Below are 57,671 nucleotides of genomic sequence, written 5' to 3'. Positions count from 1 at the left end.
TGCCTTCGCGGGAACCTGAGGATTGATCGGCCATGGGAGTCCTTGCAGTCGTTGCCGCGCTGCGGCGCACTCGCAGAGGGGAGCCGCGGGCTCCGTCGGTACGCAACCCGCCGCAGCGGGTTGCGTCCAGGTCTACCGGTCAGGCGGCGACTTCGCCAAGCGCCTTGGTGAAGCGGTTGGCGTGCGAGCGCTCGGCCTTGGCCAGGGTCTCGAACCAGTCGGCGATCTCGTCGAAACCTTCCTCACGGGCGGCCTTGGCCATGCCCGGGTACATGTCGGTGTACTCGTGGGTCTCGCCGGCGATGGCGCTCTTCAGGTTGGCCACGGTGTCGCCGAAGGGCAGGCCGGTGGCCGGATCACCGACCGCTTCGAGGTACTCGAGATGGCCGTGCGCGTGGCCGGTCTCGCCCTCGGCGGTGGAGCGGAACACCGCGGCGACATCGTTGTGTCCTTCGACATCGGCCTTCTGTGCGAAGTAGAGGTAGCGACGATTGGCCTGCGATTCGCCGGCGAATGCGGCTTTCAGGTTTTCTTCAGTGCGGGAGCCTTTCAGCGTGCTCATGGTGTTCACCTCCTGGAGTGGGGACTTGCGACGAAATCGACCGAGGGTGGCGCTGCCTGCCGCAACGTAGCACCACGCGCGGCAGGGTGGAAATAGACTGTGCCGATGGAGTCCATCGGCAGGCTCAATGACTGCCCGATGCAACCTTCCTTGCTCGCTTGCCGCCGGCCGCCTTCGGCGCACCTGCCTTGGCCCCCGGTCCAGGCGCCGGGGCATCGTCGAACAGGTCGTCCGGATCGAGCAGCTGCGCCGGCAGTTCGCGGAACAGCCGGGCGAAATCGGCGAGGAATCCGTTCAGCGCCGAACTCTTGCGCCAGACCATGGCGATGTGACGGCTCGGCGCACGACCGCTGAAGCGGATCAGGCGCACATGGTCGGCCTGCGGCACCGGTGGCTTGACCGCCAGGGTCGGCAGCAGGGTGATGCCGACATTGGCGGCGACCATCTGGCGCAGGGTTTCGAGGCTGGTCGCGCGGAACCCGGTCTTCTCGCCGGCGCCCGCCAGCTGGCACACCTCGAGGGCCTGGTCGCGCAGGCAATGGCCGTCCTCGAGCAGGAGGATGCTCTGGTCGGCCAGGTCCTCGAGCTTCAGCGTCTTGCGCTCGACCAGCGGGTTGTCCTCGGGCACGGCCAGCACGAACGGTTCCTCGAACAGCTTTTCCACATGCAACTGGTGATCGTGCACGGGCAGGGCGAGGATGCCTGCGTCGATGCGGCCTTCGCGCAGCTGGCGCAGGACGTTTTCGGTTTTCTCCTCGAGCAGCAGCAACTCGAGGCGCGGAAAGCGTGCGCGTATCCGCGGCACCATGTGCGGTAGCAGGTACGGACCCAGGGTCGGGAAAATGCCGAGGCGCACGGTGCCCGACTCGGGATCGAGGGTCCTGCGCGCGATCGCCCTGATCTGCTCGACCTCGTTCAGCACGTCGCGCGCGCGCAGGGCGATCTCGCGACCGACCTCGGTCAGCAGGACCTTGCGCGGCGTGCGTTCGACCAGGGCCACGCCGAGCTCGTCCTCGAGCTTCTTGATCTGCGTCGACAGGGTCGGCTGGCTGACAAAGCTGGCCTCCGCCGCACGGCCAAAATGCTTGTATTCGGAAAGAGAGACCAGATATCGGAGGTCACGCAGGTTCATGCTGCCGGGCCATTGTCTGTGACTATCGAACGGATACTATCAATCAATTGGATTGATTGAAACCGGATCACTAGACTGTCCCCATCGGTCGGCGCTGTCCGACCAGAACCCCGTTTTCTTCCCACTTCCAAATAGGAGCGATCCATGCTGACTGTTGGCGACAAGTTCCCCGAATTCAATCTCAAGGCCACCGTATCCACCGAAAGCGTCGAAAAGGCGTTTGCCACGATCAACAACCAGACCTACGCCGGCAAGTGGCTGCTCGTGTTCTTCTACCCGAAGGACTTCACCTTCGTCTGCCCGACCGAAATCAAGGGCTTCGGCGACCTGAACAGCCAGTTCGCCGATCGCGACACCCAGGTGCTCGCGGCGAGCACCGACAGCGAGTTCGTGCACCTGGCCTGGCGCAAGGACCACAAGGACCTGAACGACCTGCCGTTCCCGATGCTGGCCGACACGGCCAAGCGCCTGACCACGGCACTCGGCATCCTCGATGAGGAAGAGGGCGTGGCCAAGCGCGCGACCTTCCTGGTCGATCCGGATGGCGTCATCCAGTTCGCCTACGTGACCGCCGGCAGCGTTGGCCGCAACCCGCAGGAAGTGCTGCGCGTGCTCGATGCGCTGCAGACCGACGAACTCTGCCCGTGCAACTGGAACAAGGGCGACGACGTGCTAAAGGTTGCCTGAACGAAAACCGGAGACGCCTGACGGCAAAGTGTCGCGGTCCTTGTGCCCGCGAAAGCCGACCCCAGATCAGGGGGGCGTTCTCCAGGGTGATGTATTCACGCAATCATTGCCCGACTGTCAGGACGGCGTCGTACCTCCCCTCCCCACGGCGCCGTCCCGGGCGGCGGGTTCCTCCCCGAACCCGCCGCCCCCTTTTTCCAATGCCGAATCCGCATCCTGCCCGTGGGCAGGACGAATCCGGCTGTCGACCCGAACCCCAGGAGAACCCGATGAACCTCAACGACATCAAGGCCCAGTTGCCCGATTACGCCAAGGACCTGCGTCTCAACCTCGATTCGGTACTCAGTGAATCGGGCGCGCCCGGGCTCAACCCGAAGCAGGTCGCGATCATCGCCATCGCCAGCGCGATCGCTTCGCGCCACGCGCCGCTGACCACCGCGGTCAGGTCGCATTTCGACGGCCAGCTCAGCGACGCCGAACTGAACGCCGCGCGTGCGGCGGCGGCGATCATGGGCATGAACAACATCTACTACCGCTTCGTTCACCTGGTCGGCGATGACGAGTACGCCAAGCTGCGCGCCGGACTTCGCATGAACGTGATGGCCAATCCGGGCTGCGAGAAGGTCGATTTCGAGCTCGCCTCGCTGGCGGTCTCGGCGATCAAGGGCTGCGGCATGTGCCTGGAGTCGCACGAGAAGACCCTGCGCAAGCACGACGTGGCGCCGGTGGCGATCCAGAGCGCGGCCCGCATCGCCGCGGTCATCCACGCGGTCGCCGTGGCCAGTGAACAGGCCCAGGCCGCTGCCTGATTTCGCCGGGCCTCGGCTGAGGCCCGTTCGGGGGAGGACCCGCATTCCATGACGGAGTGCGGGTCCGGTTTAACGGTCTCTGACCCCGTTCCGGATTCGCTCGCGTTGGACGATCCTGCAACAGCTGCTGTTGCATCCTGTCTCCAACGGACCGAATCCGATGAACCGAACGATCGCGACCTGCCTGTTTTCGGCTCTGCTGGCCGGCTCGGCCATTTCCAGTGCGCAGACCCCGCGCATTTCCATCGACACGGCGCCGCTGCCGCCGCCGGTCAGCCTCGATATCGGCAAGCGCGGACAGCCCATCGAGCTGCAATCCCTGGACGTACGCAGCGAGATCGCCGGCGGTCTTGCGCGTACCCGGGTCGAGATGCGGTTCTTCAACCCGAACGACCGCGTGCTCGAAGGCGAGCTCAGGTTTCCATTACTGGCCGGCCAGGAGATCGACGGCTTCGCCCTCGACATCGATGGCGAACTGCGCGACGCGGTACCGGTCGAAAAAGCCCGAGGCAAGCAGGTCTTCGAAGAAGTGATCCGGCGTCGGGTCGATCCGGCCCTGCTTGAAACGACCGCCGGCGAAAACTTCCGTCTTCGCGTCTACCCGTTGCCGGCGCGCGGCACGCGCCGCGTCGTCGTCCACTACAGCGAGCCGTTGGCATCAGCCCAGGGTCGCTATCACTATCGATTCGCCCTGGCCCAGGCCGAGCCACTGGCCTCCTTCACGCTCGAGGTGCGGGTCGCTTCGCCGGCTGGTACGCCCAGCGGCCTCGCCATCGACGGCAGGCCGATCGAACTGGCCCAAAGTGGAAGCTGGTACCGCGGCACGATCCAGCGCAAGGATTTCGCCGCGCGTGGCTGGCTTGAAATTTCGCTTCCGGATGGCAGCGCGAAAGCCGCCGCCATCGCCGCGGTCGCACAGGGCTGGGGCGGCGAGACCTACGTGCAGCTCGACGCACCCATCGCCTGGCGCCGCGCCGCGCGCGCCCTGCCTTCGCGCATCGCGATCTTCTGGGACAGCTCGATGTCCGGACGCCTGCGCGATCACGCCGCGGAATTCGCACTGCTCGACGCCTATTTCAAGGCCATGCGCAATGGCACGGTCGATCTTGTCCGCCTGCGCGACGTGGCCGAGCCCGCCGCCTCCTTCACGATTCGCGGAGGCGACTGGACGGCGCTGCGGCGCGCCTTGCAGGACACCGTCTACGATGGCGCCTCGAACCTGCACGACTGGCCGCTAGCGAACGGCATCGACGAAGTGCTGTTCTTCAGCGATGGTCTCGACAACTTCGGTGCGGACATCGCGCGCGAACGCCCGGCGAATCCGGATCTGCGCATCTATCCCGTGGTCGCCTCGGCCTCGGCCAACCGTGCCTGGATGCGCCACCTGGTTCTGAACCGGTCAGCGACCAGAAGCGGGGCATTGATCGATCTCGCCGGCGGTCGCCAGGCAGCCATCGACACCCTGCTGCAGGCGCAAACCGAGGTCACCGCGAGTGTGGATTCCGGCGATGGCGAACTGCTCATCGACCGTCGCATCGTCGGCAATGGCCGCCTGCGCATCAGCGGAAGGTTCCGTGGCAGCCTGCCGGCGGCGATCGAGGTCCAGCTGCGCGACCCGGACGGAAGGCAGCGGCGCATTCGCGTGCCAATCCGCGACGAAGGCTCGGCCGCTGGCGCAGGCAACGAGGCGCCGCTGCTCGCGCGTCAATGGGCCCGACTCGAGATCGACCGGCTCGATGGCGACAACCCCGCGAACCGCGAACAGATCCGTCGCCTCGGCCTCAAGTTCGGCCTGCTCACGGCCGAGACCTCGCTGATCGTGCTCGATGACGTCGCTGACTATGTGCGCCATGGCATCGAGCCGCCAGCATCGCTACGCTCGCGCTACGACATGCTGAAGGCGGACCATGCGCATGACGAAGACGTCCGACTCAAGGCGCACCTCCAGCAGATCGCCCAGCAGTACGCCGAGAAGATCGCCTGGTGGAAGCGCGATTTCCCGAAAACCCCGGAAGTCCATGTACTGGCGAAGGAACTCGCCCGAGCCGAACGCGCAGTCGGCAGCACGCGGCAGGCGCCGGCCTCTCGCGAGCAGCCGGCGGCACCACCTCCCGCGCCCATGGCCGAACCGGCGCCGATGCTGGCTGGCGGGGTCGCCGACAGCGCGATTGCTTCGGCGGCCGAGAGCAAGCAGGATGCCGACGCGCGCAACAATGATGCCGGCAATCAGTTTGCGGCACCGCCGATCAGCATCGGCCTGAAGAAATGGACGCCCGATGCGCCTTATCTGGCCCGCCTGCGTGCCGCCAGCGACAGCGATCTCTACGTGACCTATCTCGATGCGCGTGCGGACTGGCTCAACAGCAGCGCCTTTTATCTCGATGCTGCCGATCTGCTGTTCGAACGAAAGCAGGACGCACTCGGCCTGCGCGTGCTGTCCAATCTGGCCGAGATGGATCTCGAGAATCGCGCGATCCTGCGCATCCTCGGCTATCGCCTGCTGCAGGCCGGCAAGCCGCAGTTTGCGGTGCCGCTGTTCGAGCAGGTCCGCGAGCTCGCCCCGTTCGAACCGCAGTCGTTCCGCGACCTCGGCCTTGCCTATGCCGACTTCGGTGCGCTGCAGGATGCGGCGGATGCGCTCTACGAGGTGGCCAAACGCGAGTGGGATGGACGCTTCGCCGAGGTCGGCCTGATCGCGCTGACCGAAATGAACGCACTGATCGCCACGCACCCGGGCGCCATCGACACCTCGCGCTTCGACAAGCGCCTGCTGCGCAACCTGCCGGTCGACCTGCGCGTGGTGCTGAACTGGGATGCCGACAACTCCGACATGGACCTGTGGGTGACCGATCCGAACGGCGAGCGCGCCTACTACGGCAATCGCCTGACCCGCCAGGGCGGGCGCATGTCGGCCGACCTGACCTCGGGTTACGGCCCGGAGGAATTCATGCTCAAGGCGGCGCTGCCGGGCCGCTACAAGGTCGAGGCGAACTATTACGGCAATCGCCAGCAGCTCATCTCGGGCACGGTGACCCTGCGCCTGGCCCTGATCACGGCGTTCGGAACGCCGCGGGCGCGCGAGCAGTCGACGATCCTGCGTCTGGAGGATCGCCAGGAGACCGTGCTGGTCGGTGAGTTCGAGGTCGGCGCGGCGGGTGCAAGCCAACCCTGAGCCATCGCGTCGTGGGCCCGGGTCGATCGATCAGCCACCCTCGCCGGCCCGGCCGGGGAGGGTGGTTGACCAAAAAATCGGCGCACAAAGCAGTAAGATGCCGGTCAGCCACCGACCCGGATTGCCCGAATGAGCGAAACCCCGCGGCCCCCGCTGTCCTATGACCAGATTCCGGAGCGCAATACCGCGGACAACGTGATGCGCACTGCGCAGCAGCATCACGTGCAACTGTCGGCGATGGCCGATACCAAGGCCAACATCATCATCACCGTGTCCTCGATCGTGCTGACCCTCTCGCTGGGCCGGCTGACCGATCCCGAACTGCGCGTCTCGGTCCTGACCCTGGCCGGTTTCACCCTGGTGGCGCTGCTGCTGGCCATCCTCGCCGTGCTGCCCAAGTACCGGCCGATCCGGCTCAAGGACGAAGCGCTGCCGCCGCATTTCAACCTGCTGTTCTTCGGTCACTTCGCCGAACTGTCGCGCGAACGCTACCTGGCCGAGATGAACAAGGTGCTGATGCCCGATGGCACCCCCTACAAGACCTGGGCACTGGATCTGTATTCGCTGGGTACCTACCTGTCCCACCACAAGTATCGCTACCTGCGCTACAGCTACCTGTTCTTCCTGACCGGCTTCATCCTCGCCTGTCTCGAACAAGGCTGGCGCCTGCTCACGCATTGAAGCGGTTTCGCCGCTGCCGGCGACGCCGTACAAACCCCGGGCACCCGCCACGGGCGTTGCACGGCACTGCCGATCCGAATCGCAAGGAGTCGCTCATGCGTCCATTGATCGTGTTGCTGGGCCTGCTTTGCTGCGCGAGCGCGCAAGCCGCGGCCAACGCCATACCGGCCAGTCTCGAGGCCTGGCGTGGCTGGGTCATGAAGGATCGCCAATACCGCGAATGTCCGTTGCTCGCGGGAGCATCGGCGACGAAGCCGGGTGATTTCGCCTGCCTTTGGCCCGGTACCCTCGAAATCGCCGCCGACGCGCAAGGCGCCACGCTGCAGCAGCGCTGGCACCTCGAAATCGACGGCTGGGTACCGCTGCCCGGCAGCGACGCGCACTGGCCACAGCAGGTCACCCTCGATGGCAAGCCTGTCGCCGTGGTCGACCGTGGCGGTCCGCGGCTGTGGATGACCACCGGTGACCACGAATTGCGCGCACGCATGGTCTGGTCGGAGCGGCCGCAGGCGCTCGAGGTGCCGGCCGCGATCGCGCTCGTCGCGCTCGAAGTCGACGGCAAGCGCGTCGCGCCGCTGCAGCGCACCGGCGATCAGCTCACGCTCGGTCGCGGCAAGACCACGACGGTCGAAGCCGACAGTCTCGATCTGCGTGTGTTTCGCAAATACACGGACGGCATTCCGGGCGAACTGACCACCCAGATACGCCTCTACGTCTCCGGGCAGGCGCGCGAGGAGGTGCTCGGTCCGGTCCTGCCGGAGGGCTTCATCCCGCTGGTCCTGGGCAGCCCGCAATGGTCGGCGCGGCTGGATGACGAGGGTCGCCTGCACGTACAGGTGCAGCCCGGCAGCAGCACCGTCAGCTTGAGCGCGCGCGCCGCGACGCCAATCGACACGCTGGTAGTACGGTTTCCCGACGGCTGGGTCGAGCAGGAGATCTGGAGCTATGAATCGGTGCCGAGCCTGCGCGTGACCAGCATCAGCGGCACGATCCAGGTCGATCCGCGTCAGGCCGACGTGCCGCCGGCATGGAGTGCCCTGCCGGCGTATGCGATGAACAATGGCGAGACGCTCACCATCGAGCAGCGTTCGCGCGGGCTCGACGACCAGGTGGCCAATCGCCTCAGCCTGCAACGCGAGGCCTGGCTCGATTTCTCCGGCGACGGCTGGTTTGCCCGCGATCGCATCAGCGGACAGATGCGCAACGGTTGGCGCTTCGATGTCGCCGCGCCGTTCCGCCTGCAGCGTGCGCAAGCTTCCTCGAACAACGACGATGCCTTGCTGGTCACGCGTGGCGCCTCCCCCGATCTCAGCGGTGTCGAGTGGCGCAAACCGGATGTCGACCTCAGCGCCGGCGTTCGCATCGAGTCGGCCAGTGCATCGATGCCGGTTTCCGGCTGGCGCGCGGTCTTCGATCAGGTCACCACGACCCTTCATCTGCCCTATGGCTATCGCCTGATCGCCGCGCCCGGTACCGACCAGGCCAGCGGCAGCTGGCTTTCGCGCTGGACCTTGCTCGACGTTTTCCTCGTCGCGATCATTGTTCTCGTCGCCGGGCGCCTGCTCGGCTGGAGTGGTGCCGTCCTCGCCGGCTTGTACCTGCTGCTCGCCTACCAGGAAGGTGGTTCGCCGTTGTGGACCTTGCTGGCGGTGATCGTGCTGGCCCTGATCGTGCGCACCTTGCCGGCCGGGCGCCTGGCGAACGTCGCGCGCGGCTTGCGCGTTGCCGCTTTGGTCCTGCTCGCGCTGATTGCGCTGCCGTTCGCCGCCACCCAGTTGCGCGAGGCCTTGTATCCGCAACTCGAGTCGGGCACTCCCGCGGTCGAGAGCGCGACCGTCGAATTCGAGCGACCTGCAGAAGACTATGCAGCCAACGCGGTTGGTGAAGCAGTCCGCAGCGCGCCGATGCCGGCCGCAGCGCCACCACCCCCACCCGTGCAGAGCGAAGAGCAGGGCAGGCTCGATTTGGCACAGGATGTCATTTCCTATGCGAGCCGGGCGGCGCCTGCAAAGCGTGCAAAATTGAACAACCGGTACAGCCAGTCGACCGTGGTCCAGACCGGCGCCGGCGAGCCGGGCTGGCAACTCGGCAATCGCTACCAGCTGAACTGGAGCGGTCCGGTCCTGGCCGATCAGCAAGTCCGCTTGCTGATCGCTCCGCCCTGGCTCGTGCGCCCGCTGCGCGTGATCCTCGTCGGCCTGCTCGGACTGTTGCTCTGGCGCTTGTTCGGTGACGCCCGCGTCCGCCTCCCTGGGCTGAAATCGAGTGCCGGCGTCGCACTGCTCGTGCTGGGGCTGGCCGGACTCTCGATGCCGCAGGCGCGCGCCCAGGAATTCCCGCCGGACAGCCTGCTGCAGCAGCTGCAGGCGCGCCTGCTCGAGGCGCCGCCCTGTGCTCCGAGCTGCGCCAGGCTCGCCAACGCCGAAGTCGATGCGGCCGGTGACCGCCTGCGCGTCGCCCTCGAGGTACATGCGCTCGATCGCAGCGCGGTGCCGGTGCCGGGTGACGAGGCCTCGCTGCGGCTCGAGTCGATCCGCATCGACGGTGTCGCCCGTGATGCCTTGGCCGGCATTGCCGGCAAATCCTGGATCGCGGTCGAGCGCGGTGTGCATCGCGTCGAGTTCGACTTCGCCACACTCGGCGATCGCATCGCACTCGCGTTTCCGATGATGCCTGCACGCGTCCGGGTCAGTGCCGCCGACTGGCAGGCCAGCGGCATCGCCGACGAGCGCCTGCTGACCGAAACCCTGACCCTCGCGCGTGCCCGGGCCGGCTCGAGCGAACCGACCGCCGCGGCGGAACAACGCTTCCCGCCCTACGTGCGCCTCTACCGGACGATCAACCTCGACCTCGAGTGGAGCGTCGAAAACGTCGTCGAACGCCTCGCGCCGCGCGAAGGCGGTTTCACGATCAGCGTACCGATCCTCAACGGCGAACACGTCTCGACCCCGGGCCTCAAGCTGCGCGACGGCAAGCTGACCCTGGCCATGGCCGATCGCGAAGGTCAGGCCGGCTGGAGCAGCACGCTTGAACAAGCCTCGACGCTCGAGTTGACCGCTCCCGATCTCGGCAGCCATGCCGAGGTCTGGCGCATCCTCGCCGGTCCGACCTGGCACGTCGAGTTCAGCGGCGTACCGGAAACGGCCACGACCTCGGCGGATGGAGACGGCTTCCACGAGTTCGAATTCCATCCGCTGCCCGGCGAGACGCTGACCGTGCAAGTCAGCAAGCCGGCAGCGGTCGAAGGGGCGACCCGTGCGATTGACCGCTTGAGCCTGGCCAGCGAGTTCGGCCTGCGCGCGCGCACCCATACCCTGCAGTTCGACCTGCGTGCGAGCCAGGGCGGCGACCAGGTGATCGGATTGCCCGCCGACGTCGAATTGCTCGACGTCAGTCGTGACGGCGCGACCATCGGCGCGCGTATCCTCGATGGCAAGCTCAGCCTGCCGATCAATCCCGGCCTGCAGAAGTTCCAGGTGCGACTGCGCGAAAATGCGCTGATGGCGACGATCGTGGCGACGCCGCCGATCGCGCTCGGCCTGCCCGCCGCCAACATCAACCTCGTCGCGACCCTTCCCGGCGATCGCTGGCTGCTCGCCGCGTTCGGTCCCGCAGTGGGCCCGGCCGTGTTGTTCTGGGGCGAACTCGTCGTCGCGATCATCCTCGCCTGGCTGCTGGCGCGCTGGCGCAAGGGCCGCCTGCGCTTCCATCACTGGCTGTTGCTCGTGCTCGGTTTTTCGACCTTCTCGTGGCTGGCCCTGGTCGTCGTCGTGGCCTGGCTGTTCGCGCTCGACTGGCGCGGGCGCAATGCGCCCGAGACGAACTGGCGCTTCAATCTGGTCCAGCTCGGCATCGCCGTGCTCAGCCTGGTCGCCCTGGTCTGTCTGTTCGAGAGCATTCGCAACGGCCTGCTTGGCTCGCCGGACATGGTCGTGCGCGGCAATGGTTCGTACGCAAACCAGCTGCAGTGGTTTGCCGATCGCAGTACGGATGCGTTGCCGACGGCCAGCGTGATCTCGCTGCCGCTATGGGTCTACAACGGCGTCATGCTGGTCTGGGCGCTGTGGCTGGCCTGGGCCGTGGTCGGCTGGCTGCGCCAGGGCTTCACGGCATGGATGAGCGGCGGCTACTGGCGGCCGTGGCGGGTCGCCCGCCCAGAGTCCGCGATCGACCTGCCGCAGACACCTCCACCACCGGCCTGAGCGAACGATGCCCGAGATTCGCGAACTGTTGTCGGAATGGACCACGCCCGGCGACATCGAGTCACGGCACGAGGCCGAGATCCTCCTCGCCCGGGCTCTCGACACGGAGCGCGCCTGGCTGTTCGCGCACGCCGACCACGTACCCGATGCGCAGGCCGAGACGCGATTCCGTGCGCTGATGGAAGCGCGCCGGCGCGGTGAGCCGATTGCCTACCTGCTCGGCCAGCGTGGCTTCTGGACGCTCGATCTGAAGGTCAGCCGCGATGTGCTGATCCCGCGTGCCGAGACCGAGTTGCTGGTCGAACTCGCGCTCGAACGCATTCCGCTCGATGCCTCGTTCTCGGTGGCCGATCTCGGCACCGGATCCGGTGCGGTCGCCCTGGCCATCGCCAGCGAGCGCCCCGCCACCCGCGTCCTCGCCACCGACCGCTCGCTTGCCGCGCTCGAGGTCGCGCGATCGAACGCCGCCGATCTCGGTATCGACAACGTCGAATTCGCACAGGGCGACTGGTGCGCCGCGCTGGGTGGCCGGGTATTCGACCTGATCGTTTCCAATCCGCCCTACATTGCCGCCGATGACGTGCACCTTTCCCTGGGCGACCTGCGCTTCGAGCCGGCCTCGGCCTTGGCATCGGGCGCTGACGGCCTTGATGCCATCCGTGCCATCATCGCTGATGCGCCGGCCCATCTTTCGCCCGGAGGCTGGCTACTGGTCGAACACGGCTACGCGCAGGCCAGCGCGGTCGCCTCCATTCTGGAGGAGGCTGGTTTCATGCATGTGCGCTGCTGGCCCGATCTCGCCGGACGCGACCGTATCAGCGGTGCCTGCTGGGCGCCATTGCGCCCTGGCTGAGCAACGAGATGTCCTGTTCGAATCGGGTGAATTCGATATCCACGTCTCCAACGTCGACGTAAGGCATTTCCAGGGTTCGTTCGCTTCCGTTGGTGATCGTGCCCATGACGCCTCCCGCTGCCCACACCACGGTCGTCGACTCTCCCGAAACCAGGGAATCCGACCGGCCCAACGCGCCGGTATCCAGCTCCACCAGCAGGAAGCGCGGATCGAGTGCCGGATCCAGGTGGAAGGCCAGGCTGCGGCGCAAACCGCGCTGCGTGAATTCCGAAAACATGAAATGGCGAAGCGGATTCCAGGCCGAATCGAGCAGAGTGACCTGTACCGGAACCATGCCGACCTTTCTTTTGGAAATCGAACTGATCGTTACCTGGGTCGGCGGCGCGGCCAGCGCGACGATGATGGCCTGCCGCGATCCGTTCGCGCCCTCCAGGCATTCGGCATCGAGCGGGAAGTGGACGACGCGATGGACCGTCTTCGCCTTGCGAACGCCCAACTCGGGCAACTCGACCGCGGTGGCCTGGCGCATCGGCAGGCAGTCCGGTTGCGCATGTGCCAACCGGAGCGGCACAAGCCCGAGGATGCCGGCGAGCAGCGCCAGGGCGTGCGCAGCTTTCACCGCTGCAACTGCCTTGCGAGTTCCTTTGCGGTTGCCACGAAGGCGGGTGCCAAACCTTCGATCGCGACCGGACCGGCCGCCTGCAGATCGTCGAAATCAGGATATCGGTAGCGCTCGTCGGGGTTGATGGTGATGGCCGCCGAGGTCCCGGGCACGACCGCGTTGTAGACGATCTGGTCTTCGAAAAGCACCCGTTTGCCAGTCGAATCGACCAATCTTGCGTTCAGCACGACCGTGGGCCGGTACGGTGCGCTGTCGCCGGAGCCCGCCGAGGCATAGCCGACAAAGCCGAAACCGACATCGAGCTGGGCGTCGCTGCTGCTGGGCTCGTAACTCTTGCGCAATCCGCTTCTATCGCGACGCGTATCCGAATTGGCCGATTCCATCGGACTCGGACTCCAGTTCAACTCGTAGCCGGCGGCGTGCAGCGCCTCCGTGAGCGCTGAATCGAATGTGGCAACGTGGTCGAAGCCGGCCTTGCCGACTTCGGATTGCAACCAGTTCGACTTCGGTGCCCGGTTGGCTTCGGCGATCGCCACGCCGATCAGGCCAAAGCTGTATCCGGGATTGTTGAAGATGAACAGATCGATTTCGCTATGCCGCATGGGCAGCACTTCGATAGAGTTGATCGTATCGCTGCCTGTCCGGTCGAATGCGCGCCGCTGGGGTCCCGTCACGCAACCGGAAACAAGCGCACACAGTAGCAGCGCGCAGGCAATCTTCCGCAAGATCGGATGATTCACGTTGGTCGTCCCCTGGTATCGCCATGCCTTCCATGGCTCAGCGCAAGCCTACGTCATGCGGCGGCCAGGCTACAACCTTTCAATCCGGCTTTTCGTAGATCTGCAGATGGGGAATCGTGCGTCGCATCAACCTGTGGATTGGGGTAAGCGCCAGCGCCACCAACAACGAGGCGGAAACGCGAGGCCGGCCATCGAAGCCTGCAAATTTTCCGCGCACGCCCTTTGCTGGAGAGCCCTCAGGTCCAATGCTTCGGCATCAGATGGGAAAAGACATCGCGACTGATCGCGCCTGCAGCAACGAAGCGGAAACGCAGGGAAGGACGTCGAAACCCGCGCCGCCACTCATGCCCGCTCAACCGGTGCTGCGAATCGCCGAAACCGGAATGAACTCGCCAAAGCGCGCGCGGATCGCTGCCTCGATGCCGGCCACGTCGAGTCCGGATTCGGCGAGCAGCTCCTCGCGGCTGGCGTGCTCGAGGTAGCTGTCGGCTAGACCGAGATGCAGGATCGGCAGGACGATACCGCGGGCGGCCAGCAGCTCGCCGACGCCGGCGCCGGCACCCCCGGCGATCGCATTGTCCTCGAGGGTGACAAAGGCGGCGTGACTGCCTGCGAGTTCAAGGACCAGGGCCTCATCCAGGGGTTTGACGAAGCGCATGTTGACCAGGGTCGCGCCGAGCGTCTCGGCGACCTTGGCGGCCGGGGCGACCAGCGCACCGAAGGCGATCAGGGCGATGCCCTGGCCCTCGCGTCGCACCTCGGCCTTGCCGATCGGCAGGGTGGCGAGGTCGTCGTCGACGGCAACCCCGGGGCCGCTGCCGCGCGGGTAGCGGACCGCGGCCGGGCCCTGGTACCGGAAGCCGGTGCTGAGCATCTGCCGGCATTCGCGTTCGTCGGCCGGCGCCATCACGACCATGTTCGGGATGCAGCGCAGGTAGGAAAGATCGAAGCTGCCCGAGTGGGTGGCTCCATCCGGTCCGACCAGACCCCCGCGATCGATCGCGAACAGCACGTCGAGATTCTGCAGGGCGACGTCGTGGATCAGCTGGTCGTAGGCGCGCTGCAGGAAGGTCGAGTAGATCGCCACGACCGGCTTGGCGCCCTCGCAGGCCATGCCGGCGCCGAGCGTGACGGCATGCTGCTCGGCGATGCCGACATCGAAGTAGCGCGACGGCCAGGCCTTGGAGAAACGCACGAGGCCGGAGCCTTCGCGCATGGCCGGGGTTATCGCATGGAGGCGCGGGTCGGCGGCGGCCTGGTCGCACAGCCAGTCGCCGAAGATTTCGGTGTAGGTGGGCTTGGACGCACCCTTCTTGGCCAGGCCCTTGTCCGGATCGAACGGACCGACCGCGTGGTAATCGATCTGCTCGCGCTCGGCGCGGGCATAGCCCTTGCCCTTGGTCGTGATCACGTGCAGCAGTTGCGGCCCCTTCAGTTCCTTCAGGGTACGCAGGGCGCCGACCAGCTGCGGGATATCGTGGCCGTCGATCGGTCCGGTGTAGTGGAAGCCGAGTTCCTCGAACAGCGTGCTCGGCATGAACATGCCCTTGGCGTGTTCTTCCCAACGCTTGGCGAAGCGCCAGAGGAAGCCCTCGCGCTTCATCATCTTCTTGCCGCTTTCGCGCATGCGATTGAGGGTGCGGCTCGACATCAGGCGGGCCAGCATCTGGGTCAGCGCGCCGACGTTCTCGCTGATCGACATCTGGTTGTCGTTGAGGATGACCAGCATGTCAGGCTTGACGTCGCCACCATGGTTGAGCGCCTCGTAGGCCATGCCGGCGGTCATCGCGCCGTCGCCGATCACCGCGACGATCTTGCGCTCGTCGCCCTTGCGCTGGGCGGCAATGGCCATGCCGAGGGCGGCACTGATCGAGGTCGAGGAATGGCCGACGCCGAAGGTGTCGTATTCGCTCTCCTCGCGACGCGGAAACGGAGCCAGGCCATCCTTCTTCTTGACCGTGGTGATGCGGTCGCGACGGCCGGTCAGGATCTTGTGCGGATAGCACTGATGGCCGACATCCCAGACGATTCGGTCGGCAGGCGTGTCGTAGAGATAGTGCAGGGCGACGGTCAGTTCGACCACGCCGAGGCCGGCGCCGAAATGGCCGCCGGAACTGGCCACTGACTGGACCAGGTAGTCGCGCACTTCGCGGGCGATTTCTCCGAGTTCGCTCTCGGGGAATTCGCGCAACCGGGCAGGGTTGTCGATACGCGACAGGCGCGGATAGCGGGCGGAATCGATCATCGGAAGCCAGGACACCAGACAGGGGGCTATTTTCGGCTACCCGGGTGGGCGGGGCAAGGAACCGTTTCTGGCGGGTTGTGGCGCATTCATGACGGGTTGCCCGTGAAAATTCGACCCGGAGATGGCCGGCTGTCGGATCGTGGTCTGTTTCGGGGTTCGACCCCGCCCTGGATTGCGTCAATTCGACGCGTACGGCGTGTCGCCATTTCCCCGGAATTTCGTGGCGCCGCAGGTGGGTGCCTGTGCTCGCGCGCGAATCTTGTCAAACTGGTGGCATCCAGTCTCACGCAAGGGAGGGCCGCCATGGCATCCGAAAAGAAGGCCGTATTGAGCGTCCGCAACGCGAATCCCGCCGATATCGACAGTCTCGTGGCACTGACCGGGAAGGTCTATGGTGTCGATCTCGGCCATTCGGCAGACATGCTGCGTGGTCAGCAGGCGCAGTTTCCTGAGGGGCAGTTCGTGGCCGAATACGGCGGGCGCATCGTCGGTTTCTGCGCCACCTTCCGCATCGACGAGGCGACCGCGATGGGCCCGCATAGCTGGGCCGAGATCACCGGAGGCGGCTACGCGTCCCGGCACGATCCCGAAGGCGACTGGCTGTACGGCATGGAATCCTGCGTCGACCCGGAGTTCCGCGGCCTGCGCATCGGCCGACGCCTGTACGCGGCGCGCAAGAAGCTGTGTCGCAAGCTCGGCCTGTACGGCATCGTGTTCGGTGGCCGCCTGCCCGGCCTCGAGAAACGGATCAAGGCGATGGGTTCGGTCGACGCCTATGTCGAGGCCGTCCAGGAAGGGCGCTACCGCGATCCGACCATGAGCTTCCAACTGCGCAACGGCTTCGAGTTCATCGGCCTGCTGCCGCGCTACGTGCCGAGCGACACCGAGTCGATGGGTTATGCCGCCCATCTGGTCTGGCGCAATCCGGACCGCCATGACCAGCCACGCACGCCGACGCCACACGGCTCGAGCGGGCTGCCGGAACGTGTCCGCGTCGCCACCATCCAGTATCAGCAGCGCCGCATCCACAGCTTCGAGGAGTTCGCCGGCCAGGTCGAGTACTTCGTCGACGTCGCGGCCAGCTACGAATCCGATTTCGCCGTCTTTCCTGAGTTGATGACCCTGCAGCTGCTCTCGATCGAGAATTCGCCGCTACCCTCGGTGGAAGTGATCCGTCGCCTCACCGACTACACGGCCAAGGTCAAGGACCTGTTCAGCAGACTCGCCGTCCGCTACAACATCAACATCATCGGCGGCTCGCACCCGACCCTGACCGAGAGCGGCGCGATGCGCAACATCTGCCATGTCTGCCTGCGCGACGGCTCGATCCACGAGCAGGAGAAGATCCACCCGACGCCGAACGAGCGCACCTGGTGGGGGATCAAGGGCGGCCATCGCGCGGCCGCGATCCAGACCGACTGCGGGCCGATCGGCGTGATGATCTGCTACGACTCCGAATTCCCGGAACTGGCCCGGCACCTGGTCGACCAGGGCGCCCTGATCCTGTTCGTGCCGTTCTGCACCGATGAGCGCCAGAGCTACCTGCGCGTGCGCTATTGCTCGCAGGCCAGGGCGGTCGAGAACCAGTGCTTCGTGGTCATGTCCGGCAATGTCGGCAACTTGCCCGGCGTCAACAATTTCGACATCCAGTATGCGCAAAGCTGCATCCTGACCCCATGCGACTTCCCGTTCGCCCGCGATGGCATTGCCGCCGACTCCACCCCGAATACCGAGATGGTGCTATGGGCCGACCTGCGTCTGCAGGACCTCGCCCGCGCGCGCAACAATGGCACCGTGCAGAACCTCAAGGACCGCCGCCACGACCTTTACCTGCAGCGCTGGACCAAGCGCGATTGAATGGTGCGCCCAGGGGGCGTCGATGACGCGAGTCGTTCGCCGCTGCAGCGATTCAGGCGTTCGGCCGCCGTTTCTTCGGCAGATGGTTGACGAGGAATTCCATCTGGTCGGCGAGGATATTGCGGTTGGAGAGGATCAGGTGCTCGACCCAGCTCGGGCGGTAGGGCACGGCGAGCAGCGGCATGTGCGCCTGCTGCGGTGTGCGCGAACCCTTCCTGACATTGCAGTGCAGGCAGGCCGTGACCACGTTCTGCCAGATGTCGCGACCGCCCTTGGAGATCGGCACGACGTGGTCGCGGGTCAGTTCGCCGCGCGAGTAGTGGTTGCCGCAGTACATGCACAGGGAACGATCGCGGGCGAACAGGGCGGCATTGGTCAGGGCCGGAGCCGGATCGATGGCGCCGCCTCGTGCGTGTCCGGTCGTGGCCACGATCGGATGCAGGAGCAGGATGCTCTGTTCGCCGGTATGCCGGCTGGTGCCGCCATGGATGGTCAGGCAGGGGTCGCCAAGCGTCCAGGAGACCGCGCCGCGGACATACAGGCAGGTCGCGTCCTGCCAGGAAATCCAGTCCATGATGCGACCGCTCGCGTCGAGGGAAAGCACGCGCGTGCCATGGATCGATCCAATCGTACGAACTTCCGCCAGCATTCATGGCTCCTTATCAGGGAGAACGGCCAGCGGCCGATCGGGCCGCCGTCATGCATTGCGCGAGCCGCAGCATAGTCCATGTGCATGGCATTTGTGCAACAGCGGCGATTTCCCGAGGCGGTTTCATGCGCCGTCCGCCATCGAAGCCCGCCGACCCGCTCGCCACCACTGTAGGAGCGCGTTCACGCGCGATGCCTTCCGGCCTTGTCGAAAAGGGCATCGCGGCTGAAGCCGCTCCTACAACGAAGCGGTGACGCGCCGCCCGCCATCGAAGCCGGCCCACCCGCTCGCCGCCACTGTAGGAGCGCGTTCACGCGCGATGCTTTCCGGCCTTGTCGAAAAGGGCATCGCGGCTGAAGCCGCTCCTACAACGAACCGGTGACGCGCCGCTCGCCATCGAAGCCGGCCCACCCGCTCGCCGCCACTGTAGGAGCGCGTTCACGCGCGATGCTTTCCGGCCTTGTCGAAAAGGGCATCGCGGCTGAAGCCGCTCCTACAACGAACCGGTGACGCGCCGCCCGCCGTCGAACCCCGCGCCACTCATTCGGGCTCCCGTAGGAGCGCGTTCACGCGCGATGCTCTCCAGCACCGTACGGCAAAGCCTCAAGGCAGCGGCTTGACCATGCGCAGTGTCTCGACGCCGAAGCCATGGCCTTCATACATGTCGATGGCCCGTTGATTGCCCGGGAAGACCGTGAGTTGCAGATGGCGCAGACGGTGCTCGCGGGCCCAGCGTTCGGCGTAGGCGAGCAGGGCCCGGCCGACGCCTTCGCCATCGTGCTCCTTGTCCACGGCGAGGTCCGAGATGTGGCAGTTCTGCGCGCCGCTGAAGAAATCCTTGACCGTCTGCAGATGGATGAAGCCGACCCGCTCGCCATCATCATTCTCGGCGACGAAGACATGCGATCCGGGTGGCTGCACCGACAGGTTCCTGGCCAGGTCGAGCCGGATGTTGTCGGCGCATTCGCCCCGCCGTCGCCAGGCCGGCAGTTCGAAACCTTCGACGAAGCGGTTGACCAGGCCGAGGATGAAGTCGTCATCGTCGGCATCGGCGAGGCGGATGTGGATATTGGCTTCCGAATCCATGGTGTCTACCTGGGTTTCAAGCGAACTGCGATTCCGGCATGGCCATCAGTGTATCCGCACCGGCGCGAATCGCGGCGCCGTGGGCATGGATTCTCGGCAGAATCCGCGTGAAATAGAAGCGTGCCGTATGCCGCTTGGCGTCCTTGAAGTCCTCGGTGGCCGAGGAATCGGCCAGCGCCGCCACGCTGCGCGCCCAGCAGTAGGCCAGCGCGACATAGCCCGAATAGAACAGGTAGTCGACCGCGGCCGCGCCGATTTCCTCCGGATTGGCCTGGGCACGCTTGGCGATTTCCTGGGTCAGTTCGCTCCATTCCTTGGTCACGATGGCCAGCGGCGCGATGAACTCGCCGAGCGCGGTATTGCTCGCACCTTCCTGGCAGAAGGTCGAGATCTCGCCGAGGAAGTGCTTGAGGCCAGCGCCATTAAGCTGCAGGATCTTGCGCCCGAGCAGGTCGTTGGCCTGGATCTGGGTGGTGCCTTCGTAGAGGGTAGTGATGCGGGCATCGCGGGCGAACTGCTCGATCCCGGTCTCGGCGATGTAACCGTGGCCGCCGAAGATCTGCACCGCGTCGTAGGTCGCTTCCTGGGCCAGCTCGGTGAGCAGGCCCTTGACGATCGGGGTCAGGAACGAGACCAGTTCCTCGCCGCGCTTGCGTTCGCCCTCGTCCGGCGAATGGGTCGAGATGTCGTGCTGCATGTAGGCGTACAGGGCGAGCACGCGGCAGCCCTCGGCAAATGCCTTCTGGGTCAGCAGCATGCGCCGCACGTCGGGATGCACGATCAACGGATCGGCCGGCTTGTCGGGATACTTGGGCCCGCTCAACGAGCGCATCTGCAGGCGGTCCAGCGCGTAGTTGCGCGAATTCTGGTAGCCGCGCTCGATCAGGCCGAGGCCCTGTACGCCAACCGCCAGGCGGGCCGTGTTCATCATCGTGAACATGGCCATCAGGCCCTTGTTCGGTGCGCCGATCAGCCAGGCTTCGGCCTGGTCGAAGTTCATGACGCAGGTGACCGAGGCCTTGATGCCCATCTTGTGCTCGATCGAGCCGACCGCAAGCGAATTGCGCTCGCCGAGCTGGCCGTCCTTGCCGACCTTGAACTTCGGCACGATGAACAGCGAGATGCCCTTGACCCCCGGCGGCGCATCGGGCAGCCGGGCGAGGACGAGGTGGACGATGTTCTCGGTCAGGTCGTGCTCGCCGGCGGTGATGAAGATCTTGGTGCCGCTGAGCCGGTAGCTGCCGTCGGCCGCCGGTTCTGCGCGGGTCTTGAGCAGGCCGAGATCGGTGCCGCAATGCGGTTCGGTCAGGCACATGGTGCCGGTCCAGCGGCCTTCGGTGATCGGTTTGAGGAAGGCTTCCTGCTGCCAGGCTTCGCCGTGCGCCTTGAGCGCCTCGACCGAGCCGTGCGAGAGCATCGGGAAGTTGCCCCAGGAGACATTGGCCGAGTCGATCATCTCCTTGACGATCGCGCCAACCGTTTCGGGCAGGCCCTGGCCGCCGAACGATTCCGGCGTCGTCAGGGTCGGCCAGCCGCCCTCGACATATTGCGCATAGGCCTCCTTGAATCCGCTCGGGGTGCGCACGCTGGCGCTGGCCTTGTCGAGTTCACAGCCCTCCTGGTCGCCGCTGAAATTGATCGGGGCGAGCACCTGTTCGGCGAACCTGGCTGCTTCTTCGAGGACGGCGTCGAGGAGGTCCGGCGTCGCCGATTCGAAGCCCGGCAGGCGCTCGAACAGGGCACTGGCGCCAAGCACGTCCTGCAGCGCGAAGCGGATGTCCTTGAGCGGGGCGTTGTACTGGGTCATGGAGTTTCCTCGGAAGTGGGAAGCGCGCGATCGGGCGCGCAGTGGGCGCTCAGCGCCAGGTGTCGGGCAAACCCGGGACCGGTGAGAGCCGGCTCTTGCGTTCGAAATCGAATTTGCCGCTCGGCTCGCTACTTTCGATGCTGCCATGCAGGCGATAGGCGAAATCGGTCGTGCCGGGTCGCATGCCCGGCGCCGGCGCCAGGCTCGTCTCGAAGATGTCGGCGCTGGCGCCCGGTATGTCGAGCTTGATCGGTACAGCGATGCGTCCGGCCTCGCTGCCGGCGATTTCCAATCCGGCATCGATCGCGCTGAAGGTCATCTCGACGTTACTGAAGTTCTGCACGCGGACCAGCAGATGCCAGCGGCCATCACTGCCGACTTTAAGTTCCTGGATGCTGGCGGTGGGCGGGCTGATGCGCTTGACCGGGCCGCCGCCGCAGGCGACCAGCAGGAGGGCGGCCAGCGAGCCGAAAACGAGATTGCGCAATGACATGGGCATCCTCAAACGATCGTTTCAACAGGCCTAGCGTAGCGTGTCGCAGCCGGGCAGAAAAGCCGGACGCTGGGGAGGGTCTGAACAAGTGGCGCAATCGTCACCCTTGTGGCATTGAATCAATCGCTTGGGCGACACCTGCCTGCGCGCAGCTCCTTGTTGCGCCGCCTTGAAAGACGGCCAGTCTGTCTGCGCCGGCGCGCCGCGATCTGCACGCAGGCAGGCGTCGTGACGGTTGTGCCACTTGTTCATACCCTCCCTGGCAAATCAGAGCCCCTGGCTGCGTCCAAACGCCGCGACATCGAGCCTTCCGGCCATCTGGCCGGCCTTGAGCAGGATCACCTCGTCGGCCAGGGCGACCACTTCATCGGGCTGGTGTGAAACGATCAGGGTGGCGATCTGCAGCGCCTGCTTGAGCCGGCGCAGATGCTCGAGCACCTGCACGCGCGCTTCGCGGTGCAGGCCGGTCAGCGGTTCGTCGAGCAGCAGGATGCGCGGCGAGGACAGCAGCGCGCGGCCGATCGCCACCCGCTGGCGCTCGCCGCCGGACAGGCTCGGCGTGCGCCGGCCGAGCAGGGCGCCGAGTTCGAGCAGCTCGACCACGGCCTCGAAGCGGTCGACCGGACGACCGCGTGCGCGCGCGCCATAGAGCAGGTTGGCGCGTACGTTGAGGTGCGGGAACAGACGGGCCTCCTGGAACACGTAACCGACTTCGCGAATGGCCACCGGCGTGTCGATCTGGCCGGCGCGATCGAACAGGACCTGGCCATCGAGCACGATACGGCCCTGCTGCGGCGAGAGCAGGCCTGCGATCGCGTTGAGCAAGGTGGTCTTGCCGGCGCCCGAATCGCCGAACAGGGCGACGCAGCGTGAATCGGCGACGAATTCGACGTCGATGGCCAGATCATCGAAGGCGTGCCTGACGGCGACCTCAATCATGGCGGCCCCGTCCCCACATGGCCCCGCCGAGGAGGGCGGCGACGAGCGTCGCGGCAAACGCCACCGCCAGCGCGACCAGGGTCAGGCGCTGCACGCCACCTTCGCCGCCGGGCAGGCTCATCAGTTCGTAGATGGCGATCGGCAGCGTGCGCGTCTCGCCCGGGATACTCGAAACGAACGTGATCGTGGCGCCGAATTCGCCGAAGGCGCGGGCAAACGCGAGTACGCTGCCGGCCACGATGCCGCGTACGGAGAGCGGCACGACGATCGTGACGAAGCGTCGCCACGCCGAAGCGCCGAGCGTCTGCGCGGCCTGTTCGAGGCGCCGGTCGACGCCGTCGAAGGCGACCCGGATCGACAGCACGAGCAGCGGAAAGCCCATCACGCAGGCGGCCAGCACGGCACCGGTCCAGCGAAAGGCGAAAACGACGCCGATCTCGGCCAGCCATTCGCCGATCCAGCCGTGCCGGCCGAACAGGACGAGGAGGGCGTAGCCGGTTACCACCGGCGGCAAGGTCAGCGGCAGGAACAACAGGGCCTCGACCAGCAGCCGGCCCGGAAAGCGTGACCGCGACAGCAGCCAGGCCAGGCCGAGCGCGAACGGCAGCGAAACAAGGACGCTGAGCAGGCCGATGCGCAGGCTCAGGGCCAGGGCCTGCCACTCGTCCGGACTGATCGGGCTCATGGTCCGAGCGGATCGAATCCGAAGCGGGCGAAGATGCGAGCCGCATCGTCGTCCCGCAGCAAGGCCAGAAGGCGCCGTGCGGCCTCATTGTCGCCGGCGCGCAGCAGGGCCACCGGATAGACGATCGGTGGATGCGACGAGGCTGGAAACGTGTCGACCACGCGGACCGAGTCTTCGGACCGGGCGTCGGAGCGGTAGACGATGCCGAGCGGCGCCTCGTGACGGGCGACGAAATTGAGCGCGGCGCGCACATGCGCGGCCGGGACCAGACGTGATTCGACCCCGGACCAGGCGCCAAGCGAGACCAACGCGGCCTTGGCGTATTTTCCTGCCGGCACGCTGAGAGGTTCGGCGATCGCAAGCCGACCGTCCGTGCCGAGGGCGCCGGCGAGGTCGAAGCCCGGTCCGATCCTGATCTGCTGCGCTGAATCCGCCGGCGCGATCAGGACCAGGGCATTGCCGAGCAGGTTGCTGCGCGAACCGGCGACCAGGCGGCCGCTGCTCTCGACCGCGTCCATCCAGTCCTGGTCGGCCGAAATGAACAGCGCGGCCGGCGCGTCATGCTCGATCTGCCGCGCCAGTTGCGAGGACGCGGCGTAGCTGACCGAGAACTCGCCGATCGCGCGCGCCGGCGCCGACGCAAGAATCGTGTCGAGCGCAGGTTTCAGGCTGGCCGCCGCAAACACCAGGGTCGCGCTCGCCCCGGCCTGGACGCTGGCCAATGCCAGCGTCAGGGCGAGCAGGATGCGCAGCCCGCGCGCGCCGCGGTGGCGGTTTCGGTTCAACGAAGCATCGCTCGCGCCAGCGCAGCACGGCCCGTCGTTTCGAGGTCGTCAGGCACGCGCACGGGTCGGCCTACTCGTTGCCGGTATTGGCCTTGAGGTTGAGGAACGGCACCGCGCCACCGGGCACCATCGTTGCCGGCAGCACGCCGTTCCATTTCTCGGCCTGGGTCAGGGCGATCAGTTGGGCATTCTGCTTCAGTGCCTCGCCACGCGCCTTGATCGCATCGGCCTCGGCGACGCCGCGAACGCGGATCGCCTCGGCTTCGGCCTGCGCCTTGGCCAGGGCCGAGTCGGCCTGGGCCTTGGCTTGGGTCACCGTGATCTCGGCATTGATGCGCTCGGTTTCGAGATTCTGGCGCTTGGTCTGGATTTCGACCTCGGCCATCATGCGCTTCTCGATCGATTGCTCGTAGGCATCGGAGAAGGTCACGTCCTCGACCTGCACGCTGTCGATGGCAACCGGGCCGAGCACCGATTTCTTCAGGCCCTCGTTGACATCGATACCGAGCTTGGTGCGGTCCTGGATCGCGGAAATCGCGGTGTACCTGCCAAATACGTTCTTGACTTCGTCCGGTACCTTCCGGCTGATCAGGCGGTCGACCATCTTCTCGATCGTCCCGTACTGCGAATAAAGCTCCTCGACGCGGGCTTCCGGCACCCGGTAGCTGACCGAAATGCGCAGGGTCGCCGGTTGCTGGTCCTTGCTGTAGGACTCGAGCCGGTCGTAGAGGATGGTCTGGTTCTGCACCGAAACGTGTTCGACCGTATCGACGAAGGGCACCTTGAAGTTGAGGCCGGGCTCGGCAATGCCGACGATCGCGCCATAGCGCAGTTTCACGCCACGCTCGCCCTGGTCGACCGTGTACCAGCTGCCGAACACGATCGACAGCAGGAGCAGGGCGATGACGACGCCGACGATGCCGGCGGAAAGGAAGCGGTTGGACTTGCCCATGAAGGCGGCAGGACGGTTCATGCGGGTTCCCCTCGGTAACGTATCTGGCGGGCGGGTCGCGCCCGGCTCACTTGCGCGTGAAGTCCTGGTAGAACGCGATCAGGCCACGCACGATCAGGGCGACGATGACGAGGCCGCCAACGACTTCGATCAATACTCCCATGCCTGGATCTCCCTCACGAGCGGCGGGCGCCGCGGCTCATACGATGGCGGTGGCCGCGGCGATGTTCAAGCGCTTTCGGTGCGGGAGCGTCTCAGGCCTCAGTCGACCGGGCTGTGGTAACGCTTCTCGCCTGCGGTGATGCGCAGCGCCAGGCGGTTGCCCGGCGGAGCGGTCGGGCAGACCACGTGCGGCGACAGCGCGCAGGGGGGGTTGAAGGCCTTGTTGAAATCGATCACCACCTTGCCGTCCTCAGCCGGTTGCGAATAGATGAAGCGCGCCGCGCCATAGGTCTCCTTGCCGCTGGTCTGGTCGGCGAAGATGAAGAACAGGGTGCCATCGTCCTCGAGCACGGGCTCGAGTTCGAAACGTCGGCCGTCGCGCTCGAACACGGCCTTGCCCGGCACTGGCGCCTTCTCGAGGGTATTGATGATGGTGACCAGTTCGATTTCATGCGGCGGATCGTAGGGCTGCCAGTCCGCCTCGATGCGCCATGACGGATCGATCGGGAATCGCTCGATGCCGTTGAATGCCTTCAGAGCCGGGGAATCAGGATCGCGGAAGCGCCAGCCGATCACGTCGCCCATGCGCACGAGGTAAAACCAGGCATCGCCCGCGTAGACCCGGGTCGGCATGGCGCCGTCGACATTGTCCCTCAGGATGACCTTGCCCTTGACCGGCTTGCCGTCGATGGTTGCGCCGCTGCCGCGCTCGGCGCGGAACTTCGCCACGCCGGCCTTGTTGACGGTCAGCGTGCCGAGTCGCGCCGGCCCCTTGGGCAGCACGATCGTGTTGTTACTGGCCGAGCCAATCGTGCTGCGGCCGAGATTGACGATGCCGGATCCGGCATAGCTGAACCAGCCGTCCGGCTTTCGCAGAGAGGCCTCGCGCTTGGCCTGCCACGCCTCGATCGATTGCCGGTAGTCGTCCGAAGCCGATGCAGGAGTGCTGGCGCAGGCGAGGGCCATGAGCAGGAACGGCATGATGCGCATCAGGGGATTTCCTTCGAGCCGGAGGAATTCCCGAGTATAGGCGGCCGCCGGGACTGGCGAAACGCGCATTTCGATCCGCGCGGACAGATCCCGCGACACGGCGATCGAAGGATCTCGATTACGGCGCGTTCTCGAAGCCGTGGGCGAAAATCAGGTCCGTGACCGTGACGTTGCTCGGCACGCAGTCCCAGGTTTCGCCGATGCGCGCGCCGGTGTCGATGACCTCGAAGTGGCTGACCAGGACCGGCGTCGAGCCATTGGCGCCGTTGAAGAAGGTCTGTGCGGTGATGCCGAGCGTGTTCCACTTCGCCGTCGTGTAGCGGTCGGTCTCGAAGGTCAGCGCAATATTGCCGCCATCGGAGAGGACGATGCCATAGCGTTGCATGGTGCGCAGGATGACCTGGGCCGCGGCGCTGTAGCCGGCCATGTTGAAGTTCGATTTCAGGCGCATGCGCACGCCATAGGGGACGGTTCCGGTTGGCCCGGTGGGATTGCCGGCGTGCGAGGCGGGTCGCACATACAGACGACCGCCTACACCGCCGAGCGAAGTGTCCCTGGCCATCCTCGCGTTGGGCAGGACGAAGCGGATGGCGTGACCGAGATCGGAATTGGCAACGCCGACGTTGGCGGCGATCTCATCGGCGTTGACCAGCAACGGCGCAATCGGAAAGCCGGCCGCATCCGCGCTCGTGCAGTGCTCGCCTCGTCCTTCGGGTGGATAGACCGCATTGAGTTTCCAGATGGCCAGGCAGCGCGCATTGAGCACGCCGCCCGAATAGTTGCCCGAATAGAGCTCGTAGAGCAGATTCCCCTGTTTCACCAGCAGGTGGCAATCCTCGTTGTCGTTGTCGCAGCTGAGCCCGCCCTGGCCTTCGAACGCGGCATCGGCAGGCACCGGCATGGAAGCCGGCAGCGGTTCGCAATCCGGCGAGTAGTATTCGCCGGACCCGAGATGCGGAACGATCGTCCGCATCGGCGTTCCGGGCGCCGCCTCCGGATAGGTCTGCAGCGAAAAATCGATCTGGAACTTGTTGCCATTGCCCCAGCCGCCGAGGCCGACCAGGGTGTTGATCATCGAGGTCGAATTCGGGTGCAGGGGAGCCGAGGCGATATTCTGGTGCCAGACCGAGCCGGCCGGGAAGCGTGGCGGCGGATTGGCGCTGGCCGGAAGGCAAGCCAGGCAACAGGCGGCCAGCAGGAGTCGATGTGTTGTGTTCATGCGGGCGCCCCGCGGTCGTCCAAAGCTCGATTCTGGACCGATTCTGTGTCGACAGATGCGGACGAGTTGTCTGTTTCGATTATGCGCCGCAGTTGCGGTCTGCGCGAGCCGGAGCTGACAACCTCATGTCCGTTCCTCCGGGGCCCGTCGAAGGACGGGCGGACATTCAGGAGAAAGGTCGTTTGGCGCGCCGATAGCTCAGCGGCAAACCGAAGCGCCCCTCGGTAAGCGCAGAGCCTGCCCCGGACCTGATCGGCAGGCAAACGGTTGCGAGGGATATGAGGATCGCCCGCAGGCCGCTTGCGCAATCGACCCTCACAGCCGAATATCGGGTCCAGGACGCTTGCCGACAACTGATAGCATGGACCGCATGTCCGATTCCGCATTGCAGCTGCTCAACAGCATCTTTGGCTACGCCTCGTTCCGGGGAAATCAGCAGGCCATCATCGAGCGTGTCAGCGGCGGCGGTGACGCCCTGGTGCTGATGCCGACCGGCGGCGGCAAGTCGCTGTGCTACCAGATCCCGGCCCTGTTGCGTCCCGGCACGGCGATCATTGTTTCGCCGCTGATCGCGCTGATGCAGGACCAGGTCGAAGCCCTGCACCAGCTCGGCATCGAGGCGGCCTTCCTCAATTCCAGCCTCGACGCAATGGCCCAGCGCGAGGTCGAACAACGCCTGCGCGCGGGCGACCTCAAGCTGCTTTACGTCGCCCCCGAGCGCCTGCTGACCGGGCGCTTCCTCGACCTGCTCGAACAGACCGAGGTCAGCCTGTTCGCGATCGACGAAGCGCATTGCGTGTCGCAATGGGGGCACGACTTCCGTCCCGAATACCGGCAGCTGACGATCCTGCACGAGCGCTTTCCGCAGGTGCCGCGGATCGCCCTGACCGCGACCGCCGATGCACCGACCCGGCGCGAGATCATCGAACGGCTCGGTCTCGGGTCGGCCGAATCGTTCATCGCCAGCTTCGATCGCCCGAACATCCGCTACAGCGTGGTCGAGAAGGACAATCCGCGTCGCCAGCTCAAGGATTTCCTGCTCGGACGGCATGGCGAATCGGGCATCGTCTATTGCCTCTCGCGCAACAAGGTCGAGGCGACCGCGACGGCGCTGGTCGAGGACGGCTTCCAGGCCCTGCCATACCACGCCGGCATGGACGCGGCGCAGCGCGCGGCCAACCAGAAACGCTTCCTGCGCGAGGACGGCATCGTCATGGTCGCCACGATCGCCTTCGGCATGGGCATCGACAAGCCCGACGTGCGCTTCGTCGCCCATCTCGACCTGCCGAAGAGCCTCGAAGGCTACTACCAGGAGACCGGCCGCGCCGGGCGCGACGGCCTGCCCTCCGAGGCCTGGATGACGTACGGCCTCGCCGATGTCGTCACCCTTTCCCAGTTCATCGCCAGATCCGAAGCCGGCGAAGAACGCAAACGGGTCGAGCGCAGCAAGCTCAATGCCCTGATCGGCTACGCCGAGAGCACCGGTTGCCGGCGCCGCCAGCTGCTCAGCTACTTCGGCGAAACGCCGCCCGAGCGTTGTGGCAACTGCGACAACTGCCTCGATCCGCCATCGACCTGGGACGCCACCGTCGCGGCACAGAAGGCCCTGTCCTGCGTCTACCGCACCGGCCAGCGCTTCGGCGTCAAGCACCTGATCGACGTGCTGCGCGGCGTCGACGGCGAGAAGGTCGGCAAGTTCGACCACGACAGGCTCAGCACCTTCGGCATCGGCGCCGAATTCGACGATCGCCAGTGGAGCGCGATCTTCAGGCAACTGGTCGCGGCGGGCTTCCTGGTTCCCGATGATGAAGGTTATGGCACCCTGCGCCTGGCCGATGCCAGCCGGGCGGTCCTGCGCGGCGAAGTCGAGGTGCGCATGCGCCATGTCGCCGACCGGGTCGAACGCAAGGCGCGGCAGAAGTCCTCGCGCAGCGCACGTTCGCGCCAGGCCGTCGAGATCGCGCCGCACGAGTCGGCGCTGTGGGATTCCCTGCGCGAGACACGGGCGCGGCTGGCGAAGGAGCAGGGCGTGCCGGCCTATCGCATCTTCGCCGACGCCACGCTGCTGCAGATGCTGCGCGAACAGCCGCAGTCGCTCGGCGAGCTGGCAACGATCAGCGGCGTCGGCGAAATGAAACTGGCCCGCTACGGCGAGGACTTTCTCGGCGTACTCACCGCGTTCTGAGCGGATTCGTCAGGCATCGAGCGCTTCGGCCTCGCGCACCGCCGCCGCGGCGCGCCCGGCCAGCACCGCGACTTCGCCGAGGGCGATCGGCGTGCCCGTATCCTCGCGCCATTCGATCAGCTCGAGTCGTCCGTCGTGGTGTTCGACGATGGCCGTGCAGCTGTCGACCCAGTCGCCACAGTTGACGTAGTCGATGCCGTCGACCTCGCGCATCGCGGCGACATGGATGTGCCCGCAGATGACCCCGTCGAGGCCGCGCTCGCGCACGGCGCGGGCGACCGAGCTCTCGAAGTCGCCGACGAAGCTGACCGCGAGCTTGACCTTGCGCTTGGCGTAGCCGGCCAGCGACCAGTAGCCCGACACGCCAAGCCGGCGCCGCAGCCAGGACAGCCAGACGTTGATCCGCACCAGCCATTCGTAGGCGACGTCGCCGAGCACGGCGACCCAGCGGTGGTAGCGGGTGACCTGGTCGAATTCGTCGCCGTGGATGACCAGGTAGCGCTTGCCGTCGGCCATCGTATGCACGTACTCGCGGACCAGGGCGATGTCGCCGAGGCGGATGCCGACATGCTCGCGCAGGGCCTCGTCGTGGTTGCCGGGAATGAACAGCACGTTTTCGCCATGCCGGGCGCGGCGCAGGATCTTCTGCACCACCGTGTTCTGCGCCGGGGTCCAGCGCACATCGCGCTTCATCGCCCAGAAATCGACGATGTCGCCGACCAGCAGCAGATTCTCGGCCGGATAGGCGCGCAGGAAGTCGAGCAGGCGCTCGGCCTGGCAGGCGCGGGTGCCGAGGTGCACGTCGGAGATGAACACCGAGCGGACGCGTGGCAGGCTCATGGCTTGCGTCCGATGAAGGCGTACCAGGGCACGCGCAACAATGGCAGGTAGGGGACCGGTGCGCGAGCCTCGGTCAGCTCGCAGGTCGGCAGCACGCTGCACAGGGTCGGCAATTGCGCGCTGTCGAGGTGGACGCCATCGTGCCCGAACCAGGCCGGCCAGAACCGCCGGGTCAGCCAGGAATGTCGTCCAAGGCCAGCCAGCGGCTGTTCGGCGGCGACATAGAAGTCGACCACGCCGAGCACGCCGCCGGGCTTGAGCATGGCGATCGCATTGACGATCGCCGCGCGCCAGTTCGGAATCATGGTCAGGGCGTAGGAGAGGATGACCACATCGACTTTCTCGCCCGGCTGCCAGTTTGTCGCGTCGCCCTGTTCGGCGTGCAGCTGCGGAAATCGACGGCCGCGTTCGCGCGCGCGCTCGAGCATTGGCAGGCACAGGTCGACCACCTCGTAGCGGGCGATGCGCGCGACGCGTTCGCCGAAGAATTCGATGTTGCGACCGGTGCCGCCGCCGAGGTCGACGACATGCGCGCGCTGCGGCAGGTCCAGTTTCGCGACCAGCTGCTCGCGTCCCTGCAGCAGGCGTTCGCGGAAGCGGTCGTAGTGATCGATCTGCGGTGCATAGAAGGCGGCCAGCCGCTCGGCATGGCTGTTCGCCTTCGGCATGCCGCGGGCCATCGCGCGCAGCACCGAGAAATCGGCCCGGATGGCCTCAAGCCGGCGCATCGGCGATCACGAATCCGGCGTAGGTGTGCACGCGATCGCCGCTCTGCAGGGCATCGGCCATGGCGTCGTGGAAGCGCAGGACTTCGCGCAGCGGTCGGTTGTCGCAGCCGACCTCGATGGCATCGAGCCAGCCCGGACGCATCTGCGCGCTGCGCAGCAGGATGCGCGCGCCTGGGGTCGCGCGCTCGAGGATGGCCTCCCACTCCTCGCGCAGGGCGCCCGGGTAATACGAACTCATCCAGTCCATGTGGTCGAGCAGGACGAAGCGGCTGATGCCTTCGTCGCTGTCCTTGAGGAAACCGGTTACGGTCGTCGTGTGCAGGCGGATGCGATCGGCCAGGCCGCCCTTGAGACGCTCGAAGTTTTCCGCCTTCAGGTACTCGGGGCAGCAGTCGCGGTCATAGCGACCGGTCAGGTAGAGCCGCCAGAAGTAGTTGTCGCTGAGCGGCAACTGGCGGAACACGTACTGGACCGACTCGCGGATGAAGCCGGCCACGCCACCGGCATGCTGGGCCTCGACCAGGCGGCGCTGCGGATGCGGCACGCCGAGCAGGGTCATGACGAACTGGCGCGAGATGGTCCAGTTGACCACGCGGTTCCACAGTCTCGGCGAGACGCGCTCGTCGTAGATGCGTCGCTGTTCCTCGACGCTGCGCGCATCGAGCAGCTCGATGGTCGCGGCGTGCAACTTTGGCTGCGAACGGAACCAGCCGCGCACGCAGCGCGCGACGACGCCGGACAGGCCGTGGAAGTAGAAGCTGCCGCGCCGGCTCGTGAACCAGTGCCGATGGCGGTCCCACCAGTCACGCGCGAACGGGGACAGCTCGGCGCGCAGGTGCTGCAGGTACAGGCATTCGAAGCGCGCGTGGTAGCCCTCGCCGAAGATGCGGAAGAAGTCATCGAAGGCGAGCGTGCGGATCGCCGCGAGTTTCAGCTCGAGCAACGCATTCTGGCGGGGATTCGCATCGACGCAGTGAATCCGCTTCGGTCCGTGCAGCGCGTAGTCGAGGGCATTGCAGCCGGCGCTGGTGATGACCAGCACGACATCGTCGGCGCCGAGTTCAAGCGCCTGCCGATCGACTGCCGGATCTTCCCAGCAGGTGTTGTAGACCAGGTTGCGCGACCAGATCGCATTGAACAGGCGGCGATCGAGATGATCGCGAAGGCTGTGGCGGGTCGCCCGCGGTTCGATGGTCGCTATCGGTGGAGCAGGGGAGAGGCGTGCGGCCATGCGTCGTGTCCGAAATCTTCGTTCGGGACGTCATCCTGCGGTGGCACTGTGACAACGATGTGATGGCGCTCGTCATCGCCCTGAAACCTGGCCTCGACAGCATGGCACGCACCGAACCGACCGACGGGAAATACCTAGCATGCTCAATCTCGAATCGAGAATCGAAGCGCGCTTTCCGCACTGGTTCGCCGGCCGTCGTGGCGACATCGCGCGGCCGCTGGTGCGTTCGCTGGCCCGGCTCTCACGCATCGATGCGATCGAAGGTTTCCTGCGCGACAACGCCCACCTGCGCGGACTGGCCCTGGTCGAGGCCGCACTGGAATGGCTCAACTGCCGCTTCCTGGTCGACCAGGTCGAGCGCGAGCGAATTCCCGAAACGGGACGGGTCGTGATCGTCGCCAACCATCCGCTCGGCGGGCTCGATGCCCTGGTCCTGCTTGCCCTGGTCGGCAGCGTGCGCCGCGACGTGCGCATCGTCGCCAACGATTTCCTGTCCGCTTTCGAAGGTCTCTCGGACCTGTTCATCCCGCTGCGCATGCTCGGCGCCAAGCCCGGTGCCGAAAGCCTGCGCCAGATCGACGCCGCGCTCGAGCGCGAAGAGGCGGTCATCGTATTTCCTGCCGGCGAGGTTTCGCGCATGACGCCGCTCGGCATCCGCGATGCACCGTGGCGGCACGGTTTCCTGCGCTTCGCCGACCAGGCCGGGGCGCCGGTCGTGCCGGTGCGCATCGAAGGCCGCAACTCGGCGCTGTTCTACGGCGTCTCGGCCCTGTTCCGACCGCTAGGCACGACCCTGCTGGCGCGCGAGATGTTCTCTGGCGAGAAGCGCCTGGTGATCCGCGTCGGCAGCCCGCGCGACGTCGGCGAGGTCATGGGAGGCACGGCGGATCGGCGCCGGATCAGTCGCGACGTGCGCAGCGCGGTCTATGCGATCGGACGGCGCAACGACCGCTGGACCTCGTCGATGGCGCCGCTCGTCCATCGCCCGCCGATCGCCGCGATCCGCGCCGATCTCGATCGCCTCGAACTGCTCGGCGAAACCGCCGACGGCAAGCGCATCCACGGCGGCCGCCTGGCCAGCGATTCGCCGCTTCTGCGCGAGATCGCACGCCTGCGCGAGCTGAGCTTCCGTCGCGTCGGCGAGGGGACCGGAAAGCGCATGGATACCGACGTCTATGACAGCTGGTACGACCATATCGTGCTCTGGGATGCCGACGAGAACGAGATTGCCGGTGCCTATCGTGCGGTGCCCTGCGCGCGCGTCCTCGACAGCATGGGTCAGAAGGGCCTGTACACGGCCAGCCTGTTCGAACTCGACGGACGCCTGCTGCCAACGATCGAGCGCGGCATGGAACTCGGCCGCAGCTTCGTGCCGCCGAAGTACTGGGGTTCGCGCAGCCTCGACTATCTCTGGTATGGCATCGGCGCCTGGCTCGGCCAATACCCCGGGATCCGCTACCTGTTCGGCCCGGTCTCGATCAGTGCCAACCTGCCACTCGAAGCGCGCGAATGGCTGGTCGCCTACTACACCCGCTATTACGGGCATGCCGAACGGCTCGCCCGATCACCGCACCCGTTCCATCCGGGTGCCACCGCACCCGATTTCGGCAGTCTCGATGCCGACGCGGCCATGCCGTTGCTGCGCAACCGGCTCGACGCCCTCGGTGCGCGCATTCCGACCCTGTACAAGCAGTACACCGACCTGTGCGAGCCCGGCGGCACACACTTCCTGAGCTTCGGTGTGGATCCGGCCTTCGCGAATTCGATCGACGGCCTGATCCTGGTCGACCTGGCCATGCTCAAGGCAAAGAAGCGCGCGCGTTACCTCGGCAGGTTCCTCGGCACGGACGCGCCGGGCGCCGACCGCGCGGCGAAAGGCGCGGCCCTGCCGGAACGGCGCGCCGGCTGAAGTCCGGCCCCGCGGCGGCGCCCTCGCTATACTCGGTGAATCCTCACCGATGGAAAGCGCATGTCGCCTGAAATGCCTGCCGACCCCGCCGCGCTGCGGCCCGAACAGTTCCTTGGCCACCCCAAGGGTCTCTACATCTGCTTCTTCACCGAGATGTGGGAGCGCTTCTCGTTCTACGGCATGAAGGCGTTGCTGCTGCTGTACCTGGTCAAGTACCACCTGTTCAGCGACGACTACGGCTACAACCTGATCGGCGCCTACGGCGGCCTCGTCTATGCGATGCCGGTGATCGGAGGCCTGATCGCCGACCGTTGGCTCGGCATGCGCAAGGCGGTCGTGTTCGGCGGCATCCTGCTCGTGCTCGGCCATCTCGGCATGGCCATCGAGGGCAACCAGGCGACGCTCGTCGACGGCGTCGTCGTGCGCGATACCGCGGCGCTGCAGGTGTTCTATTTCTCGCTGTCGCTGATCATCATGGGCGTCGGCTTCCTCAAGCCGAACATCTCGACCATCGTCGGCAAGCTCTATCCCGAGAACGACCCGCGCCGCGACTCGGGTTTCAGCATCTTCTATGCCGGCATCAACATCGGCGCGACCGTCTCCTCGCTGTTCTGCGGCTGGCTCGGCGAGACCTACGGCTGGGGTTGGGGCTTCGGTGCCGCCGGCATCGGCATGATCGCCGGCCTGGCCAACTTCCTGTACGGCCAGAAGCATCTGATGGGACATGCCGAGCCGCGCGATCCGGAAAAGTTGCGCCAGCGCCTGTTCGGCCCGCTCTCGCGCGAGCACCTGATCTACCTTGGCGCGCTGGCCGGCTTGTTCGTGGTCTGGCTGCTGATCCAGGCGCATTCGCTGATCCTCCATGTCGTGCCGGGCTTTTTCGAACCGACCCCGGTCGTGCTGGCCATGCACCTCGTTTCGGTCTGCCTGTTCGGCGGCATCCTCTGGTTCATGTTCAAGCACTGCAGCAAGGTCGAGCGCGACCAGATGTTCGCCGTGCTCTGCTTCATCGCGTTCTGCCTGGTCTTCTTCACCCTGTACGAGCAGACCTACGGATCCTGGGTGCTGTTTTCGGACCGCGCGATGAACCATCAGGCCTTCGGCCTCGAATGGACGGCCAGCCAGCTGACCTTCCTCGGCGCCTTCTTCATCCTCGTGCTCGCGCCGATCTTCGCCTGGCTGTGGCCGCGCCTCGAGGAGCGCGGCTGGAACCCGAGCAAGCCGGCCAAGTCGGCCTATGGATTGATCTTCGCCGGTCTTTCGTTCCTGGTCCTGGTCTGGAGCGCGCGCAATCCGCAGGCCAATGGGCTGACCAACATCTGGTGGTTCGTGCTGGCCTATTTCGTGCTCGAGATCGGCGAGATGCTGCTGTCGCCGATCGGTCTTTCGGCGGTGACCCAGTTGTCGGTGCCGCGCGTGGTCGGGCTGATGATGGGCGGCTGGTTCCTCGGTACTTCGTACTCGGAAATCCTCGCCGCCGAACTCGGCAAGCTGTCCTCGATCGAGATCCCCGAAGGCGCGGTGCTGGACGTCGCCGAGGCGCTTTCGAAATACGACGACCTGTTCGTGTTCTCGGCCTGGATCGGCATCGGCAGCGGCGTTTTCGTGCTGCTCATGACACCGCTGATCAGGCGCTGGATGCACGGCGTGCGCTGAGGCCCGGATCGAGGCGGTGTATTGCCGCCATGGCGGGTGGCGAGCATCATGCACGGCATGGACAAATCCGCCAGCGCCATACTTGCCCCGGCTTGCACGTCGCCCGTCGACGCCGCGGCCATGGTCGCCAACTGCGTGGCCTATCACGCTGACGGCAAACGCATCGGCGACATCACGCTGGATGAAATCAGCGACGTGCTCGAGCGGCCGGATACCTTCGTCTGGGTCGGTCTGATCGAGCCTGACGAGGCCCTGCTCGAAAAGCTGCAGGAAGAGTTCGGCCTGCACGACCTCGCCATCGAGGATGCCCACAACGCCCACCAGCGACCCAAGATCGAGGCCTATGGCGATTCGCTGTTCATCGTCGCGCAGACCGCCCAGGTCGTCGGCGGCAGCATCCAGTTCGGCGAAACGCACATTTTCGTCGGCAAGCGTTACCTGGTCACCGTCCGCCACGGCGCCTCGCTGTCGTACGCACCGGCCCGGCGCAGCTGCGAGCAATCGCCGGACATGCTCACCTATGGGCCGAGCTATGCGCTGTATTCGGTGCTCGATTTCATCGTCGACAACTTCATGCCGATCGTGCGCAGCTTCCGGGAGGACCTGCAGGAGCTCGAGGAGGACATCTTCGAGGACACCTTCAAGCGCGAGACGATCCGCCGCCTGTACACCTTGAAGAAGGAACTGGTCACCCTGCGCCTGGCGATCGGCCCGCTGCAGGACATCCTCAACCAGCTCACGCGCATGTACCCGGGCCTGCTGCGCGACGCGGTGCGACCGTATTTCCGCGACGTCTACGACCACGCCGCGCGCATCAACGAGTCGACCGACACGATGCGCGAGATGCTGACCGCCGCGCTCAGCGTCAATCTTTCGCTGGTGACCGTGGCCCAGGGCGAAGTGGTCAAGCGCCTCGCCGGCTGGGCCGCGCTGCTGGCCGCGCCGACCCTGCTGACGAGCTGGTATGGCATGAACTTCCATCACATGCCCGAGCTCGACAAGCCCTGGGGCTACGCGGCCATGATCGCCTTCACGCTCGCCATCTGCGGCGGCCTGTTCTGGCTGCTGCGCCGGGCCAAGTGGCTTTGAGACCGGGAATCGGGATTCGGGATTCGAACGCCGAGACTGGAGGTGACCGGCCATCCGGTAATTGAGGGCCGGGATGGCCCGTCGTCCGGCCGCTGAAAGCCGATGCAGGGTGCCAGACTTCGCCCGAAAGATCCGCCGCCTGACCGATGGGGTGCCGCCCACTTCCCTGTGGACGGCGTGACGCGTCACAAGGCGGGATCGAAGCCGTTTCGGAAGATCGTATCGTCGACGACAGGCTCCAGGGTCACGCCATCGACCCAGCCGATCGTGGTCGGCGGCGATGTCACGCCGAATTCGACGACGACCATGGTCACCGTGATCGAGCTGTCGACGGTCCAGGTCGATTGCGGCACGTCGATCAGCCCCGGATTCGCGGGACGGGTCCAGTTCGACGAATTGGACAGGAAATGATCGCCACCGGCATCGACGATGCCCGACGTGCACGACTCCCCGCCGTTGCTGCGGAATTCCCAGTTCAGGTACACGTAGTCGCGATTGCCGATACCGCCGGCGCCGGCCCGGCCCCAGCCGTTCAGGGCGTAGAGTCCTGGACCGGGCACGTGAATGCACTGCGAGTAGCCGTAGACCCGTTGCAGGTTTGGTGTTCCGGCTTGCGTGACCTTGGCCGCGCCCGAACTGGTCGCGCCGACGACATTCTGGGTCGGATCCCAGCTGGCGACGCCGGGCGTGATCGCCGTCCATGCGTCGGCATTCGAGTCGAATTCGGTATTGAAGAGCAGGGGCAGCAGCGTCTGTCGCTCCCAGGCACCGAGATCGGTGGTGCCGAGGAAATTCGGTTTCGGATCGAGGTCGCGGTTGCGGGGGCGGCCGTCCAGGTCGGTACCTGCTGGCCCGGTCGCGAAGTCGACCGCGGGCGAGGCCGCGCGCAGGCGATAGTCGCCATTGCCGACGAAACGCGGGTCGGCGACGATCGCATCGGTCGCGCCCGGAAGGGTCGTGAGGGCGGAGGCGACGATGCCGTTGACCGAGAGCGCTCCTGGCATCGTACCGCCGCGCAAGGGCGTGCCCGGCTGCCAGAGGATCGAGCGCGACAGCGTCAGCGCCGTTTCCGACGCGCCGCCGAAGCGGATCAGTGCGGCGCCTCCAACCGTATTGCCGGCCACCGTGCACTGCTCGAGCAGGCTGCTGACCCGATCACCTTCGAAACGCAGGGCTTCGAGCGAATACATATTGTCGAAGATCGCGCATCCGCGCAGCAGGACGGCGGCGCGCCGCCCGGTGCCGTCATCGGCATCGCCGAAGGCGCGAAAGGCGTGGCCGCCGACGTTGTCGCGCAGGGTCAGGTTGCGGGCGTCGAGGTAGCCGGCGTTCTGCAGCAGGATCGTGGCGCCATTGGCCGGCGTCGCATCGCCGCTCGCATAGTTGTTGTCGATCAGGTTGCAGTCGGGTTGGCCGACGCAGCTGCGGGCCGATGGCGGCCGCGCGGCGATGCCGGCGCAGCTCGTCGGTGCGTTCAGGAAGACCTCGGTCGATCGCAGGTCGTTGGCGAGGCTGTAATCGCTGTCGGCATAGATTGCCGAACCCTGCACGGCGTCGTTGTCGTCGATGCGGAAATCGGACGCGCACAAGGTTGATGTCGCGTTGTTCAGGTCGACATTGAAGTACGGCCGCAGGTAGACGCCACCGCCGGTCTTGCTCGCACTGTTGGCACTGATCCTGACCGGACGGGTCGGATCGGTCGAATACAGCCGCACGAGTGCGGGAAGCGCCGAAAGCGTACCCGCGCGGACGGCGATCCCGCCACCGTATTCGGCATCGTTGAAATAGATCACCGGTAGCCCGAGTCCGCCCGGTGAGCCGATGTCGACATTGCGCGAATAGGAAACGTAGAGGCCACCGCCGTAGCCGTTCGGTGCATGGTTGAAGGCGATCAGGATGCCGTCGGCCTCGGCCTTCAGGGTCGCAAAGTCGACGCTGATGCCACCGCCGGAACCGGTCGCGGTGTTGTTGACGATGGTGACGTTCGGCCCCAGCGTGACCGAGGCCGCGTTGCGGATCGCGATGCCGCCGCCGTCCTGGGCCGTGTTGCCGCTGATCTCGACGTCGGTCAGGGTCACGACACTCGGCCCCGACACGTCGATGCCGCCGCCGTCACCATCCGTGGTTTCGTCGCCGCCGGTGATCTTCAGGCGTGCCAGGGTGACCGGGCTGGAATTGCCGGTGATCGTGATGACGCTGTTGGCGGCGCCGCCGGCGCCATTGATTTCGGTCACGCCGGTTGCAACCGGCGTCGTGCAGGTGTCGAACCCTCCGACGATCGAAACGCCTTGCGAACTGATGCCCAGTGCCTGCTGCGCGAAGCTGCCGTTGGTCAGGTGGATCGTGTCGGTGCCGGCGCTGCTCGCGGCAGTGTCAATGGCAGCCTGGATCGTGGCATGCGTGCAACCGGCGCCGGAGCCGACGGAATAGGTCACGGCCAGGGCGGGTGCGGGTACGAAGGCGTAAACGGTCGACAGCAGCGCGGCGGCGATCGCGGATAGGCGGCTGGGAATGGGGCTCGACATCGCGATTCTCCTGGCTGGATGACCCGTCTGTTGCGGGGTAACGCCGGATGGCGGGTCGTTGTGTCAGCCACCTCGTTCTCACGCGCTGCACACGGTCACGGATCGAAGCCCGTGCGGAACAGCATGTCGTCTTCGGACACGGTCAGCGTGATGCCGTCGGCCCAACCGATCGTGTTCGACGGCGAGGTCGTTCCAAATTCGTTGACGACATGGGTGACGACGATCGAGCTCGTGTACGTCCAGTCGGCGGCCGGAATGGCGATCAGGCTGGGATTGGCCGGGTGCTGCCAGTTCGACGAGTTCGAGAGGAAGTGGTCACCGGTGGCGTCGGCGGGCCCCTGGTTGCATGCTTCGCCGCCGAAGCGGCGCAGTTCCCAATGCAGGTAGACGTAGTCGCGGTTGCCGACCCCGCCGCTGCCGGCACGGCCCCAGCCGTTCAAGGCGTAGATGCCGGGACCCGGCAGATGGATGCACTGGCTCATTCCGTACACCCGCTGCAGGTTCGGTGTGCCGGCCTGCTCGAGCTTGAGCGACCCGGAACCGGTGGTGCCGGCAGCGTTCTGGCTGCCGTCCCAGTTGCCGAGACCCGGCACGCTCTGCGTCCACAGATTGGCATCGGCGTCGAGATCGCCGTTGAGGACGAGTGGATCGAGCAACTGCCGCTCGAGTGCGCCGATGTCGCGCGAGCCGCGTGAATTTTCGACGATCGGCAGATCGACCTCGCGCGGTCGCGCCAAGGCGTCTGCATCGTTGGCGTCTCGGTCCACGGCCGCATCGACCGCCGGTGACGCCGCGCGCAGGCCGAGGTCACCTCGCGCCGGATCGATGAAGCGCGGTTCGGCGACGACCGCTTCCGGACCGGCGTGCAGGCTGGCCACTTCGCTCGCGACCACGGTTTCAACATCGAGCGGACCGCCGTTGTCCTGCAGGGTGGTCTTGCCGGGTTGCCAGACGATCGAATTCCTCAGCGTCGTCGGCATGGACTTCGCGATGACGTGGCCGGCGCCGATCGCGTTGTTCGCGATCGTCGTGCCGTCGATCGCGGTGCGCGCGAAGGACTCGCCGGCGAAGCGCAGCAGCTCCGCGCTCGCGACATTGTCGACGACGAGCAGGTTGGAAAGATCGACGATGGCGTCCGCATTGGCATAGATGAGGCGCCCGCCTCGATTCCCGCGCAGGACGATGCCGCGCGTGCTCGGCCCGTAGGCGTCGTTCCAGTAGCCGTTGAGATGCAGGTGGGCTCCCGAGCGGAGGCGAATCGTGGCGCCACCCGTCAGTTGGGTACCGTCGCTCGCGTCATTGCCGACGATCGCGCCGCAGGGGGCATCGGGGCTGCACGGAACCGCGGTGCCCGGTGGCGTGTCGACGTTGAACCAGAACCCGCCGGCAGTCGGACTGGCGAGGAATGCATCCTGCTGGTCGAGATAGACCGCAGCGCCGTCCGGTGCCGCGTTGTCGACGATCGACGCGTTCCAGAGGTAGGCAGTGGCGCCGGAAACGCCGTTGGCAAAGGTGTCCCGATCGGGGCGTGCGTAGATGCCGCCGCCGGCCGACGAGGCGAAGTTGCCGCGAATGGATGTCGGGAATTGGGATTCGGCCGAGGCCATGAACAGTGCGGCGTCCTCGTCGGAACCATCCGCCACGACGATCGCAACGCCACCGCCGTAGACCGCCTCGTTCGAATAGATCGCGCCGATGCCGCCGGGACCGCCGCTGCCGATGCTGGCCCAGGCCGGGCGGCTTCCACACAGGATCATGAGCCCGCCGCCGAAGCCGCCCTGACCGTCGCTGCCGAGCGCCCGATTGAACGCGAGCGTGCTTTCAGCGTCGGTCATGACCATGGCGATGTTCTCGATGTAGACGCCGCCGCCGCTGTAGCGGGCGATGTTCGACGTAACGAGGACATTGGCGCCGAGGACCAGGCTCGCATCGGGCCCGGTTCCTTCGGCGTAGAGGCCGCCGCCGTAGCCGGCCAGGTTCGCGGTGAGTGTACTGTCGGCGATGTCGAGTGCCCCGCTGCCGCGAAACAGGATTCCGCCGCCTTCGCCCTCGCCGTCCTCGTCGCCGCCGCGAATGGTCAGGTGGCGCAGGGTCAAGCGTGCGTTTCCATTCGCGGTCAGGCGCAGGACGGGCTCGCTTGCACCGCCAGCGCCATCGAGGGTCGTGGCGATTCCATCGCCGCTCGCCTGCGTGCAACTGGCGAAGCCGCCGGTGATCTCCAGGTTCTGGGCCGTGCTGACGACGAGCGCCTGCTGGGAGTAGCCAAGGCTTCGCGTCAGCCGGATCGTGTCGTCGCCGGGATGGCCCTCGGCGGCCACGATCGCGGCCGAGACGCTGGCGTGCGTGCAGCCTGTTCCGGCGCCGACCGAATAGGTATCGGCTCGGCCAATGTCGGCATGGCACGCGATGAGTGCCCCAGCGAGGATCCGTGCATCCCGTTGGATACGTGAGGCGAGTCGCTGCGAACGAAGCATGGCGTTCCCCGGCAGGCGGTCGACGACCGCGATCTTCCGAACAACGCCGATTTGGGCCCGTACGTGTCAGCCCGGGCCGATTTAATTCGCCGCGGCGGATGCCGGGAGGCCGAGCGCGGTACGCTCCTCGGGCGCGAGGAATTCAGGATTCGGCGCCAGGTTTCGCGCCTCGGCGAGCGTCGTTTCGGCCTGCTTCGCTTCGCTTGGGGCGCGCTCACAGCGCCTCGAATCCATCCTTGAAGATGGTGTCATCCACTTCCAGCTCGAGGGTGATTCCATCGAACCAGCCGATCGTCGTCGGCGGATTGGTGATGCCGAACTCGGTGACCACCTGGGTAATGGACAGGGAACTGTTCGAGGTCCAGTCGGCGTCCGATATCGCGATCAACTTGGGATTGACCGGATGCTGCCAGTTCGACGAGTTGGAGAGGAAGTGGTCACCCGACGCATCGGCCGGGCCCGAGCTGCACCCTTCGCCGCCGTCGTGGCGCAATTCCCAGTTCAGGTAGAGGTAGTCCCGGTTGCCGACACCGCCGCTGCCGGCACGGCCCCAGCCGTTCAAGGCGTAGATGCCGGGACCCGGCAAGTGGATGCACTGGTTCAGGCCATAGACGCGCTGCTGGTTGGGCGTGCCGGCCTGGGTCACCTTGATCGAACCGGAACCGGATGGACCGCTGGCGTTTTGCGTGCTGTCCCAACTCGACACGCCAGCAGTCGTTGCCGGCCAGAGATTGCTGTCGGCATCGAAATCACCATTGAGCACGAGCGGCAACAGGCTGGTGCGTTCGTAGGCACCGATGTCGCGGACTAGACCCACTTCACGAGGCACGACGCCGAGCCGATGGTTGCGCGGCACGCCGATCACATCCCATGGATTCTGGTTCACGGGATCAACGTAGTCGATGGCAGGTGATGCCGCACGCAGTTGGAAATCGCCGTGATCGGGATCAACAAAGCGTGGAAAAGCAACCCGTGCACCGGGTAGTCCCCCAAGGCTATCGCTTTCGCTGGCAATGATGTTTTCCACGAGCAACGGTTCGGAATTGTGCGCAAGGGTGGTCAGGCCAGGTTGCCAGATGATGGAGCGCGAGATGTCCAGGTATCCGTTGATCGAGAGCACGTTTCCACTGCCAATTGAGTTGCCCGCCAAGGTGCTGTCGCTCAAGTCTGTCGACCCGCCGTCATCCTGGATCCTGACGAGGTCTGAAGTTGTCGAGTTTCCGACAACGAGCAAGCTGTTCATGAACGTATAGGCATCATCGAATCCATGGATGACATGGCCGCCGTTGTTGTTGCGAATGATGAGCTGCCCGAGTGTCAGGAATGCGTCGTTTTGCACCGTGATGGCCGCACCCGATGTTGCCTGGCCATTCGCATCTTCGGCCCGGTTGCCCTCGATCGTGTTGCACTGGTCATTCGGACCACAGCGGACACGCAATGGGTGCGAGTCGCACAGGTTGTCGTTGTTGAGGTGCGCCCTGGCCCCGAAGTAGTCGGTCAGGAAGTTGTCCGTATCCAGGTAGATGACGCTGCCCTCCTGCGCAATATTGCCGTCGAAGCGTGTGTCGAAGGCACAAAAGCGGGCCTCGTTCCCGGTTGCAAAGTCGGCGCGGGCATCGGCGTAGACCGCGCCGCCCGTGTTGGTGGCACGATTGCCGTAGAGGCGGGTCGGCTGCGCGCGATCGGTGCTGAACACATTGACCTGGACGTAGCCATCGCTGTCCCCCACATTGAGTGCGATGCCGCCGCCGTAGCGTGCGGTGTTGGCGACAATGGTGCCGTTGCCGATGCCCGGCGACCCAATGTCGGCAATGGCCGGGGCGAGCACCTGGATGCCCCCTCCGTAGCCATATTGCGGCTGGTTGGTATTGGGGTTCAGCCCGCGTGCCTCATTGCCCAGAATGGTGGAACCGGCGCCGAACATGGTCATGTAGACATTGCCTTCGAGGCGGATGCCACCGCCGGAATACTGGGCCGTGTTGAGCTGGATGACGGTGCCGGACTCGATTCGAAGGTCGGCCAGCCCACCATCGGAAATGAAGCTGATGCCGCCACCATATCCGGCAAAGTTCTGTGAGATGCCCATATCGCGCAGGGTGATGAGTCCTGTGCCCTTGAAATCCAGGCCACCCCCATATCCGTCGTTCACCTCATCGCCGCGGATCAGGTTGACGCGTTCGAGAATCACATCGTTGCCGCTGCCACGGATCGTGATCACGCTGTCCTGGCCGCCTCCCTGACCACTCAAGGTGGTGAAGCCGATGCTTTCGCTTGCGGAGCAACTGCTGTAACCGCCGCGGATCGTGACGTCCCGGCTGGTGATGTGCACGGCCTGAGCGCTCAGCGACGGGATCGCGATACGCACCTCGTGCTGGCCGCTGGCCGGCAGTGCGGCAATGGCCGCATCGAGCGTTTGATGCGTGCATCCTGCATCGGAACCCACGGTGAATGTTGCTGCGCGAGCGGCAGGGTGGCACGCCAACGAGGCAAGCATGATCGCTGCCAAAGAGGATCGGATGCTGGATCGTGACATGACGCGTCTCTCTCGAAATCCCGGCGTGTTCCGGTGCATTCGAGGAACGCTGTGCAACGAGGCATTGTGTCATTTCGGCGAATGACCCGGCGGCGATCCGCACGCTGCGCCACGGGTCCACGTGGTGCCGCAATGCGCTTTGCGGCGTCCTATAGCCCGAGCACGGCGCGATCCTGCTCCGCGAGCAGGATTGTCGGCGCAGCGAGGGCGCGCGCCTGGGCGATGGACCGTGCGGCGGCGGCAGCATCGTTGTCGGCCTGTTCGGCGCGGGCACGCAAGGCCAGCAATGCGGTGAGTTTCAAGCTCGCGACGGGATTGGTCGCTTGCTGTCGCGTCAACGCCAAGTCCGCCTCCGCGCGTGCCTCGCGGCTGCGTCGGAGGGCAATGAGGGCATTCGTTCGTTGCACACGACAATCGATTTCGCTGGTCGTGTCCGGAATATCGAGTGCCTGGACGATGGCAAGGCCGTTGTCGATCTCGCCGAGGGCAAGTTCAGGCTGGCCCCGCGCAATGGCCAGTTGTCCGGCGATGCAGTGCGCATCCGCGTTGCCAACGTCGGCGGGCGAGTTGATCCTGGCCAGCCCTGCCTTCGCCTCGTCCAACAAGGCCGCGGCCTGGTCGTGGCGTCCGAGTTCGATCAAGGTCTGCGACCAGTGCAGACGGGTGCGTTCCAGCTCCCATTGCAGTCCGACCTGTTCGACATGCGCAGCGAACACCGCATGCGTCGACTGATAAAGGCGCTCCGCCGCTATGAGTTCATGCCGTTCCCGATGCCAGCGTGCCAGCAGCTGCAAGGTCAGTCCGGCATCCGCGCTCTGCGCGCCGCGGGTCTCGATGTCGATCTGCCGTGACTCGTCGAGTGCCGCCTTGGCCTGGTCGAACCGCTCCATGTCGATGAGGAATTCGGCGTAGCCGCGCAAGCCCTGCGACAAACGGAAGTAGGGCGCGGCGCCGACGCTGCGCATCAGCGCGTTGCCCTCCGTGTACAAGGCCTCGACTTCATTGAATTTGCCGAGCCGGTACTTGGACCGGGCCAGGTGATAGAGGTTGCGGGCCAGGGTTTCATTGCGAGGCAGGCCCAGCCGCCGCCAGCGCGTGATGGCTTCGGTGAGCAGGACTTCGCTGTCGGCGTAGCGGTTGAGCTTGCTGAAGACCTGACCGAGAAACGCTGCGGTGGAGACGCTGTCGATCGAGTCGGCACCGAACACCCGTTGTGCCTTCTTCAATGCGCGATGGCCGATTTCGACGGCGCCGTCCGCATCGTCGGCATAGGCGCGCGTTGCCGCGTACAGGAGCAAGGCCGAGACCGCGCCCTCGGTATCCACGCCATCCAGCACGGGCAGCAGACCCTTCATCAGGCTGTCGGCTTCGGCCGTTCGGTCGGTGTCGTGCAGGAGATTGCCCTTGCTGACCATCGCGGCGATCCATTCGGGCGACGCCGCGCTGCTGCCCTGCTCGTGCAGGTGCACGATGGCTTCGTTGATCAACCGTTCGGCCTGGCGGTTGTCGCCGTTGCTGCGCGCGACTTCGGCCAAGGTGGTAAACAGCTGCGCGCGCACGAGGGGATCGAGATCGGAGTCCTCGCGTGCGTTCTTCGCCGCTTGCGCCACCAGGGCTTCGGGCGTGGGCCTGTCCGCCTTGGGCAGGTCGGCGCTGGCGGTCGCCAGCAAGTCGACGATGAAATCGAGCGTGGTGTTCGCGCGCACGGTCGCGCGTTCGGCCAGGGCGGCCTGTTCGCGGGCCAGCCGCGCCTGCCACAGCGCCATGCCCAATGCGGCCAGGATGGCCAGCAGAAAGGCCACCGTACTGGCGACGCCGCCCTTGTGGCGCAGCATGAACTTGCGCGTGCGATACCAGCGCGAGGGGATCTGTGCGGAGACCGGCTGCCTGGCGAGCAGGCGTTCGATGTCGTCGGCGAGTCGTCCGGCCGAGGCATAGCGACGTGCCGGGTCGGCATCCAGCGCCTTGAGGATGATGGCATCCAGGTCGCCGCGGACCTGGCGGCGGGTGATCGGCGTCGCAGCGGCCCCGCCCGCGGGACTTTCGTTGGTGATCCGGCTCGAAGGCGTGCGGTCGCTGCCATCGTTGACGAGTTCCCCCGTCACCAGTTCACCGAGCAGGACGCCCAGCGCGTAGACATCCGTAGCCGTGGTGATCGGACCATCGTCGCGCTGTTCCGGAGCGGCGTATGCCGGGGTGAAGGCGGGCATCTGCGTGCGCGCCGACTCATCCTCTTCGGCCAGCAGCTTGGCGATGCCGAAATCGAGCAGCTTGACCTCGCCGTCCTCCGTGACCAGAACGTTCGAAGGCTTCAGGTCGCGATGCACGATCAGGGCGCGGTGCGCAGCCTCGACAGCGGCACAGACCACGCCGAACAGGCGCAGGCGTTCGTCCAGTTCCAGGCCCCGCGCGCGGGCGAAGTCGGTAATCGTGCTGCCCTCGACCAGCTCCAGGGCGATGTAGGGCAGGCCGGATTCGTGGACGCCACCCTCGATCATGCGCGCGATGTTCGGATGCCGCAGCTGGATCAGCGCACGCTGCTCGCGACTGAACAGCCGTTGCGCTTCCGGGCTGTAAAGGCCGCGCCGCATCAGCTTGAGGGCGACATGCTGGACGGCCCCTTCGATGTTGCGGACGGCGCGGAACACCGTCGACGAGCCGCCCTCGCCGAGAATTTCGAGAAGCTCGAATGGTCCGACCCGACTGCCCGGCGGCAGCAACTCGGCGGCGCGTGCCGGACCGATCGCCACCGACAGCCGGTCGAGGGCATCGGGCAGCAGCGGTTCCCCGGCGTCCGCGTCCGCCGCGATGAGCGCTTCCACCCGTGCCCGTTGCACGGGATCGGGGCAATGACGGTCGAGAAAATCCCCGCGATCGGACGCCCCGAGCGCAATCGCGGCTTCGAAGACTTCACGCAGGGACGGGTAGGACCGGCTCATCATGCGTGCAGGGAACGCCGTTTGCCGCTGCTGCGTGTCATCCGCCGAGCTCGCTCTTCAGGAACGCCCGGGCGAAGCGCCAGTCGCGTGCGACCGTGCTGCGGGCCACGCCGAGCGTTTCGGTGATCTGGTCCTGGCTGAGCCCGCCGAACCAGGTCAGTTCGACGACCTGGGCGGCCCGGGCGTCGAGCTCGGACAATCGTTGCAGGGCCTCTTCCACGGCCATCGCTTCTTCGGCGCTGTCGATGGCAAGCCGGTAGTCGCTGCCGGTGAGGGTCGTGCGCATCCAGTCGCCGCCGGCGCGCAGGCGCAGGCGATCGCGCGCCCGATCGGCGAGCAGATGCCGCATCGCGCGTGCCGCGTAGGTGAAGAACTGGTTTGGATGGGCGAAGGACAGCTCGCGGTTGTTGCCGATGCGCAGGTACAGATCATGCACCAGCGCGGTCGTGTCCATGGTGCCGCGGCCGCCCTGGGCCAGGCGCCGGCCTGCCATCGCCTTGAGGCGGTCGTAGACCTGGGCGAAAAGGGCGTCGGTCCGCAGGGGGGCCGATGCCGGACCAGACGGCTTCGCTTCGTCATCCATTGCCGGTTCCTCCGCCCGCCCAGTCTACTCCAGGCAGGCCGGGCGAGGCGGCGCACGCCAGGCCGCATAGTGCGGCGCAGCTTGACGGTCCGAGGGTCCACGCACACCCTGCGGGCTCGATATCCCTTGCCCCGGGAATACGCGATGAAGTCGCTTGCAGGAAAGTTCATCTGGCTCGTTCTCGGAGTGCTCGGAGCATTCAGCCTCGGGGTCGTCGCGCTCGATCGCGGCGAGACGATCAACGCGGTCTGGCTGGTCACGGCGACGGTGTCGATCCTGTTGATCGCGTATCGGTTCTACAGCCGCTTCATTGCCGAGCGCGTGCTGCAACTCGATGCGACGCGGGCGACGCCGGCCGTGCGCAAGAACGATGGCCTCGATTTCGTGCCGACCGACAAGAGCGTCGTTTTCGGCCATCACTTCGCGGCGATCGCCGGTGCGGGTCCGCTGGTCGGCCCGGTGCTCGCCGCGCAGATGGGCTACGTGCCCGGAACCCTCTGGATCCTCATCGGCGTGATCTTCGCCGGGGCCGTGCAGGACTTCATGGTGCTGTTCTTCTCGACCCGCCGCGACGGCAAGTCGCTCGGCGACATGGCGCGGTCCGAACTCGGACCGGCCGCCGGAATCGTCGCCATGATCGGCGTGCTGATGATCATGTTCATCATCCTCGCCGTGCTCGCCCTGGTCGTGGTCAAGGCCCTCGCGGCGAGTCCATGGGGCACTTTCACGGTCGCCATGACGATGCCGATCGCCATTTTCATGGGCGTCTATCTGCGCTGGCTGCGGCCCGGACGCGTGCTCGAGGTCTCGATCATCGGCCTGGTCCTGCTGCTCGTCTCGATCTGGCTCGGCGGCGTGGTCGCGCACGATCCGGTCTGGGCCGGGCGCTTCCATTTCGAAGGCCGCGAACTGGCCTGGATGCTGATCGGCTACGGTTTTTTCGCTTCGGTGCTGCCGGTCTGGATCCTGCTCGCCCCGCGCGACTACCTGTCGACCTTCCTCAAGATCGGCACGATCGTCCTGCTCGCCATCGCCATCCTGATTGCCGCGCCCGAGATGCGCATGCCGGCAATGACGCGCTTCATCGATGGCAGCGGGCCGGTTTTCGGTGGCAGCCTGTTCCCGTTCCTGTTCATCACGATCGCCTGCGGCGCCGTGTCGGGCTGGCATTCGCTGATCTCCTCGGGCACGACGCCGAAATTGCTCGCCAACGAGGCCGAGGCGCGCGCGGTCGGTTACGGCTCGATGCTGATGGAAGCTTTCGTCGCAGTCATGGCCCTGATCGCCGCCTGCGTGCTCGATCCGGGTGTCTATTTCGCGATGAATGCGCCGACCGCCCTGCTCGGGACCTCGGTTGATACGGCCGCACAGGCGATCAGCCAACTCGGCTTCGTGATTACGCCGGATGTGCTGAGCCAGACCGCCAGCCAGATCGGCGAGACGACGATCCTGTCACGCACCGGCGGCGCGCCGACCCTGGCCGTGGGAATGGCCCAGATCATCCACGCCATCATTCCGGGCGAGGGCATGATGGCGTTCTGGTACCACTACGCGATCCTGTTCGAGGCGCTGTTCATCCTGACCACGGTCGATGCCGGGACGCGCGTGGGCCGTTTCATGATCCAGGAACTGGCCGGCCTCGTCGTGCCTCACCTCAAAAAGACCGAATCGTGGACCGCGAACACGATCGCGACCGCGCTCTGCGTCGGCTGCTGGGGCTATTTCCTCTACCAGGGCGTGGTCGATCCGCTCGGCGGCATCAATACGCTGTGGCCGCTGTTCGGAATCGCCAACCAGATGCTCGCGGCGATCGCCCTGACCGTCTGCTGCGTGATCCTGATCCGCATGAAGCGCGATCGCTACGTCTGGGTGCCGCTGGTGCCGACGATCTGGCTCGTCATCTGCACCCTGACCGCGGGCTGGCAGAAGGTGTTCGACGACAACCTGCGCATCGGCTTCCTCTCGCACGCGGCGAAATACAGCGACGCGCTGGCCCGGGGCGAAGTGCTCGCGCCAGCGAAGAATATGGCCGAGATGCAGCGCATTATCGTCAACGACCACGTCAATGCCGGCCTCGCCGCACTGTTCATGGCGATCGTGGTCTGCGTCGTGCTGTTCGGCCTGCGTGCGGCGCTCAAGGCGCGCCGGATCGCCGCGCCGACCGCAATCGAGACGCCTTACGTGGCGCTGGCGTCGGTGCGCTCGTGAGCGCGGTCTCTGGCATGGAAACAGCGCAGAAGCGTGCCGCGAACCGGGGCAGGGCGTCGACGGGACTGGGCCCCATGCGCGCGGCGGTTCTCGCCGGCTGGCAGGTGGCGGTCCGCATCGCGCGCGCTGCGATCGGCGTCCCCGACTACCCGACCTATCTGGCCCACCAGCGGCGCCATCATCCGGAGCGCACGCCGATGAGCTACGAAGCCTTCTTCGCCGAACGTCAGGCCGCGCGCTATCGGGGCGGTGGTGGTCGCTGCTGCTGAGCGTGCCGGGCCGTCACTGCTTCGGCTGCGCGCCGGGCAGCCGGTCGATCTTGCCGTGACGCCTTGCCGTGCCTCGGCCAGGTCCGCGGCCGGGCCGGCCATCCGTCAGCCCGATGCAAGCGCGAAATCCACCGCGCCGAGCGCGTGGATCGCGGTGGTGTCGAACAGCGGAACGCTGGCATCCGAAGCGCCGACCAGCAGCGATATCTCCGTGCAGCCGAGCACGACACCCTGCGCACCGCGCTCGACCAGCGAGGCCATGATGCGACGGTACTGCTCGCGCGAGTCGTCCAGTATCCTGCCGAGGCAGAGTTCCTCGTAGATGACACGATGCACCCGTTCGCGGTCCTCGGCTTCGGGAATCAGCACCTCCACGCCGTGCGGGTAGGAAATCCGGTTTCGATAGAAGTCCTGTTCCATCGTGAAGCGCGTGCCGAGCAGCCCGACCCGGGTGAGGCCAGCCGCATGGATCGCGGCGGCGGTGGCATCGGCGACATGCACGAGTGGAATCGTCACGGTCTCCTCGATCGCGGCCGACACCTTGTGCATCGTATTCGTGCAGATGACCAGGCAATCAGCGCCGGCAGCCTCGAGCGCGGCCCCGGCCTGTGCGAGCATCACGCCCGCTGCATCCCAGTCGCCAGCCATCTGCAGGCGCTCGATATCGTGGAAGTCGACGCTGTAGAGAACGAGTCGTGCCGAGTGCAGGCCGCCGAGACGCTTCCTGACCTCTTCGTTTATCAGCGAATAGTAGGTCAGCGTGGACTCCCAGCTCATGCCGCCGATCAGGCCGATCGTCTTCATTCATGCCTCACGTCGAAAGCGGACCCGGTCGATTGTCATCGTTTGTCGCAACAAGTAAAACCTCCCGATGGCCCGCCACCACCTTCCCACGACCGGTTCCGTCCAGCCGACCGTTGGCCAAGCCCCGCCACCGCGCCGGACCCGGTGCTGAACATGGACCTCTTCGATTCCCTCGACGTCGAACCGCGCGAGGAGCGCTTGGGTCCCGGCGCCGTCGTGCTGCGCAATCTGGCGCGTGATCGTGCGGCTGCCATTCTGGCCGCCATCGACCCGGTGCTGGCGGCAGCGCCGCTGCGCCGGATGATCACGCCGGGCGGCTCGCCGATGTCGGTGCGCATGAGCAATTGCGGCGCGCTCGGCTGGACCAGCGATCGCCGCGGCTACCGCTATGTGGAGCGCGATCCGCTCGATGGGCGCGCATGGCCGCCGATGCCCGACCTCGTGCGCGAAATCGGCCGCGACGCTGCCGCGCGCGCCGGCTTCCCGGGCTTCGAGGCCGATGCCTGCCTGATCAACTGCTATGAACCCGGGGCCCGGATGTCCCTGCACCAGGACCGCGACGAGCGCGATTTCGGTGCGCCGATCGTTTCCGTATCGCTCGGCCTGCCGGCCGTCTTCCTGTTCGGGGGCCCTGTGCGCAAGGACAAGCCCCTGGCCATTCCGCTCCGGCATGGCGACGTCATCGTCTGGGGCGGGCCTGCCCGGCTCCACTTCCACGGCGTGCGACCGTTGCAGGATGGCGAGCACCCGCTGACGGGTCACTTTCGCTACAACCTGACCTTGAGGAAGGCGGGCTAGTCGGCATCGGCCCCGGGTCGCGCTGTCGGGCCGGCGGCAACCTGCGGGCGGCGCCTGCGCGGGCGAAAACCGCGCGGGGAGGGGCTTTCGCCGTGCGCTGGAGCGGCTGCCATGGCATAATCCGCGACCTTTTTGGCGACCCGGAATCGACCGGGCCTACCGCAACTCCTTGGAGACACAATGGATTTTCTGATCAGTTCCGCGTATGCGCAGGCCGCACCGGGCGCCGCCGCGCCGAATCCCCTGATGTCGTTTCTGCCCCTGATCATCATCTTCGGCATCTTCTACTTCATGTTGATCCGGCCGCAGATGAAGCGCGCCAAGGAACAGCGCGCGATGATCGCGGCCCTGGCCAAGGGTGACGAGGTGCTGACCAACGGTGGCCTGCTCGGCCGCATCGAGGACATTGCCGAGACCTTCGTCACCCTCGAGATCGCCGACAAGGTCAGCGTCAAGCTGCAGAAGAGTGCGATCACCGCGGTCCTGCCCAAGGGCACCATCAAGCAGGCTTGAGAACAACTCGGGTATCCCCACTGGGTGCAGGGGCAGGGCGGACAGCGTCCGCGTGCCCATCGCCCGGCAGTCGCGAGACCGGCCGCCGGGTCCTGCAGGCAAGAGGCAATACCCGGATTCCCGGCAACAGCGTAAAACCGGATTGAACCGCAATGAACGATTTCCCCCGATGGAAACACACCCTGGTCGCCCTGGTGGCGGTGCTCGGCGTGTTGTTTGCAGTGCCCTCGCTGTACCAGAAGCAGCCTGCCGTGCAGGTCCTGGCGAACAAGAGTGGCATCGTCGATGAAGCGCTCAAGGAGCGCGCCCTGCAGGCCCTGCAGCAGCGCAAGATCGAGTTCCAGGAAGTAGAGATCAAGGACGACCGCCTGCTCGCTCTGTTCGGCAATACCGACTCGCAGCTGGCCGCGGCCAGCGCATTGCGCACCGATCTCGGCGACAACTACACGGTGGCTCTGAACCTCGCTTCGACCGTGCCGCAGTGGATGCGCATGATCGGCGCCAACTCGATGCCGCTCGGCCTCGACCTCCAGGGTGGCGTGCACTTCCTCATGCAGGTCGACCAGAAGAGCGTGCTGCAGGGCCAGGAGCAGCGCTATGTCGACGACATCCGCTCACTGCTGCGTGACAAGGAAATCCGCAACGCCAAGGTCGACCGCGGTGCCCAGGGCATCGTCGTCCAGGCCAGCAATACGGCCGACCGCGACAAGATCGCCGCCGCCATCGGTAGCGAACTGATCGATCTCAACGTCACCGACGGACCGTCCATCGGCGATTCACCGACCCTGATCGCCAAGGTCAAGCCGGAGCGCATCAAGCAGATCGCCGACAACACGATCAAGCAGAACGTCAGCACCCTGCGCAACCGCATCAACTCGCTCGGCGTGGCCGAGCCGCTGATCGTGCAGCAGGGCGACAGCCGCATCGTGGTGGAATTGCCCGGCTTGCAGGACACGGCCGAAGCCAAGCGCTTGCTCGGCGCGACCGCCACCCTCGAATACCGCGCGGTCGACGAGAGCGTCAACGTTGCCGAAGCGGTCCGTACCGGCTCGGTGCCGCCGGATTCGCGCATCTACTACTTCAAGGACGGCCGTCCGGCCGTGCTCAAGAAGAAGGTCATCGTCACCGGCGACGAACTGGTCGATGCTTCCAGCGCCGCCGATCCGCAGAGCGGCGAGCCCGCCGTGTCGGTCGCGCTGAACTCCGCCGGTGCGCGCAAGATGCTCGACTTCACTTCGCAGAACGTCGGCAAGGGCATGGCCGTCGTGCTGGTCGAACGCATTCCCGAAGTCCGCATCGTCGATGGCAAGGAAGTGCGCAGCGCCAAGATCGAAGAGAACATCATCAGCCTGGCAACCATCCGCGGCGTGTTCTCGAACAAGTTCCAGACCACCGGCCTTGAGAGCATGAAGACCGCCTCGGACCTCGCCCTGATGCTGCGCTCGGGCTCGCTGGCCGCGCCGGTCGACATCGTCGAGGAGCGCGTGATCGGCTCGACCCTCGGCGCCGACAACATCCGCAAGGGCGTCACCGCGGTGATCGTCGGCCTGCTGCTCGTGGTTGGTTTCGTCGCCGTCTACTACAAGATCTTCGGCCTCATCGCCGACCTCGCCCTGATGATGAACCTGGTCCTGCTGGTCGCCATCCTCAGCATCTTCCAGGCCACCCTGACCCTGCCCGGCATCGCCGGTATCGTGCTCACGCTGGGCATGGCGATCGACGCCAACGTGCTGATCTGCGAACGCATCCGCGAAGAACAGCGCAACGGCATGACACCATTCGCCGCGATCCGCGGCGGCTACGAAAAGGCCTGGGCGACCATTCTCGACGCCAACGTCACCCACCTGATCGCCGCCTTCGGCCTGATGACCTTCGGTTCCGGTCCGATCCGCGGCTTCGCGATCACGCTGACGATCGGCATCCTCACGTCGATGTTCACTTCGGTGACCGGCACCCATTCGCTCGTCGCATTGATCTTCGGCCGCGCGGCCAAGCTCAAGGCGCTGCCGGTCTGACCTCAGGGATTCATCCATGGAACTCTTCAATCCGAACAGCAAGATCGACTTCATGCGCTGGCGCAAGGTTGCGCTGGGCATCTCGGCGATCCTCATGGTCATCTCCGCCGCGATCATCTTCGTGCGCGGCCTCGACTACGGCCTCGACTTCACCGGCGGCGCCAACATCGAAGTCAGCTACGACAGCGCGATCGATGTCGCCGACGTGCGAGCGGCGCTGACCGCCGGCGGCTTCGACAAGGCGGTCGTGCAGACCTATGGCGGCACCAACGATTTCGCCATCCGCATCGTTGCCGACGAATCGGCCGAGGCGACCGAAGAGGCGACCTCGGCGGCCAACGACAAGATCGGCAACAACGTGCTCAAGGCCCTGCGCGCGGCGCGCGCCGACGCCAAGGTCAAGAGCAGCGAATTCGTCGGCCCGCAGATCGGCGACGAACTGCGCAACGACGGCCTGGTCGCGGTCATCTTCGTCATCGCCGGCATCTCGATCTACCTGTGGATCCGCTTCGAATGGCGCTTCGCCGTGTCCGCGGTGGCGTCGGAAATCCACGACACCCTGCTCACCGTCGCTGCGTTCGCCCTGACCGGCCGCGAATTCGACCTGCCGGCCCTGGCTGCCGTGCTCTCGGTGGTCGGTTACTCGATCAACGACAAGATCGTCGTCTTCGACCGGGTCCGTGAAATCTTCCGCTCCTCGCGCAAGGGCGATCCGGCCGAGATCCTCAACCGCTCGGTCAACTCGACCCTGTCGCGCACGATCATGACCGGCGTGACCACGGCCCTGGCGGTCGGCACCCTGTACTTCCTCGGCGGCCCGGCCCTCGAGAACTTCGGCCTGATCATGCTGATCGGCATCTTCATCGGCATCGCTTCCTCGATCTTCTTCGCCAACCCGGTGCTGTTGCTGCTCGGCGTGTCGAAGCAGGACCTGATGCCGGTTTCGAAGAACGACCCCGAACTCGAACGGCGCCCGTAAGCGCCCTCACTGGCTGGACTCGACGGGGCGCTTCGGCGCCCCGTCTGCTTTCCCGTATTCCTGGATTCCCCCGTTGCCCAGGCAGGCGCAGCGCACTGGGGCTTTTCGCGGTTCCCGAGGGTCGCGAAAGAGCAGGTGGTGTCCCCTTTGGGCGCAGACTTCCGTGGAACCTGTGGACATTCCCGACGTGAGGATACGACCATGACTTCCCGCTGCTTTGATCGCTTCGGCGGATTGATGGCGACCCTGGTTCTGATGGTGTCGGTCTCCGCGCACGCGGACGAGACGGATCCGTTTGGCGGCCAGGCGCTCAAGCCGGGTGAGAAGCACGACGGCAAGGTGTTGACCGTCGACGAACTGATCGCCTGCATCGATCTTCAGCGCGACCTGCACGGTCAGGAGAGCAAGGCCGACAGCCTTGAACTCAGCGCAGACCTTGCAGAGTCCCGTTATCGCGGACTGGCACAGATCATCGACGCCGAACGCCGCACGCTGGACGCGACCGACCAGCACGCCATCGACGACTTCAACGCCAAGGTCCGCGAACAGGGCGAGGCTGTGGATGCCTACAACGACCTGGTTGTCCAGCTGAATGGGGCGCTGTCCAAACAGGATGCCCTGGCCGGGCAGTTCAATGCGCAGTGCACGACATCCGCCTACTACGCTTCGGACCTGACCCGGGCCTATTCCATTCGCGAACGCCGGCTTGCCGAGTCCATCGCCAGGGAATCGGGCAAGCGCGACGGAAATCGCTAGCCCGGCCTGACGGCATGCACGGGTGGGCGGTTCCGATGCCCGCTGCCTGATTAGAATGCAGCAGTCCGCCGGAGACCTGCTGTTGACCATCCCACCTCGCCGACCCGCACGAAAGGCCGAAGCGTCGACACAGCGAACGCACGGGCTGGCGCGTGTCCTCTCCAAGCGGGGGCTGTGTTCACGCAGCCAGGCCGAGACCCTGGTGCGCGACGGACGCGTGCGCGTGGATGGCAAGCTGATCCGCGATCCTGAATCGCGCACGCATCCGGCTGCGCGGATTGCCATCGACGACACCGCTGCCGGCGAAGTCGCGCGACGCTATCTGATGCTCAACAAGCCGCGCGGCCTGGTGACCACGGCGAACGACGAACGCGGTCGCGAGACGGTGTACGCACTGTTCGCGGACGCGGGCTTGCCATGGATCGCTCCGGTGGGACGCCTGGACAAGGCCAGTGAAGGCCTGCTCCTGTTCAGCAACGACAGCGAATGGGCGGCCGCGATCAGCGCTCCGGAATCGCAGCTCGACAAGACCTATCACGTGCAGATCGACCGGCTTCCCGACCCCGATCTGCTCGCGCGCATCCAGGTCGGCGTTCGCGATGGTGGTGAACTGCTGGCAGCGAAATCGGCAACGGAACTGCGTCGTGGCGAGAAGAATGCATGGCTGGAAATCGTCCTCGATGAAGGCCGCAACCGGCAGATCCGGCGCCTGCTCGCCGCGCTGGATGTCTCGGTGCTGCGCCTCGTGCGCGTCGCGATTGGATCGTTGCGCCTGGGTGCCTTGGGCAAGGGCGAGTGGCGGGTGCTCGATGAGGATGAGGTTCGCGCGTTGGCGCGACCGACGGAACAGGTTCGGCGGTAGTTCCGGTGTTGGTCCTGGGCGGATATGGGCTCCCGCTCGCCATCGACCCGTTCCCCTTCGACTGGCCGGTGCAGGCTTCAGACGCGATGCTTTTCCGCAATGCCCGAAATCCAGAACCGTCGTCTCAGCGCGCGTCGGGGCCCAGTGCCCTGGCTGCTCCTCTTGCTCTTGCCTCGCTTCGCGACGCAATCCTGGATTCAAGGCAATCCTTTCACTCGCCTGCGGCGAGCGAGTCACTTCGCTTCTCCCGTAGGAGAGCCTTCAGGCGCGATGCTTTCCTGCACGATTCGAACTTCTACATCGTCGTCCCTGTGCAGGCAGGGACCTTGTTACTCCTCTTCTGCGCTTGATCGTGCATCGCTTCGCGGCGTATTCCTGGGGCAGAAGCAGAGCTTTCACTTGCCTGCGGCGAGCGAGTCACTCCGATTCCACTGTAGGAGCGCCTT

General features: G+C 66.0%; 44 protein-coding genes (1 of these 44 running past the window's edge). 19 read left to right on the top strand and 25 right to left on the bottom strand.

The window, feature by feature from the left end:
* The 3 genes from BM125_RS13975 to BM125_RS13965 form a co-directional block, all read right to left on the bottom strand.
* On the bottom strand, nt 1-34 hold the start of the coding sequence (locus BM125_RS13975) for a heterodisulfide reductase-related iron-sulfur binding cluster (RefSeq protein ID WP_092409032.1). Its footprint begins 1,313 nt before the window's first position; the window shows 34 of its 1,347 coding nt (coding positions 1-34); it begins with the start codon at nt 32-34; its stop codon lies off the left edge, out of view.
* Between the two features lie 105 nt (nt 35-139).
* Complete coding sequence (locus BM125_RS13970; RefSeq protein ID WP_092409030.1) at nt 140-562, bottom strand: rubrerythrin family protein; 423 nt, start codon at nt 560-562, stop codon at nt 140-142.
* 124 nt (nt 563-686) lie between these two features.
* Nucleotides 687-1,694, bottom strand: coding sequence for a LysR substrate-binding domain-containing protein (locus BM125_RS13965; RefSeq protein ID WP_092409028.1), 1,008 nt, complete (start codon nt 1,692-1,694; stop codon nt 687-689).
* Nucleotides 1,695-1,838: 144 nt separating this feature from the next.
* On the opposite strand from BM125_RS13965, the gene BM125_RS13960 reads away from it, so the two are divergent.
* The 6 genes from BM125_RS13960 to prmC all read left to right on the top strand — a co-directional run bounded on the left by BM125_RS13960 (nt 1,839) and on the right by prmC (nt 12,098).
* Nucleotides 1,839-2,381, top strand: a complete 543-nt coding sequence (locus BM125_RS13960; RefSeq protein ID WP_092409027.1) for a peroxiredoxin — start codon at nt 1,839-1,841, stop codon at nt 2,379-2,381.
* Nucleotides 2,382-2,650: 269 nt separating this feature from the next.
* Nucleotides 2,651-3,190: a carboxymuconolactone decarboxylase family protein gene (locus BM125_RS13955; protein WP_092409025.1), complete on the top strand. Its 540-nt coding sequence runs from the start codon at nt 2,651-2,653 to the stop codon at nt 3,188-3,190.
* 160 nt (nt 3,191-3,350) lie between these two features.
* Nucleotides 3,351-6,362 (top strand): VIT domain-containing protein, encoded by a 3,012-nt coding sequence (locus BM125_RS13950; protein ID WP_092409023.1) that lies wholly within the window; start codon nt 3,351-3,353, stop codon nt 6,360-6,362.
* A 129-nt stretch (nt 6,363-6,491) separates the two neighbouring features.
* Nucleotides 6,492-7,043 carry a Pycsar system effector family protein gene (locus tag BM125_RS13945; protein ID WP_092409021.1) on the top strand — a complete coding sequence of 184 codons (552 nt, stop codon included), beginning with the start codon at nt 6,492-6,494 and terminating at the stop codon, nt 7,041-7,043.
* 95 nt (nt 7,044-7,138) lie between these two features.
* A complete protein-coding gene (locus tag BM125_RS13940) occupies nt 7,139-11,245 on the top strand; it encodes a hypothetical protein (protein WP_139225009.1) in 4,107 nt (1,368 codons plus the stop codon).
* A gap of 7 nt (nt 11,246-11,252) precedes the next feature.
* Nucleotides 11,253-12,098, top strand: coding sequence for a peptide chain release factor N(5)-glutamine methyltransferase (prmC, locus tag BM125_RS13935; RefSeq protein WP_092409017.1), 846 nt, complete (start codon nt 11,253-11,255; stop codon nt 12,096-12,098).
* Here the strand turns inward: prmC and BM125_RS13930 are convergent.
* From BM125_RS13930 to dxs, 3 genes are all read right to left on the bottom strand, one after another.
* A complete protein-coding gene (locus BM125_RS13930) occupies nt 12,061-12,717 on the bottom strand; it encodes a hypothetical protein (RefSeq protein ID WP_092409015.1) in 657 nt (218 codons plus the stop codon). The two genes, prmC and BM125_RS13930, sit on opposite strands and share 38 nt — an antisense overlap.
* A complete protein-coding gene (locus tag BM125_RS13925; RefSeq protein WP_139225008.1) occupies nt 12,714-13,322 on the bottom strand; it encodes a hypothetical protein in 609 nt (202 codons plus the stop codon). The genes BM125_RS13930 and BM125_RS13925 overlap by 4 nt, the downstream gene beginning before the upstream one ends.
* Before the next feature lie 490 nt (nt 13,323-13,812).
* Entirely contained in the window at nt 13,813-15,705 is a 1,893-nt protein-coding gene (gene dxs, locus BM125_RS13920; RefSeq protein WP_092409011.1) for a 1-deoxy-D-xylulose-5-phosphate synthase, read from the bottom strand.
* A 303-nt stretch (nt 15,706-16,008) separates the two neighbouring features.
* On the opposite strand from dxs, the gene BM125_RS13915 reads away from it, so the two are divergent.
* Nucleotides 16,009-17,562 carry a bifunctional GNAT family N-acetyltransferase/carbon-nitrogen hydrolase family protein gene (locus tag BM125_RS13915; protein WP_092409009.1) on the top strand — a complete coding sequence of 518 codons (1,554 nt, stop codon included), beginning with the start codon at nt 16,009-16,011 and terminating at the stop codon, nt 17,560-17,562.
* A gap of 52 nt (nt 17,563-17,614) precedes the next feature.
* Here BM125_RS13915 and BM125_RS13910 read toward each other — a convergent pair whose 3' ends face one another.
* From BM125_RS13910 to BM125_RS13865, 10 genes are all read right to left on the bottom strand, one after another.
* On the bottom strand, nt 17,615-18,211 hold the full coding sequence (locus BM125_RS13910) for an HNH endonuclease (protein WP_092409007.1): 597 nt from the start codon (nt 18,209-18,211) through the stop codon (nt 17,615-17,617).
* Between the two features lie 603 nt (nt 18,212-18,814).
* A complete protein-coding gene (locus BM125_RS13905) occupies nt 18,815-19,297 on the bottom strand; it encodes a GNAT family N-acetyltransferase (RefSeq protein ID WP_092409005.1) in 483 nt (160 codons plus the stop codon).
* A 16-nt stretch (nt 19,298-19,313) separates the two neighbouring features.
* Nucleotides 19,314-21,104, bottom strand: coding sequence for an acyl-CoA dehydrogenase C-terminal domain-containing protein (locus BM125_RS13900; RefSeq protein ID WP_092409003.1), 1,791 nt, complete (start codon nt 21,102-21,104; stop codon nt 19,314-19,316).
* 49 nt (nt 21,105-21,153) lie between these two features.
* Nucleotides 21,154-21,597, bottom strand: coding sequence for a hypothetical protein (locus BM125_RS13895; protein ID WP_092409001.1), 444 nt, complete (start codon nt 21,595-21,597; stop codon nt 21,154-21,156).
* A 267-nt stretch (nt 21,598-21,864) separates the two neighbouring features.
* Nucleotides 21,865-22,536: an ATP-binding cassette domain-containing protein gene (locus BM125_RS13890; protein ID WP_092408999.1), complete on the bottom strand. Its 672-nt coding sequence runs from the start codon at nt 22,534-22,536 to the stop codon at nt 21,865-21,867.
* The gene (gene modB / locus BM125_RS13885) at nt 22,529-23,221 is read right to left on the bottom strand and encodes a molybdate ABC transporter permease subunit (RefSeq protein ID WP_092408997.1); all 693 of its coding nucleotides are present in this window, start codon (nt 23,219-23,221) and stop codon (nt 22,529-22,531) included. Before modB ends, BM125_RS13890 begins: the two co-directional genes overlap by 8 nt.
* Complete coding sequence (gene modA, locus BM125_RS13880) at nt 23,218-24,006, bottom strand: molybdate ABC transporter substrate-binding protein (RefSeq protein WP_092408995.1); 789 nt, start codon at nt 24,004-24,006, stop codon at nt 23,218-23,220. The genes modB and modA overlap by 4 nt, the downstream gene beginning before the upstream one ends.
* Before the next feature lie 70 nt (nt 24,007-24,076).
* The gene (locus tag BM125_RS13875; RefSeq protein ID WP_217647878.1) at nt 24,077-24,979 is read right to left on the bottom strand and encodes a prohibitin family protein; all 903 of its coding nucleotides are present in this window, start codon (nt 24,977-24,979) and stop codon (nt 24,077-24,079) included.
* Nucleotides 24,980-25,219: 240 nt separating this feature from the next.
* On the bottom strand, nt 25,220-26,110 hold the full coding sequence (locus tag BM125_RS13870) for a DUF1684 domain-containing protein (protein WP_092409069.1): 891 nt from the start codon (nt 26,108-26,110) through the stop codon (nt 25,220-25,222).
* Between the two features lie 118 nt (nt 26,111-26,228).
* Nucleotides 26,229-27,329, bottom strand: coding sequence for a hypothetical protein (locus BM125_RS13865; protein WP_092408994.1), 1,101 nt, complete (start codon nt 27,327-27,329; stop codon nt 26,229-26,231).
* Between the two features lie 370 nt (nt 27,330-27,699).
* Here BM125_RS13865 and recQ point away from each other — a divergent pair, with 370 nt between their 5' ends.
* On the top strand, nt 27,700-29,514 hold the full coding sequence (recQ, locus tag BM125_RS13860) for a DNA helicase RecQ (protein WP_092409067.1): 1,815 nt from the start codon (nt 27,700-27,702) through the stop codon (nt 29,512-29,514).
* Nucleotides 29,515-29,523: 9 nt separating this feature from the next.
* On the opposite strand, the gene BM125_RS13855 is transcribed toward recQ, so the two are convergent.
* Genes BM125_RS13855 through BM125_RS13845 form a run of 3 tightly spaced genes read right to left on the bottom strand, consistent with a single transcriptional unit; the run spans nt 29,524 to nt 32,313 of the window.
* Nucleotides 29,524-30,354 (bottom strand): UDP-2,3-diacylglucosamine diphosphatase, encoded by an 831-nt coding sequence (locus BM125_RS13855; RefSeq protein ID WP_217647877.1) that lies wholly within the window; start codon nt 30,352-30,354, stop codon nt 29,524-29,526.
* Complete coding sequence (locus BM125_RS13850; protein ID WP_092408985.1) at nt 30,351-31,082, bottom strand: class I SAM-dependent methyltransferase; 732 nt, start codon at nt 31,080-31,082, stop codon at nt 30,351-30,353. Before BM125_RS13850 ends, BM125_RS13855 begins: the two co-directional genes overlap by 4 nt.
* A complete protein-coding gene (locus tag BM125_RS13845; protein ID WP_092408983.1) occupies nt 31,069-32,313 on the bottom strand; it encodes a BtaA family protein in 1,245 nt (414 codons plus the stop codon). The genes BM125_RS13850 and BM125_RS13845 overlap by 14 nt, the downstream gene beginning before the upstream one ends.
* A 139-nt stretch (nt 32,314-32,452) precedes the next feature.
* Between BM125_RS13845 and olsF the strand changes: the two genes are divergently transcribed.
* From olsF to BM125_RS13830, 3 genes are all read left to right on the top strand, one after another.
* Entirely contained in the window at nt 32,453-34,222 is a 1,770-nt protein-coding gene (gene olsF, locus BM125_RS13840; RefSeq protein ID WP_092408981.1) for a bifunctional ornithine lipid synthase OlsF, read from the top strand.
* Nucleotides 34,223-34,294: 72 nt separating this feature from the next.
* Nucleotides 34,295-35,878, top strand: a complete 1,584-nt coding sequence (locus tag BM125_RS13835) for a peptide MFS transporter (RefSeq protein WP_092408979.1) — start codon at nt 34,295-34,297, stop codon at nt 35,876-35,878.
* Between the two features lie 48 nt (nt 35,879-35,926).
* Complete coding sequence (locus BM125_RS13830; RefSeq protein ID WP_092409063.1) at nt 35,927-36,967, top strand: magnesium and cobalt transport protein CorA; 1,041 nt, start codon at nt 35,927-35,929, stop codon at nt 36,965-36,967.
* Nucleotides 36,968-37,152: 185 nt separating this feature from the next.
* Here BM125_RS13830 and BM125_RS13825 read toward each other — a convergent pair whose 3' ends face one another.
* The 5 genes from BM125_RS13825 to BM125_RS13805 all read right to left on the bottom strand — a co-directional run bounded on the left by BM125_RS13825 (nt 37,153) and on the right by BM125_RS13805 (nt 48,021).
* Nucleotides 37,153-39,492, bottom strand: a complete 2,340-nt coding sequence (locus tag BM125_RS13825) for a right-handed parallel beta-helix repeat-containing protein (protein ID WP_092408977.1) — start codon at nt 39,490-39,492, stop codon at nt 37,153-37,155.
* Between the two features lie 95 nt (nt 39,493-39,587).
* Nucleotides 39,588-41,966, bottom strand: a complete 2,379-nt coding sequence (locus BM125_RS13820) for a hypothetical protein (protein ID WP_092408975.1) — start codon at nt 41,964-41,966, stop codon at nt 39,588-39,590.
* Between the two features lie 214 nt (nt 41,967-42,180).
* Nucleotides 42,181-44,409: an autotransporter outer membrane beta-barrel domain-containing protein gene (locus BM125_RS13815; protein ID WP_092408973.1), complete on the bottom strand. Its 2,229-nt coding sequence runs from the start codon at nt 44,407-44,409 to the stop codon at nt 42,181-42,183.
* Nucleotides 44,410-44,648: 239 nt separating this feature from the next.
* Nucleotides 44,649-47,438 (bottom strand): serine/threonine-protein kinase, encoded by a 2,790-nt coding sequence (locus tag BM125_RS13810; protein ID WP_175498092.1) that lies wholly within the window; start codon nt 47,436-47,438, stop codon nt 44,649-44,651.
* Nucleotides 47,439-47,475: 37 nt separating this feature from the next.
* Nucleotides 47,476-48,021, bottom strand: a complete 546-nt coding sequence (locus BM125_RS13805; protein WP_092408969.1) for an ECF-type sigma factor — start codon at nt 48,019-48,021, stop codon at nt 47,476-47,478.
* Between the two features lie 144 nt (nt 48,022-48,165).
* On the opposite strand from BM125_RS13805, the gene BM125_RS13800 reads away from it, so the two are divergent.
* Both BM125_RS13800 and BM125_RS13795 read left to right on the top strand, forming a co-directional pair.
* The gene (locus BM125_RS13800; protein ID WP_092408967.1) at nt 48,166-50,229 is read left to right on the top strand and encodes a carbon starvation CstA family protein; all 2,064 of its coding nucleotides are present in this window, start codon (nt 48,166-48,168) and stop codon (nt 50,227-50,229) included.
* A 74-nt stretch (nt 50,230-50,303) separates the two neighbouring features.
* Nucleotides 50,304-50,498, top strand: a complete 195-nt coding sequence (locus BM125_RS13795; RefSeq protein ID WP_092408965.1) for a YbdD/YjiX family protein — start codon at nt 50,304-50,306, stop codon at nt 50,496-50,498.
* Between the two features lie 105 nt (nt 50,499-50,603).
* Here the strand turns inward: BM125_RS13795 and BM125_RS13790 are convergent, their stop codons facing one another.
* Nucleotides 50,604-51,302 carry an aspartate/glutamate racemase family protein gene (locus BM125_RS13790; RefSeq protein ID WP_092408963.1) on the bottom strand — a complete coding sequence of 233 codons (699 nt, stop codon included), beginning with the start codon at nt 51,300-51,302 and terminating at the stop codon, nt 50,604-50,606.
* 153 nt (nt 51,303-51,455) lie between these two features.
* Between BM125_RS13790 and alkB the strand changes: the two genes are divergently transcribed.
* From alkB to BM125_RS13760, 6 genes are all read left to right on the top strand, one after another.
* Nucleotides 51,456-52,100 (top strand): DNA oxidative demethylase AlkB, encoded by a 645-nt coding sequence (gene alkB, locus BM125_RS13785; protein WP_092408961.1) that lies wholly within the window; start codon nt 51,456-51,458, stop codon nt 52,098-52,100.
* A gap of 180 nt (nt 52,101-52,280) precedes the next feature.
* Nucleotides 52,281-52,613 carry a preprotein translocase subunit YajC gene (gene yajC / locus BM125_RS13780; protein WP_092408959.1) on the top strand — a complete coding sequence of 111 codons (333 nt, stop codon included), beginning with the start codon at nt 52,281-52,283 and terminating at the stop codon, nt 52,611-52,613.
* Nucleotides 52,614-52,765: 152 nt separating this feature from the next.
* Nucleotides 52,766-54,628 carry a protein translocase subunit SecD gene (gene secD, locus BM125_RS13775; protein ID WP_092408957.1) on the top strand — a complete coding sequence of 621 codons (1,863 nt, stop codon included), beginning with the start codon at nt 52,766-52,768 and terminating at the stop codon, nt 54,626-54,628.
* Nucleotides 54,629-54,644: 16 nt separating this feature from the next.
* A complete protein-coding gene (gene secF / locus BM125_RS13770; protein ID WP_092408955.1) occupies nt 54,645-55,607 on the top strand; it encodes a protein translocase subunit SecF in 963 nt (320 codons plus the stop codon).
* Nucleotides 55,608-55,808: 201 nt separating this feature from the next.
* Nucleotides 55,809-56,363, top strand: coding sequence for a hypothetical protein (locus BM125_RS13765; RefSeq protein ID WP_092408953.1), 555 nt, complete (start codon nt 55,809-55,811; stop codon nt 56,361-56,363).
* Between the two features lie 88 nt (nt 56,364-56,451).
* Nucleotides 56,452-57,225: a pseudouridine synthase gene (locus BM125_RS13760; RefSeq protein WP_425429629.1), complete on the top strand. Its 774-nt coding sequence runs from the start codon at nt 56,452-56,454 to the stop codon at nt 57,223-57,225.
* Nucleotides 57,226-57,671: the final 446 nt, after the last annotated feature.

This window comes from Dokdonella immobilis, assembly GCF_900115085.1.
In the GTDB taxonomy this organism is placed as follows: Bacteria; Pseudomonadota; Gammaproteobacteria; order Xanthomonadales; family Rhodanobacteraceae; genus Dokdonella; species Dokdonella immobilis.
The sequence above is the reverse complement of the archived record's forward strand: the minus strand, read 5'-3'. Positions and strand labels throughout refer to the sequence as shown.

Excerpts from the sequence above, each read along its gene's own strand:
- BM125_RS13970 (WP_092409030.1), bottom strand. The coding sequence starts at position 562 with ATGAGCACGCTGAAAGGCTCCCGCACTGAAGAAAACCTGAAAGCCGCA.
- BM125_RS13965 (WP_092409028.1), bottom strand. The coding sequence starts at position 1,694 with ATGAACCTGCGTGACCTCCGATATCTGGTCTCTCTTTCCGAATACAAG.
- BM125_RS13960 (WP_092409027.1), top strand. The coding sequence starts at position 1,839 with ATGCTGACTGTTGGCGACAAGTTCCCCGAATTCAATCTCAAGGCCACC.
- BM125_RS13955 (WP_092409025.1), top strand. The coding sequence starts at position 2,651 with ATGAACCTCAACGACATCAAGGCCCAGTTGCCCGATTACGCCAAGGAC.
- BM125_RS13950 (WP_092409023.1), top strand. The coding sequence starts at position 3,351 with ATGAACCGAACGATCGCGACCTGCCTGTTTTCGGCTCTGCTGGCCGGC.
- BM125_RS13945 (WP_092409021.1), top strand. The coding sequence starts at position 6,492 with ATGAGCGAAACCCCGCGGCCCCCGCTGTCCTATGACCAGATTCCGGAG.
- BM125_RS13940 (WP_139225009.1), top strand. The coding sequence starts at position 7,139 with ATGCGTCCATTGATCGTGTTGCTGGGCCTGCTTTGCTGCGCGAGCGCG.
- prmC (WP_092409017.1), top strand. The coding sequence starts at position 11,253 with ATGCCCGAGATTCGCGAACTGTTGTCGGAATGGACCACGCCCGGCGAC.
- BM125_RS13925 (WP_139225008.1), bottom strand. The coding sequence starts at position 13,322 with ATGCGGCATAGCGAAATCGATCTGTTCATCTTCAACAATCCCGGATAC.
- dxs (WP_092409011.1), bottom strand. The coding sequence starts at position 15,705 with ATGATCGATTCCGCCCGCTATCCGCGCCTGTCGCGTATCGACAACCCT.
- BM125_RS13915 (WP_092409009.1), top strand. The coding sequence starts at position 16,009 with ATGGCATCCGAAAAGAAGGCCGTATTGAGCGTCCGCAACGCGAATCCC.
- BM125_RS13910 (WP_092409007.1), bottom strand. The coding sequence starts at position 18,211 with ATGCTGGCGGAAGTTCGTACGATTGGATCGATCCATGGCACGCGCGTG.
- BM125_RS13905 (WP_092409005.1), bottom strand. The coding sequence starts at position 19,297 with ATGGATTCGGAAGCCAATATCCACATCCGCCTCGCCGATGCCGACGAT.
- BM125_RS13900 (WP_092409003.1), bottom strand. The coding sequence starts at position 21,104 with ATGACCCAGTACAACGCCCCGCTCAAGGACATCCGCTTCGCGCTGCAG.
- BM125_RS13895 (WP_092409001.1), bottom strand. The coding sequence starts at position 21,597 with ATGTCATTGCGCAATCTCGTTTTCGGCTCGCTGGCCGCCCTCCTGCTG.
- BM125_RS13890 (WP_092408999.1), bottom strand. The coding sequence starts at position 22,536 with ATGATTGAGGTCGCCGTCAGGCACGCCTTCGATGATCTGGCCATCGAC.
- modB (WP_092408997.1), bottom strand. The coding sequence starts at position 23,221 with ATGAGCCCGATCAGTCCGGACGAGTGGCAGGCCCTGGCCCTGAGCCTG.
- BM125_RS13875 (WP_217647878.1), bottom strand. The coding sequence starts at position 24,979 with ATGAACCGTCCTGCCGCCTTCATGGGCAAGTCCAACCGCTTCCTTTCC.
- BM125_RS13870 (WP_092409069.1), bottom strand. The coding sequence starts at position 26,110 with ATGCGCATCATGCCGTTCCTGCTCATGGCCCTCGCCTGCGCCAGCACT.
- BM125_RS13865 (WP_092408994.1), bottom strand. The coding sequence starts at position 27,329 with ATGAACACAACACATCGACTCCTGCTGGCCGCCTGTTGCCTGGCTTGC.
- recQ (WP_092409067.1), top strand. The coding sequence starts at position 27,700 with ATGTCCGATTCCGCATTGCAGCTGCTCAACAGCATCTTTGGCTACGCC.
- BM125_RS13855 (WP_217647877.1), bottom strand. The coding sequence starts at position 30,354 with ATGAGCCTGCCACGCGTCCGCTCGGTGTTCATCTCCGACGTGCACCTC.
- BM125_RS13850 (WP_092408985.1), bottom strand. The coding sequence starts at position 31,082 with ATGCGCCGGCTTGAGGCCATCCGGGCCGATTTCTCGGTGCTGCGCGCG.
- BM125_RS13845 (WP_092408983.1), bottom strand. The coding sequence starts at position 32,313 with ATGGCCGCACGCCTCTCCCCTGCTCCACCGATAGCGACCATCGAACCG.
- olsF (WP_092408981.1), top strand. The coding sequence starts at position 32,453 with ATGCTCAATCTCGAATCGAGAATCGAAGCGCGCTTTCCGCACTGGTTC.
- BM125_RS13835 (WP_092408979.1), top strand. The coding sequence starts at position 34,295 with ATGCCTGCCGACCCCGCCGCGCTGCGGCCCGAACAGTTCCTTGGCCAC.
- BM125_RS13830 (WP_092409063.1), top strand. The coding sequence starts at position 35,927 with ATGCACGGCATGGACAAATCCGCCAGCGCCATACTTGCCCCGGCTTGC.
- BM125_RS13825 (WP_092408977.1), bottom strand. The coding sequence starts at position 39,492 with ATGTCGAGCCCCATTCCCAGCCGCCTATCCGCGATCGCCGCCGCGCTG.
- BM125_RS13820 (WP_092408975.1), bottom strand. The coding sequence starts at position 41,966 with ATGCTTCGTTCGCAGCGACTCGCCTCACGTATCCAACGGGATGCACGG.
- BM125_RS13810 (WP_175498092.1), bottom strand. The coding sequence starts at position 47,438 with ATGAGCCGGTCCTACCCGTCCCTGCGTGAAGTCTTCGAAGCCGCGATT.
- BM125_RS13805 (WP_092408969.1), bottom strand. The coding sequence starts at position 48,021 with ATGGATGACGAAGCGAAGCCGTCTGGTCCGGCATCGGCCCCCCTGCGG.
- BM125_RS13800 (WP_092408967.1), top strand. The coding sequence starts at position 48,166 with ATGAAGTCGCTTGCAGGAAAGTTCATCTGGCTCGTTCTCGGAGTGCTC.
- BM125_RS13795 (WP_092408965.1), top strand. The coding sequence starts at position 50,304 with ATGCGCGCGGCGGTTCTCGCCGGCTGGCAGGTGGCGGTCCGCATCGCG.
- BM125_RS13790 (WP_092408963.1), bottom strand. The coding sequence starts at position 51,302 with ATGAAGACGATCGGCCTGATCGGCGGCATGAGCTGGGAGTCCACGCTG.
- alkB (WP_092408961.1), top strand. The coding sequence starts at position 51,456 with ATGGACCTCTTCGATTCCCTCGACGTCGAACCGCGCGAGGAGCGCTTG.
- yajC (WP_092408959.1), top strand. The coding sequence starts at position 52,281 with ATGGATTTTCTGATCAGTTCCGCGTATGCGCAGGCCGCACCGGGCGCC.
- secD (WP_092408957.1), top strand. The coding sequence starts at position 52,766 with ATGAACGATTTCCCCCGATGGAAACACACCCTGGTCGCCCTGGTGGCG.
- secF (WP_092408955.1), top strand. The coding sequence starts at position 54,645 with ATGGAACTCTTCAATCCGAACAGCAAGATCGACTTCATGCGCTGGCGC.
- BM125_RS13765 (WP_092408953.1), top strand. The coding sequence starts at position 55,809 with ATGACTTCCCGCTGCTTTGATCGCTTCGGCGGATTGATGGCGACCCTG.